At 38.4% G+C, this 57,671-nt stretch carries 38 protein-coding genes, 1 tRNA gene and 3 pseudogenes (2 of these 42 cut by a window edge); 17 read left to right on the top strand and 25 right to left on the bottom strand.

Annotation, left to right across the window (positions count from 1 at the left end):
* From PCRYO_RS04985 to PCRYO_RS04975, 3 genes are all read right to left on the bottom strand, one after another.
* Window positions 1-887, bottom strand: partial view of a potassium/proton antiporter gene (locus PCRYO_RS04985; protein ID WP_011513307.1) — the 5' portion only. It extends 904 nt beyond the left edge of the window; 887 of the gene's 1,791 nt are visible here — the first part of the coding sequence; it begins with the start codon at window positions 885-887; its stop codon lies off the left edge, out of view.
* 208 nt (window positions 888-1,095) lie between these two features.
* Window positions 1,096-1,470: a GlpM family protein gene (locus tag PCRYO_RS04980; RefSeq protein ID WP_011513306.1), complete on the bottom strand. Its 375-nt coding sequence runs from the start codon at window positions 1,468-1,470 to the stop codon at window positions 1,096-1,098.
* A 155-nt stretch (window positions 1,471-1,625) separates the two neighbouring features.
* The gene (locus PCRYO_RS04975) at window positions 1,626-3,296 is read right to left on the bottom strand and encodes an alpha-keto acid decarboxylase family protein (protein ID WP_011513305.1); all 1,671 of its coding nucleotides are present in this window, start codon (window positions 3,294-3,296) and stop codon (window positions 1,626-1,628) included.
* 252 nt (window positions 3,297-3,548) lie between these two features.
* Between PCRYO_RS04975 and PCRYO_RS04970 the strand changes: the two genes are divergently transcribed.
* Window positions 3,549-3,623, top strand: a tRNA-Gly gene (locus tag PCRYO_RS04970).
* Between the two features lie 428 nt (window positions 3,624-4,051).
* On the opposite strand, the gene PCRYO_RS04965 is transcribed toward PCRYO_RS04970, so the two are convergent.
* The gene (locus PCRYO_RS04965; protein ID WP_011513304.1) at window positions 4,052-4,276 is read right to left on the bottom strand and encodes a helix-turn-helix domain-containing protein; all 225 of its coding nucleotides are present in this window, start codon (window positions 4,274-4,276) and stop codon (window positions 4,052-4,054) included.
* A 196-nt stretch (window positions 4,277-4,472) separates the two neighbouring features.
* On the opposite strand from PCRYO_RS04965, the gene PCRYO_RS04960 reads away from it, so the two are divergent.
* The 5 genes and pseudogenes from PCRYO_RS04960 to PCRYO_RS13050 all read left to right on the top strand — a co-directional run bounded on the left by PCRYO_RS04960 (window position 4,473) and on the right by PCRYO_RS13050 (window position 7,947).
* Window positions 4,473-4,688, top strand: coding sequence for a hypothetical protein (locus PCRYO_RS04960; protein WP_011513303.1), 216 nt, complete (start codon window positions 4,473-4,475; stop codon window positions 4,686-4,688).
* Between the two features lie 16 nt (window positions 4,689-4,704).
* Window positions 4,705-5,949, top strand: coding sequence for a site-specific integrase (locus PCRYO_RS04955; RefSeq protein WP_011513302.1), 1,245 nt, complete (start codon window positions 4,705-4,707; stop codon window positions 5,947-5,949).
* Window positions 5,946-6,239: a hypothetical protein gene (locus PCRYO_RS04950; RefSeq protein WP_011513301.1), complete on the top strand. Its 294-nt coding sequence runs from the start codon at window positions 5,946-5,948 to the stop codon at window positions 6,237-6,239. The genes PCRYO_RS04955 and PCRYO_RS04950 overlap by 4 nt, the downstream gene beginning before the upstream one ends.
* Window positions 6,240-6,249: 10 nt before the next feature.
* The gene (locus tag PCRYO_RS04945; protein WP_041753041.1) at window positions 6,250-6,567 is read left to right on the top strand and encodes a hypothetical protein; all 318 of its coding nucleotides are present in this window, start codon (window positions 6,250-6,252) and stop codon (window positions 6,565-6,567) included.
* 98 nt (window positions 6,568-6,665) lie between these two features.
* Window positions 6,666-7,947, top strand: a pseudogene (locus PCRYO_RS13050) (IS256 family transposase).
* Window positions 7,948-8,117: 170 nt separating this feature from the next.
* Here PCRYO_RS13050 and PCRYO_RS04930 read toward each other — a convergent pair.
* From PCRYO_RS04930 to zorA, 4 genes are read right to left on the bottom strand one after another with little or no spacing between them, the layout of a single operon-like run.
* Complete coding sequence (locus PCRYO_RS04930) at window positions 8,118-11,345, bottom strand: DEAD/DEAH box helicase (protein WP_011513298.1); 3,228 nt, start codon at window positions 11,343-11,345, stop codon at window positions 8,118-8,120.
* A 9-nt stretch (window positions 11,346-11,354) separates the two neighbouring features.
* The gene (locus PCRYO_RS04925) at window positions 11,355-12,776 is read right to left on the bottom strand and encodes an EH signature domain-containing protein (protein WP_011513297.1); all 1,422 of its coding nucleotides are present in this window, start codon (window positions 12,774-12,776) and stop codon (window positions 11,355-11,357) included.
* Window positions 12,777-12,781: 5 nt separating this feature from the next.
* Window positions 12,782-13,513, bottom strand: a complete 732-nt coding sequence (zorB1, locus tag PCRYO_RS04920) for a type I Zorya anti-phage system protein ZorB1 (RefSeq protein ID WP_011513296.1) — start codon at window positions 13,511-13,513, stop codon at window positions 12,782-12,784.
* 18 nt (window positions 13,514-13,531) lie between these two features.
* Complete coding sequence (zorA, locus tag PCRYO_RS04915) at window positions 13,532-15,598, bottom strand: anti-phage ZorAB system protein ZorA (RefSeq protein ID WP_011513295.1); 2,067 nt, start codon at window positions 15,596-15,598, stop codon at window positions 13,532-13,534.
* A 501-nt stretch (window positions 15,599-16,099) separates the two neighbouring features.
* Here zorA and PCRYO_RS04910 point away from each other — a divergent pair.
* The 6 genes from PCRYO_RS04910 to PCRYO_RS04885 all read left to right on the top strand — a co-directional run bounded on the left by PCRYO_RS04910 (window position 16,100) and on the right by PCRYO_RS04885 (window position 27,404).
* Window positions 16,100-18,529, top strand: a complete 2,430-nt coding sequence (locus tag PCRYO_RS04910) for a type I restriction-modification system subunit M (RefSeq protein WP_011513294.1) — start codon at window positions 16,100-16,102, stop codon at window positions 18,527-18,529.
* Window positions 18,529-19,788 (top strand): restriction endonuclease subunit S, encoded by a 1,260-nt coding sequence (locus PCRYO_RS04905; RefSeq protein ID WP_011513293.1) that lies wholly within the window; start codon window positions 18,529-18,531, stop codon window positions 19,786-19,788. Before PCRYO_RS04910 ends, PCRYO_RS04905 begins: the two co-directional genes overlap by 1 nt.
* 65 nt (window positions 19,789-19,853) lie before the next feature.
* Window positions 19,854-21,329, top strand: a complete 1,476-nt coding sequence (locus tag PCRYO_RS04900; protein ID WP_011513292.1) for a DUF262 domain-containing protein — start codon at window positions 19,854-19,856, stop codon at window positions 21,327-21,329.
* Between the two features lies 1 nt (window position 21,330).
* Window positions 21,331-23,502 (top strand): DUF262 domain-containing protein, encoded by a 2,172-nt coding sequence (locus PCRYO_RS04895; protein WP_011513291.1) that lies wholly within the window; start codon window positions 21,331-21,333, stop codon window positions 23,500-23,502.
* 3 nt (window positions 23,503-23,505) lie between these two features.
* Window positions 23,506-26,670 carry a type I restriction endonuclease subunit R gene (locus PCRYO_RS04890; protein ID WP_011513290.1) on the top strand — a complete coding sequence of 1,055 codons (3,165 nt, stop codon included), beginning with the start codon at window positions 23,506-23,508 and terminating at the stop codon, window positions 26,668-26,670.
* Window positions 26,667-27,404 (top strand): M48 family metallopeptidase, encoded by a 738-nt coding sequence (locus PCRYO_RS04885; protein WP_011513289.1) that lies wholly within the window; start codon window positions 26,667-26,669, stop codon window positions 27,402-27,404. Before PCRYO_RS04890 ends, PCRYO_RS04885 begins: the two co-directional genes overlap by 4 nt.
* A 91-nt stretch (window positions 27,405-27,495) precedes the next feature.
* On the opposite strand, the gene PCRYO_RS12980 is transcribed toward PCRYO_RS04885, so the two are convergent.
* The 8 genes from PCRYO_RS12980 to PCRYO_RS04845 all read right to left on the bottom strand — a co-directional run bounded on the left by PCRYO_RS12980 (window position 27,496) and on the right by PCRYO_RS04845 (window position 37,329).
* Window positions 27,496-28,497, bottom strand: a complete 1,002-nt coding sequence (locus PCRYO_RS12980) for a leucine-rich repeat domain-containing protein (RefSeq protein WP_011513288.1) — start codon at window positions 28,495-28,497, stop codon at window positions 27,496-27,498.
* Between the two features lie 74 nt (window positions 28,498-28,571).
* Window positions 28,572-29,660: a helix-turn-helix transcriptional regulator gene (locus tag PCRYO_RS04875; protein ID WP_105575695.1), complete on the bottom strand. Its 1,089-nt coding sequence runs from the start codon at window positions 29,658-29,660 to the stop codon at window positions 28,572-28,574.
* A gap of 53 nt (window positions 29,661-29,713) precedes the next feature.
* Window positions 29,714-30,571 (bottom strand): PP2C family protein-serine/threonine phosphatase, encoded by an 858-nt coding sequence (locus tag PCRYO_RS04870; RefSeq protein WP_011513286.1) that lies wholly within the window; start codon window positions 30,569-30,571, stop codon window positions 29,714-29,716.
* 123 nt (window positions 30,572-30,694) lie between these two features.
* Window positions 30,695-31,279: an alpha/beta hydrolase gene (locus PCRYO_RS04865; RefSeq protein ID WP_011513285.1), complete on the bottom strand. Its 585-nt coding sequence runs from the start codon at window positions 31,277-31,279 to the stop codon at window positions 30,695-30,697.
* A 14-nt stretch (window positions 31,280-31,293) separates the two neighbouring features.
* Window positions 31,294-32,199 carry a hypothetical protein gene (locus PCRYO_RS04860; protein WP_011513284.1) on the bottom strand — a complete coding sequence of 302 codons (906 nt, stop codon included), beginning with the start codon at window positions 32,197-32,199 and terminating at the stop codon, window positions 31,294-31,296.
* A gap of 687 nt (window positions 32,200-32,886) precedes the next feature.
* Window positions 32,887-33,633, bottom strand: coding sequence for a hypothetical protein (locus tag PCRYO_RS04855; protein ID WP_146110330.1), 747 nt, complete (start codon window positions 33,631-33,633; stop codon window positions 32,887-32,889).
* A 134-nt stretch (window positions 33,634-33,767) separates the two neighbouring features.
* Complete coding sequence (gene mcrC / locus PCRYO_RS04850; RefSeq protein ID WP_011513282.1) at window positions 33,768-34,892, bottom strand: 5-methylcytosine-specific restriction endonuclease system specificity protein McrC; 1,125 nt, start codon at window positions 34,890-34,892, stop codon at window positions 33,768-33,770.
* Window positions 34,893-34,896: 4 nt separating this feature from the next.
* Window positions 34,897-37,329 carry an AAA family ATPase gene (locus tag PCRYO_RS04845; protein ID WP_011513281.1) on the bottom strand — a complete coding sequence of 811 codons (2,433 nt, stop codon included), beginning with the start codon at window positions 37,327-37,329 and terminating at the stop codon, window positions 34,897-34,899.
* Window positions 37,330-37,845: 516 nt separating this feature from the next.
* On the opposite strand from PCRYO_RS04845, the gene PCRYO_RS04840 reads away from it, so the two are divergent.
* Window positions 37,846-39,987, top strand: a complete 2,142-nt coding sequence (locus PCRYO_RS04840) for a leucine-rich repeat domain-containing protein (protein ID WP_011513280.1) — start codon at window positions 37,846-37,848, stop codon at window positions 39,985-39,987.
* Window positions 39,988-40,275: 288 nt separating this feature from the next.
* Here the strand turns inward: PCRYO_RS04840 and PCRYO_RS04835 are convergent, their stop codons facing one another.
* The 3 genes from PCRYO_RS04835 to PCRYO_RS04825 all read right to left on the bottom strand — a co-directional run bounded on the left by PCRYO_RS04835 (window position 40,276) and on the right by PCRYO_RS04825 (window position 46,895).
* Window positions 40,276-42,549 carry a leucine-rich repeat domain-containing protein gene (locus PCRYO_RS04835; RefSeq protein ID WP_011513279.1) on the bottom strand — a complete coding sequence of 758 codons (2,274 nt, stop codon included), beginning with the start codon at window positions 42,547-42,549 and terminating at the stop codon, window positions 40,276-40,278.
* Between the two features lie 238 nt (window positions 42,550-42,787).
* Window positions 42,788-43,291: a hypothetical protein gene (locus PCRYO_RS04830; protein WP_192941316.1), complete on the bottom strand. Its 504-nt coding sequence runs from the start codon at window positions 43,289-43,291 to the stop codon at window positions 42,788-42,790.
* Window positions 43,292-43,376: 85 nt separating this feature from the next.
* Complete coding sequence (locus PCRYO_RS04825) at window positions 43,377-46,895, bottom strand: TM0106 family RecB-like putative nuclease (protein WP_011513277.1); 3,519 nt, start codon at window positions 46,893-46,895, stop codon at window positions 43,377-43,379.
* A gap of 382 nt (window positions 46,896-47,277) precedes the next feature.
* On the opposite strand from PCRYO_RS04825, the gene PCRYO_RS04820 reads away from it, so the two are divergent.
* Window positions 47,278-48,078: an alpha/beta fold hydrolase gene (locus PCRYO_RS04820; RefSeq protein ID WP_011513276.1), complete on the top strand. Its 801-nt coding sequence runs from the start codon at window positions 47,278-47,280 to the stop codon at window positions 48,076-48,078.
* Between the two features lie 167 nt (window positions 48,079-48,245).
* Here the strand turns inward: PCRYO_RS04820 and PCRYO_RS04815 are convergent, their stop codons facing one another.
* Window positions 48,246-48,872, bottom strand: coding sequence for a class I SAM-dependent methyltransferase (locus tag PCRYO_RS04815; RefSeq protein ID WP_011513275.1), 627 nt, complete (start codon window positions 48,870-48,872; stop codon window positions 48,246-48,248).
* Between the two features lie 19 nt (window positions 48,873-48,891).
* Window positions 48,892-49,953, bottom strand: a complete 1,062-nt coding sequence (locus PCRYO_RS04810) for an HNH endonuclease (RefSeq protein WP_011513274.1) — start codon at window positions 49,951-49,953, stop codon at window positions 48,892-48,894.
* Window positions 49,954-50,109: 156 nt separating this feature from the next.
* On the opposite strand from PCRYO_RS04810, the gene PCRYO_RS04805 reads away from it, so the two are divergent.
* Complete coding sequence (locus PCRYO_RS04805; RefSeq protein WP_011513273.1) at window positions 50,110-50,442, top strand: IS630 transposase-related protein; 333 nt, start codon at window positions 50,110-50,112, stop codon at window positions 50,440-50,442.
* Here PCRYO_RS04805 and PCRYO_RS13045 read toward each other — a convergent pair.
* From PCRYO_RS13045 to PCRYO_RS04780, 4 genes and pseudogenes are all read right to left on the bottom strand, one after another.
* Window positions 50,439-51,720: pseudogene (locus PCRYO_RS13045) on the bottom strand (IS256 family transposase). The gene PCRYO_RS04805 and the pseudogene PCRYO_RS13045 sit on opposite strands and share 4 nt — an antisense overlap.
* A gap of 366 nt (window positions 51,721-52,086) precedes the next feature.
* Window positions 52,087-52,308 carry a hypothetical protein gene (locus PCRYO_RS04790; RefSeq protein WP_041753039.1) on the bottom strand — a complete coding sequence of 74 codons (222 nt, stop codon included), beginning with the start codon at window positions 52,306-52,308 and terminating at the stop codon, window positions 52,087-52,089.
* Between the two features lie 73 nt (window positions 52,309-52,381).
* Window positions 52,382-54,070, bottom strand: coding sequence for a hypothetical protein (locus tag PCRYO_RS04785; RefSeq protein ID WP_146110328.1), 1,689 nt, complete (start codon window positions 54,068-54,070; stop codon window positions 52,382-52,384).
* A 175-nt stretch (window positions 54,071-54,245) separates the two neighbouring features.
* Window positions 54,246-55,427: pseudogene (locus PCRYO_RS04780) on the bottom strand (IS3 family transposase).
* Between the two features lie 666 nt (window positions 55,428-56,093).
* Between PCRYO_RS04780 and PCRYO_RS04770 the strand changes: the two are divergent.
* Window positions 56,094-56,996 (top strand): helix-turn-helix transcriptional regulator, encoded by a 903-nt coding sequence (locus PCRYO_RS04770; protein WP_011513266.1) that lies wholly within the window; start codon window positions 56,094-56,096, stop codon window positions 56,994-56,996.
* 3 nt (window positions 56,997-56,999) lie between these two features.
* Window positions 57,000-57,671, top strand: the 5' portion of a protein-coding gene (locus PCRYO_RS04765; RefSeq protein WP_041753037.1) for a dynamin family protein. It continues 321 nt past the right edge of the window; only the first 672 of its 993 coding nucleotides appear in the window; the start codon lies at window positions 57,000-57,002; the stop codon falls past the right edge of the window.

The raw sequence follows: 57,671 nt of genomic DNA, 5'->3' as shown, positions 1-57,671 counted from the left end.
ATAACGTTCGATGGCGTCACGAGCAAACCTAGCACCACAAACAGCACCGCTTGAGACAACCAAGCAAAGCTGTCCATGACCCGCATGACATGCTCGGTTGAGCGGACTTTATGGTTCCCAATCAGCACACCAGTGAGGTAAATCGCCAAAAATCCACTGCCGCCAATAAGGTTGGTCGCGGCAAAGACTGCCAAGCCAGCAGACATAATTAAGATAGCGTACATACCTTCCGCTAACAGTATCTTGGGTAATAGCCTGGCTAATAAATAGCCGAACAGCAGACCCATGCCAAGACCAAAGCTAAGCTGCTGTAATAGCAACCCTAAAAAGCCCAGTAACGTTTGCCCTTCGGGATCGACATTTAAGGCAATCAATCCGGTTACAAGCAAAATAGCCAAAGGATCATTGGCACCAGATTCCAGCTCCAATGTGGCTTGTACACGGTCGTTAAGCTTGACACCGCCATTACGCAGCAATGAAAAGACCGCTGCCGCATCGGTCGAACCGACAATCGCTGCCATTAACAAGCCAAAACGCCAATCGACATCAAGTAGCCAAGTCACAAATATGCCCAGTATCATGACAGTCGCGAGGACACCCCAAGTTGCGAGGGTAACGGCAGGCTTAAGACCAACGCGAAAGGAATTAAAAGAGGTACGTAGACCACCATCTAACAAGATACAGGCTAAAGCTGCCTGACCAACAAAATTAGCAATAGCATATTGGGAAAACTCGATACCTAAGATACCCTCTTCACCAGCCAGCATTCCTACCATTAAAAACAGCAGTAATAAAGGAACGCCCAAACGTGCTGATAACGTGCTTGCCATGATACTGGCGAAAATTAACAATGCCCCTACAAGGTATAGGATATTTAAGGTATCCATCTTTTTTTAAGCCCTATTTTTATGAATGACGACAAATACAATTATCGTAATAATGTTGCTCTGATTTCGTTACGGTAAAAGCCGCTCCTAAGCATAACATCCACATCCGAATTCATAGAAAATATTTATAAGAACATACATCCAATTTCAGATATGTAATTACTATCGTGTATTTTTGCATGATTTAAGTGGTCTTGCTTAGTAACACCTAAGCCTGAATGTATTGCCAAGTAAGTACTAAAATTGCCGCCGCTATTGTCCAAGCGACAACGCCGAGCAGCAGTGCCTTATATAAACTGATATAGCTGATGCTAAAGAACACCACAAAGGTATAAATAAGGTGCGGAATGACACCAAGCATACTAAATATTAGTGCGACCCTTAAATCAGCAGGACTACGCTCAGTACCGACGATGAAGTGACTGATTAATGTAAAGGTGGGGAAAAGTGGCGCAAGTGCCGCCAAATAAAAAAATCGAGTTTGCGCAAATAATTGAATCGCCAGTACCATTAGAGCGCCAATAAGCATTTTTAACCAAATCACGACGGGATCATCTCCTGTTGAATGATAAGGGCTGAACATAGCCCAATCCACCATGATACTAAAGTCTGCAAAGCGATATAAGAGGAACAACAGCTTAATTGACTTACACCATAAAAAGGCTCAAAAAAAACCCATCTAGCAATGCTGCTAAATGGGGCTATGACTGATAATTGTTGATGCTATTTGCGAACTAATTAATCATTTTTTGGCTTCAGCGCGGCACTGATATCTGCAAGTAATGGCGGGATATCATGCTTGCCAGCGATAACCTCCAACATAACCAGCTTGTCTTTTGCAGCCGCCGCTTGCTTGAGAGCATCTTTTAACTCGCCTGCTGTCTCTGCTTTTAGTAGCAGACTATTATTAGCATTGGCACCAAACGCTTTTGGCATCAACTGCCAGTCACATTTAGGAATGTCGTTATAGTACTGGTTTTCACCATGAATCGCGCGCTCAACGGTATAGCCATCATTGTTAATCAGTACAATCACCGGGTTGATACGTTCTTGAATCATTACCGCAATTTCTTGAATGGTTAATAAAGCAGAACCATCACCAATGAGTAAAATACTACGCTTATGCGGTGAAGCAATGGCACCACCTAAACTCGCAGGCAAAGTATAACCAATAGAACCCCACATCGGCTGACCATAAGACGTCACGCCTTCTGGCAGACGCACATCACTGATACCAAAATAGGCAGTACCTTGTTCTGAAAACACCAAGTTTTTATCATCAAGCGCATCAGCAATGATATGCCATAAGTCATCTTGACGAATGGCCTCATTATCCTTGCCATGTTGCTCATGCTGCTTTACCTCTTCACAGAACTGCTTCGGTACAATATTAATATCTGAGGTCATTACCTCATGCAGTGTTTTTAGAGCATCTTTTAGGGCAATGGGCGCAAAGTTTTTGCCTGCGATACTCGCACGCTCATAATGCAGGTCAACCACCACGTTTTCATCAATATCTTGGCTAAAACCTGCAGTAGTAGTATCAGTATATTGCACACCAATTTTTATCAAACACTCACAGTTTTCGACCATATCCTTAACCACAGGACGCGATGCCACGCCTGCATAGGTGCCTGCCCAACGCTCACTATTTTCATCAAGCAAGGTTTTGCCCCACGATAACGTCGTATAAGGAATGTCAGTATCGGCAATCAAAGCCTTAAGCTGATTTTGCAGACCCAAACGATGCACCATCAAATCTGCCATGAGCGTCGTGGTTTTATTGGGTAAAAATTCTATCAGTGCTTGTTTAAAGTCTGCTAACGCCGCTTGGCTAGTAATATCTTCCTCACTATCGATAAGTTTAGTCGTCGGCGGATAAATTGGCGTTTTTGCTACATCTGGTGATAGTAATAAATAGCCTGGGCGATGCTTTTTGAGAATCACGCGAATCACGCGGTCAATCTCTGAGGCAGCATTTTCAGGCGTAATTTGCGCCCGTGCTACCGTAACCGGTTCTACCATTTTAATAAAATGATTGAACACGCCATCACCAAGTGAGTGATGGATGCGACGCTTTGAATCTTGTAATGCTGTACTTGGCGCGCCTACGATATGAAGCACTGGCGCATACTCAGCAAACGAGCCTGCGGTGGCATTGATAGCGGACAGCTCACCCACTCCAAAGGTCGTCACCATCGCCGCAAACCCACGCTCACGTGCATAGCCATCTGCTGCGTAACCAGCATTTAACTCATTGGTATTACCTACCCAGCGCAATTTATCTGAGGCAAGCACATTATCTAAAAACGTGAGATTAAAATCACCAGGTACGCCAAATACCTCTGACGCACCTGCTTCTGCGACACGATCAAACAAATAATCAGCGATGGTATATTGTTGACTCATACTACTTATCCTTAAGTGTTATGTTTATTAATCATAAATATGATAAAAGTAATTATAAAACTGCATTCCAGCCTATTTATAGAAAGCAAAGCTTTTGGAATATAGATTATAACAATCTGTTATAACATAGATAGACGATGCGATAATATGCCAATCTACTATCTTTTGCTTTTTTTCATACTAGCTGTTGACACTCTCAGAAAACTGCGTATAATACGCCATCATCAACTGACGATAGTTAATTGATAATTAGCGGGAATAGCTCAGTGGTAGAGCATAACCTTGCCAAGGTTGGGGTCGAGAGTTCGAATCTCTTTTCCCGCTCCAAATACTTAAAAAGCCTCACATAACAGTGAGGCTTTTTTTTGTCCGTCTTTCAGGGGCTGTAGCGTTTTTCAGCATGAGCTATTCAGTCTAATTGCTAAGTTTAGCTAATATATTAAAAGCTCAAAAATCAGCACCGTGACCAAAACGTGACCATTTCGTGTCCACCATATAAACACTGATTCTATAATTGACCCCAACTTATTACTCTTATCTTTATAAAAAACGATGCTAAGAAATATTTTCTTAGCATCGTTTTTCCTTTTCCAATGCTTTTTTAAATTAAGCTCATAGCGTGACCAAAACGTGACCAAATCATGAAAAAGTAGATATAAAAAATAACCCCAACCTTAATTTCATGCTTTGGAACGTCATATATATAAGGCTCTGCCACTTATTCCTCTGCGCATCTTTTTCAACTCTGTATATCTTCAAGACTCTTCATCATCTTTAGGATTTGGCGTATAAATAAATAAGTCACCTACCTGTACGTCTAAAAACTCACATAACTGGTCGATAGTATTGAAATCAATTCTTGATGACTCTTCATTGTATAGCTTATGAAGTGTTGATTTACTCATGCCTGTTGCCCTTACAACATCTGCTACGCGCAGTTTTTTCTCTGCCAGAATAACAGGGAGTTTAGACACAATCATAATTATTACCTCTTTTCGGGTAAAAATGCTTTACATTGAGGTAAAAAGATAATATAGTACACAAATCGGTTATTAATTACCTTTAAGCGGGTAAATAATTACTGATTACTTCAAGGTGCATTCTTACAAGTTGATAAAATAATTTTTATTCTATCACTTAATGCGATGACTTAATAACTGAAAAGAGGTAAATACCATGAGCAATACTTATTTAACAACTGATGAGTTAGCTGAACGCATCAAGTACGACGCACGTACTATCCGCAATCAAATGAAAGACACCGTTTTAATTGAAAACATTCACTACATACGCCCTTTTGGTGGCCGTAAGATTCTGTATGTATGGGAGCGTATCGAAGAGGATATGTGCAAGCCGGTTATGAGCGCTATCAACGGTATGGCACTTCAATAATAGAAGGAGATTTATCATGGCTACTATACAAGGACGGTTTGGCAAACTAATTGCCGACTTCTACTACCTAGGTATACGTTGTCGAGAAAAGACTAGCTTAGAAGATAACCCAGCTAACAGAAGAAAATTAGCGACTGTTTTGAAAAAAATAGACGCAGAAATAACCCTAGGCATCTTCGACTATGGCGCCTACTTTCCGAAGAGTACTCGTCTAAAAGAGATGACAGCACTGGCCGATAGAGCGGAAGCTTGTATCAGTCGTAATCCAACCTTTAGACAGTTTGTCGATATTTGGTATGAGGAGAAGAAGATTGAATGGCGGCCAAGCTATCGGCAAAAGACGCAGATTATTTTAGATAAGTACTTGTTACCTGAGTTTGGTGGCAAAGCGGTACATGCCATAAAAAAACCAGACTTGCTGACCTTCCGTAGCTCCCTCGCCAAAGTTTGTTACGGTAAAGATGGTCAGTCAAGTCTGTCAGTAGCACGGATCAACCAGATCATGATACTTCTTCGTATGATACTAGAAGAAGCGTCGGATCGCCATGAGTTTGAGATGCCTTATAAAAATATTAAGAATCTCAAGCAAGCGCGTCCGGATGTGAATCCTTTTACACTTTCTGAGGTATGGCTGATTTTAAAGCATGTTCGTGCTGATTATAGGCCCTACTACACTATTCGCTTCTTTACAGGGATGCGTACCAGTGAGATCGATGGGCTTAAGTGGGACTGCATTAACTTTGATCGCCGTGAGATCAGTATTCGCGGTGCATTGGTGAATGGGGAGATGGGTCCAACGAAAACGTTAGGCTCGCAACGTGATATTGCGATGTCACAACTGGTCTATGACGCACTACAAGAGCAGAAGACGCGTACCTTTGGTAAGTCAGAGTTTGTGTTTTGCAATTCACAGGGCAATCCGATGGAGTATCGCAATGTGAACCGGCGGGTATGGAAACCCACGCTTGCCCTACTCGGTCTGAAACATAGGCGGGCTTATCAGACTCGGCATACGGCAGCGACGCTATGGCTGGCTGCTGGTGAGAATCCTGAATGGATCGCTCGGCAGATGGGTCACAGTAGTACGGAGATGCTGTTTCGGGTATATAGCCGTTATGTACCTGATATCACCCGACAGGATGGCTCGGCAATGGATAACTTGCTACTAGCGAGCAAGGAGAAGCTAACCAGCGCATCTAATAGCTCTGAAGGTGAAGCACTAATCAGGGACTCACAAACTGACAAGGAGACGTCACAATGAAAATTATCAATTACGAGGAGCTGTTTGGTGAGTTTAAACCCGACGGTGCAATTAGTGAGGATGCTAATAAGATTGCTAATGCATTGATGCGTGAGTTGTATGTTTCATCGGATCATAACCTCGCACGCTTCTTAGGAGTGAAGCGCTGCTTTGATAATGATATGGCACTGCGTATATGGGTACAGAAGCGCTTAGATGCTCAGGATGGGTACTTTGTAGAGGATATGAGCAGCAAGCTTCAAAGTGAGCTTTATGAGCTACTACCGCAGTCTGATTATGACGGCTATTGAGGAGAATGTGATGAGTGTAAAGCTTCAGCCTAATATGACGCAGAACGCACGAGATCTAAAGATCTGTGAGGACTACTGGGCATATGATAATAAAGGTGATTATATCGCGCATGTAGAAATCGTTTGTGAAAAGTATGAGATTAGCACTCAAGTACTGTTCGAGACAATCGGTGAGTGTTTTGCTTATTTAGATGATGTGCGATGCGAGTACTGTGGTTATGTGTGCCCTTTACAGATACCAGCAGATATTGCATATATGCGAGCAAAAGAGCGTTGGTGCTGTGAGGTATGTGAACATGCTGTATGGCGGGAACATAATCATAGATAAGTTATTCACAATTTTAAAGCCAGACAGCTTAGGTTGTCTGGCGAGACTTTCCCAAACTTTGTGTAACTGCTTATAATCCACTAACCGAAGAATAAGCAATGACTAACCAAACTGACATCAAGAAACTGGCCCAGCAGATGGCTGGTAGCATGAACAGCTTTGATGACATCAAAGACTTCCAAAAGCAACTCATGCAATCCTTTATCGATACTGCCCTAGAAGCTGAGATGGAAGACCATCTTGGCTATCCTAAGCATGAAAAGGCGGATAAACCTAATAAGCGCAATGGGCACACTAAAAAGACAGTCCGTAGTGACACAGGGGAGCTTGAGATCTCCACCCCAAGAGACCGTGACGGCGCTTTTGAGCCCACCTTAGTGCGTAAGCATCAAACCCGTATCTCAGGGCTTGACGATAAAATCATATTCCACTACAGGCATAGCCTTCCGTCTTGCGCTTCGGGCAAGTGTCTCCCAGACACTTGCTGATCCTCGCTCATATGCCAAGGGCCAAACGACCACCGAGATTGTCGAGACCATCAAAGAGCTTTACGACGTCGACATCTCAAGCTCTCTTGTCTCAAGAGTCACTGACAACATCTTGGAAGACATCACTGCGTGGCAGAATAGACCACTGAGCAGTGTTTATCCTATCGTCTATTTGGACTGTATTGTTGTTAAAGTACGTCAAGATAAGCAGATCATCAACAAGGCTATCTATCTGGCGCTAGGGGTGGGACTTAACGGTAAAAAAGAGCTGCTGGGTATGTGGTTATCAGAGAATGAGGGCGCTAAGTTCTGGCTAGGCGTTCTCACTGAATTGCAAAACCGCGGGGTACAAGACATACTCATTGCCTGTGTCGACGGTTTAAAGGGCTTTCCTGATGCCATCAATACTGTTTACCCCAACGCTCAGGTTCAGCTGTGTATCGTGCACATGGTGCGTTATTCAATGAAGTTCGTACCATGGACGGACAAAAAGGCAGTAGCGGCTGATTTAAAGGCAATTTATGGTGCTGATACTATAGAGATAGCAGAGGCCAATCTTGAGCACTTTGATGAAGTGTGGGGCGATAAGTATCCGCATGTCATCAAGTCTTGGCGCAATAACTGGGAAGGCTTAACGGTGTTCTTTGGTTACCCTAAAGACATCAGAAAAGTCATATATACCACCAATGCTATTGAGTCGCTAAACAGTGTGATTCGTACGGCAGTGAATAAGCGTAAGGTGTTCCCGTCTGATCAGGCAGCGTTTAAGGTAGTATATCTGGCAACCCAGCAGGCGTCTAAAAAGTGGTCGATGCCGATTCGTAACTGGACGTCTGCCCTTAATCGCTTTATGATTATGTTTGATGATCGTATCAGTAAGCATTTAATCTAAATGGCAGTTACACAGAATTCGGGATACCCTCTGTCTGGCTTTTTCGTATGTAATATATCTTCTCTTGAATACAGTCCAAATTTAGTGTACTACCACAACAGCCACTCAGAATTAGGAGCTGTAGTAGATAAGGATTGAATATAACCCCAGCCCCTTGTTAAAAGTCTTACTCAATAGATCGACTGAATCAATTCTTGAGTAAGCTCTACGTTTGGTTTCAACATATCATCAGCAAGACTGCGCTTACTAGATAATAGCTTATCCAGTTTGATTTCAAACGTCTCAAAATCATCTGCTGCGATAGACGGATAATACACGTAAACCTCTTTATCTTGACCAATACGGTAGGCTCTATCAGTCGCTTGGTCTTCCTTAGCTGGGTTCCAACTGCGTGTATAGTGGATAACATGGTTTGCTTTTTGGATATTCACACCAAAGCCAACTGCCACAGTGGATAAGATAATCACATTGAAACCATTCGTTTCTTGGAACTTATCAATAATGCCCTGCCGCGTTAAGCCTACTCTACTATTAGTATTTGAATCCCCATTCACTGTAGTAACGTTTAATCCAAACCGCTCAAGGAGAAGCCGCTTTAAAAACACTTGAATAGCCCTGAACTCAGTAAAAATGATAACCTTCTCATTTTTTTGTTTTATGGTCTCTAAAGTGTTTATTAACCATTCGGCTTTAGGCGAATCATTGATAGTCGCTTGTTCTTGAAAATTCAGGGGGTGAGCACAAATCATTCGCATGTCATGTAGTGCTTTTAACATAACGCCTTTGTGGCCTTGCTCAGATAAACTTCTATAATCATTTGATACTTGTTTATAAAGTGTGCGTTGCAGCGTTGATATTTCAATATTTTTACAATCATTAATTTCGTGTTTTGCTGGCAACTCAGCGACATCATGCTTCATACGTCTTAATACTTGTGGCTCAATCAATTGACGAAGCTCATCTATTATCGCGTTGTCTTCATCGTCTTTCTTTTCAATAGGACGTCGATACTCTTTATTAAATTCACTAAGTGAACCCATCAGATTTTCTTGAATGAAATCAAATAAGCACCATAGATCAACAAGTGAATTCTCTACAGGCGTGCCTGTACAAGCGATCTTAAAGTCTGCTTTTTGGGCTTTAGCAGCTTTAGTAACCATTGCAGTGGGCACTTTTATTTTTTGGGCTTCATCACATATCATGATACTCCAATCTACCCTCCCTAAAGAAAACTCAAGGTCTCGCATGGTCTCATAAGTAGTCAGTACGATATCTGCACCACCTAACCAATTATCTTCAAGTAGATTTGTTATCCCATAATCATTTCTTAATTGAGAAGATATTAGGTGCTTGGGTATTTTTCGCTGTTTTAAGTTATCGCCATATAAACTTAACACTTTTCCGAACTTTGCACTAAAAAACCTATTGATTTCAGCCTCCCAGTTCTCCAATAAAGAAACTGGCGCTACGACTAATGCAGGTTTTTTATCTTCTGCGGTTTCTAGATATTCACCAATGAAGCAAAGTAACTGCAAAGTTTTCCCTAAACCCATATCATCTGCTAACAAGCAGCCGCTTACCTGATTTGGTGCATACTGATATAGGTTCTGTAGCCAAGCGATACCATATTCTTGATGCGTTTTTAGACTAAATTCTTGGCTTCTAAAACTTGATGGCAATCTGGCCTGAGGGCGGTTGCTTTCATCAAAAGTCAGAGTCTCGGCTCGCTTCTTAGTAAAGTCAGCCTCATCGATATTATTGGCAATCAATAAGGTAGATTTTTTCTTTGTTTCATCAGCTTTTGGCTGCTCTTGCTCTATGTCGTTTTCAACTGGATCCCCAGTCTTTGAATCACGCAGATCATCAAGTAGTTTTTTTGCATCATCTAATGGAATGGAGACGTTGCTGTCCGGATGTAGAACAAAGCTCTCGCCTTCTTCCTCTGCATGCTGGATACGTTGCTCAAGTAGTTCAGTAGTGGCATCAGTATTATCAGAAGTAAATTGAGATAAGTCAGCTGACCCATCTATAAGATTCTGTGGTAACCATTCGGATTCACCACTATCTTTTTGAATGGCGTCAGAGCTCAGTTTTTCAGCTTCACCAATCCCTATCACTCTATCGCTGTAATTGCTTAAATCTAGCACTGTTCTAGCTTGCAATTCATCATCATACTGTTGAATTTTTTCTAGATCGCTTTTCAGCTCGTCTACTTGATTATCTAAGTAGTTGCTTCTATCTATACTATAACCTGCCCATAGGAACACAGGTGATGATCGCTCATAAGTAGCAATAAAGTGTTGAGCTTGCTCTAGATTTGAAAGTTCTAACAGAATAGGGTCTTGTGCTCTACTTGAAATTTCATGCAACGTTAATTGAGCGGAACTAAAATGTGATAATTCATCATAATTTTTATCTATGAGCAAACGATAGCTATAGATCTCTGCCTCTTCTTTGGATTGCTCAAAGCCCTCTGGAGATATAACCTCTATGGCATCCTCCCCTAACTGAGCAAAAGGATTGTGTAAAAAGGTCTGTGCACGCTCGCCAGCTATCCGACGATTTGGCATCTTTTTAATTTCATTGAGTACACTCTTAACTTGCGGCTCGATAATAACGTGAGCCAGACCACCTTCTGGTAAGCTGATTGTATATTCATCTTGTACTTGATTATATTTATCAAAAGTTTGTAGCCAATTTGAGGGTGAGTCTTTAAAATCAGGCTGCACCTCTACCACTGACTCTGTACTAACTAAGTTTTTACGAAGGTTAAGTTGCAGCTCTTCTGGGGCAAGTACGATCGTTTTACGCAAGAACTCATCTAAGTTCGCCTCGCTTTTATTCGCCAAACTGCGTATTTGCGCCCAATATTTTTGATTTAATGATTTATTTTTATCTGTAACACGGGAGAATTCTTTAATTTTCTCTAATAGCTTCCAAGTGCTTTCATTCAATAAACATTCTTTACCGGTAATACTAATAATTGCGCCTGTTCGTTTGACTGAGCCTTTAAACTTGACCTTATTTTTATCACACCAACCATCCAGAATAATTTGGAAATTCGAATCACTTAGCCCATTTTCACTACGAATTATCGGATATAAATCATTTGATAACGGCAAGTTGAGCAAATTAATGACATCGCTATGATCAGGATCTTGTTTAATCTGGAACAACTCTTCCCATGGCAATATATAGCTATCATCTAGCTGATAGGCAACCTCTTCATCAGTTAAGCTTTCCCAATAGAAATCCGCATCAGTTTTAGCCACAGCTGTATAGCCGTGCTTTAAACCCATGTCATCATATTGCAGCGGTAAAAGAGCAATACTTTCTACTGAATTTTCTGCAGAAGCATGCTCAACCGATTTATTTCTTTTCCAGAATGCTAATTTCATACCGGCCCTTTAATAACGTTTTTTGTATTTTGGACTATTGGATTGATTGGAAAAAATGCCCAACTCAGCGAGTTTTTTATCGAATCTAGCTTCCCAATTTCCTGAATGACTCAAACTCATTCCTAGACCGTACTCGCTTTTAAAGATGGACTGCGGCTTGTTCTTTAACTCATAAACACCTATGTTTTTCTTATTAATGTCAAAAGGAAAAGTACTATATCCATAACAAGCATTTCCTGTATCTGAAAAATCAACAATATAGATGTTATCGATTTTAAGTAGAAAGGCATTATTACTAGCAGTAGAACCTACAAGGTTTTTCAGTCTGCCACGGTTAAGCTCTCTGAACTTTCTATGCTCAGCATGTCTAGATTGTACGGCAGCTGGGCCTAAAAATATCTGAGAAAAAGAAATTTTGTCAATAAACTTTATCCAATAGTTAAAACGATCGACATCAGCTGTATGGCTGAACAATTTAAAGAAAGCTTCTAAATCTGCTCTTACAAACCATTGAACCACCATTTTTCTAGTATCTGGGTTTACATTCCGCCAACCTGCTGCTGAGTCATATTGCGGGTTACCCCATTGCGTCAAACAGACGTGCTTTAAAGCTTCATGTACAAGTGTACGTTTTGAGGTAGAAGCATAACGTTCAAGTAGAGCCGTTAAAATAGCGGTGGTATAAATTGGATTCTTTTCTAGAAGAAGTAACAAACGTGGTATCACTTTAAAGTAGTCATCTTCCTTCATTGTCTTGACTGACTTGATAGATGAGCTTATCAAGCTATCCCAAAACCAGCTATTAGGAGCAATGCTTAAGCTTTCTAATTGACTACTGACTCTACTGTCATCGCTATTGTATAAAAAGTCACGAATAAATCTTTTAGAAGGATCTAGCGAGAGCACTTCAGGATGCTCCGTTAACGTAGTAAGCCATTTTTTAGGCTTAAGAGTGGCTTGAAATAACGTAGACCGATTGGTATTTAAGATATTCCTGAGCTGAATCCAGTTATTGGGCCGTTTATTTATTTCAGCTTGTTCTACCGCAAAATAACTATAAAGCAAAGGGAAATAAACAACCTTTAGTAACTCAGGATCAATTTTGCTAAATTGTTCAATGAACTCGCTACCTTTGAAGGTGAAGAGTATTTTATCTTCATAACTTAGCAGCTTTTTACTGAGTGACCACGATAGGTTCTTCCAATCACGTTTTGTTAGATAGTCGGTACCATGCTTTTCTAGTTTTAAAATTGAGTTAACAATTTTTTCTTCGATAGGCTGAATACTCTCCATCTCATCAAACTTACGTTCAATGATTGCTAACGTCTTAATTAATTTGGTCGGTTTGGCAAATTTATTATGTATTTGGGCAGGGTCAGAGAAATTATTGACACTCTGATTCAGCCTCTGCTTTAATATAGCGATACTCATCACATTTACCTTGCCAGCTGACAGGTTTCAATAGGGGCAGAAACAAAAATAGGCTGCGCCTCAGCACTGTCTTTTTCTTTTAAGCCATAAAACTGCATTCTTAGTTCTACACGGCGCGAAGCTTCTTTACTGTCTTTTGCTGAATTAAACGATACACCTCCAGCTAGAAACAGCTGTTTGATTTGGTTTTTTTGCGCGTCAGTTAAAGTGAGCTCTTGATTAAATGTGGGATCCAATAAGCTACACATCACCCACTCCGAACGACGCAAGCTTAAATTCAGGTTATATAAATATGATCCATCGGTATCTGTAAAGCCTTCAATCACAATCTGTTTAAACCATTTTTTGCCGTTTTCACTATTAGCCGCTTCCAAGACAACAGGAACTAAAGCACTTAAAGCCTTTATACCCTCTGCATTCAACCGGTAATCGTTATGCCCAAAGCGACCTGCTTCACCAAAGTTAATACGGTTCTCTTTACAATCTACGGTAATGAGCTGATTCTTTAAAGTAGGGTCGTCTTTAATACCAGTACAAATATCCAAGATCTCTGAACTACGTTCTTTTTCAGCTTGCGTTGCTTCGTTGATTTTTTTAGTGACGACCATTAAAGATACTGCCATCACTACTAAAAAGAGCGTCATTAGTGCTGTCATTAAGTCAGCAAATGAGATCCAAAAAGGCTTCTCACCCTCATCCTTCGAACGAGTTTTTTTAGCGTACCTATTACCAATCATTAGCGATACACTCCAAAATTAGCGTCTAGTTCTTTGGGTAAGATCTTCAAGGTCTTCAACCACATTACCTAAGCCTTCAACACCAGTTGCGAGACGTTTGACAGCTTGATCAAGTGTGTTGTCAAAAGACACTAACGATTGATTTAAACTACTTTCAACGGAAGTACCAAAGCTATCAAAGCTCTTCACTAGAACATCACTAACTTCTGCCAAATATTCTTGCATTTCCTTCTTAACTTGGCTTAAAGCTGTCGTCATATTCTGCATATCATCAAGCATTTGACTAGTCATACCAGCTTCAGATTTTGACTGTTGAATGAGAGTTTCTAGTGTTTCAATGGCAAGATTAACGCTATTTTTAGAGTTCTTATAATCTCTTATCAACTCAATAAGATTACTGCTTGCACTGGTCATGTTGGTTGAAGTCGTATTAACCTGTGCAATAAGCTCTGATGTTTTACCAGTCACTGTGCTTAGCGAACTACCAGCCGTAGTAAACTGCTCAGCAGCCAAGCCCATTCTTTCTGCACCACTATTCATACCAGTGATACTATCGGTGGTTACTTGAGACAGTTTTTGGATGTTTTCTTTATGAGTTTGAACTGCTTCTTTGCTATGCGTAATAAGCTCTTTAATTTCACTGCCTAAGCTATCAATCAATACAGACGACTGCTCGTGCAATTTCTGTTGATTATCTGATATTTGGCGATCCTGCTCGATACGTTGCTCTGCAACATTTGACAGTAAACCTGACATTGAGTTACCTAGACCTGAGACAAGCTCTGAAACCTTACTATTTAACTGCTCAACAGCATATAACCCTTGATCACCAATCTTAGCCGAACCCGCAGATAGATTCTCTACCATTTCGTTCATTTGGATAGACATCTCATTCTGCTTTAGATGAATATCTTCCATCATTTTAGCCATTTGGGTCTCTAACGTTTTAGTTGAGACTTCACTGTTAGTTTGCATATCAGTAATCAATTGAGAAAAACCTAACTGCATCTCACGCATAGCAGTGACAGATTGTGTCATCATCTCGCTCATACCTGTCATTTGACCGCCAAATGTCGTTTCTAGCTTACTCATAAAAGCAGTTAACACATCAGTCATAAGGTCTTGCACAGCCGAACCTTGGTCACCGCTGACTTGCTGCACGCTCGATGCAATTTTATCTAAAGGATCTTGAAGGCTATCTTTAATCGAATCGCCAATTTGGGTTGCCATAGACTGGCTTGTTTGCGCATAAGAGTCACTTAGCTGTGAAGCAAAAGCAGCTTGATTTCTTTTATTCTCTTCGACCAAGTTAGTCATCATGGTTTTTAAATCATTAACCAGACTATCTTTAAGTTGCCTGGCATTGACTTCATTGGCTTGGGATGACTTGAGTAACTTGGCTAGATACTCCTCACCACTTTCATCAGCAGTAAAGGCGTTATCAATGGCTGTATTCAACCGTTGTAATTGTGCGTAGCACTGTCTAAGCCATGATTTTTCACGCCAAGTAATAACCATGGCAGCTGCGATAGCTAAGCCAGAGGCCATAAACGCTTCTGCGACACCTGTTAGCAATAATGCCAAACTGTCTTGGACTTTATCAGGATTGCCAGCAGGGTCAAACGCTAATAACCCAATTAGCAAACCAAGAAATGTCACGATAATACCGACACCAGTAATAATGCCTGGTAGATGCTTATAAAAATCTACTTTCAACGGTATATCGACAACAATGGATTCCGTAAAAAACACCTCACTTGGTACAGTTGCCCGTGAATAAGCTACCTTAGCTTCGCCATCCACTGTTTCATAAGTATCATGGAAGGTTTTTTTATAACTTGTCCAAGCTTGCTTCAAAGAAGGGTTGCCATCAAACTTTACATCTAATGGGTCTTTATCAAGATTAGAGTTGTCATTAAGCTTGTCTAATTCATCAGCTAGTTGTGATATTTTATTGTTTAGTTCCTTAGCAGGACTTAAATAGTTTAAGAAAAACCGCAAACTGATGTAAGCAATAAAGATGAAAATTATTGCAGGAAAAACATAATAGCCTTGCGAAAACTGCGCTACTTTTAGCCAATCCATCAATATCACCTATCCCATCAAATAAAAGATTGAAAGTTATACTATTTAAACTAAACATAACCAAATTAAAGTCAGCACAATTTAGTAATAAATATCTAGGTCAAAAACTATCTATAACGACAAGCAAGACCCGTCATTACAAGCTGTAACTTATAAAAATGGAATAGTAACATAAACAAATGACTAGAAAATGATTGACGACTAATATCTAGAAAATAATAGATAAATTTGAGACTTAATAGCTACATGCATTTATATTTTTGATCAGAGAATAACTATAGTTTAAATTACCGCTGACTACTTACGACATTAGATGACGTGTGAATCTCTATTACTATTTTAATTATCTTCTATCCTATCAACACTGACGCTAGACTAGAGCGTATATCTATTAGCCCTTTAAGTCAGTCTATATGACGAGAATACGAGCTGTAATGTGATACCATTCTTCGATAATTTTTTCACTTAATAAAACATTCTCTGATTATAAGACTTATAACTATGGCACTTAAGAAAACCGAGATTTATTCTACCCTTTGGGCAAGCTGTAACGAGTTACGCGGCGGCATGGATGCGAGTCAATACAAGGACTATGTATTGACCATGTTATTTATGAAGTATGTGTCTGATAAATACAAAGACGACGCTTTTGGCGATATCGTAGTGCCGGAAGGTGGTAGCTTCGATGATATGGTCGCGCTGAAGGGTGATAAAGAGATTGGCGAAAAAGTCGACAAGATTATCGCTAAGCTGGCTGAAGCCAACGGTTTGCGCGGTGTCATTGATGTTGCTGACTTTAACGATGAAGAAAAACTCGGTACAGGCAAAGAGCATGTCGATCGCTTATCGAAGCTGATTGGTATTTTTGAAGGATTGGATTTATCAGGCAACCGTGCTGATGGTGATGACCTACTAGGCGATGCTTACGAATACCTCATGCGTCACTTCGCTACTGAATCTGGTAAATCTAAGGGGCAGTTTTATACGCCATCGGAAGTATCACGTATTTTGGCGAAGATTATTGGTGTTGACGACAATACACCACTAGACGCGACTGTATACGACCCAGCCTGCGGTTCAGGCTCTCTACTGCTTAAAGTTAGCGATGAAGCGCCACGTGGCTTGACTATCTATGGTCAAGAGATGGACTTCGCGACTACCGCATTGGCAAAGATGAATATGATATTGCATGGAGCAACAGGTGCTGACATCTATAAAGGCAACACCCTATCCTCTCCGCACTTTGTAGAAGGCAATCAGCTCAAGACTTTCGATTTTATCGTAGCAAACCCGCCGTTTAGTAATAAGAACTGGACCAGTGGTTTAAACCCAGAGTCGGATGAGTTTGACCGCTTTACTTGGGGTATTCCGCCCGAGAAGAACGGTGATTATGCTTTTCTATTACATATTATCAAAAGCTTAAAAAGCACGGGTGTTGGCGCAGTCATTTTGCCACATGGTGTGCTGTTCCGAGGCAATGCCGAAGCGCATATTCGCCAGAACTTAATCAAGCAAGGCTATATCAAAGGTATCATAGGCTTGCCAGCTAACCTGTTCTACGGTACGGGCATCCCTGCTTGTGTCATCGTGATTGATAAAAACACCGCACAGAGCCGAGCCAAAGGTGACGCGGGTCTGTTTATGGTCGATGCTAGCCGGGGCTATATGAAAGACGGTAATAAAAACCGTCTACGTAGCCAAGATATTCACAAAATCGTCGATGTCTTTAACTCTCAACTGAATCTGACAGGCTATAGCCGAATGGTTGAGTTGGATGAGATCATCGATAACGACTATAACTTAAACATTCCACGCTATATCGATGCCAGTATTGATGAAGATCAGCACGATCTAACCGCGCATTTAAAAGGCGGTATTCCTGTTGCCGATATCGACTCTCTAGAGTCTTATTGGCAGGTATTACCTAACTTACGCAAAACGCTATTCTCCGAGCTTAAGCATAGTGGAAACGGTTACTGTGAGTGTCTCGTGGCATCGACTGAGATCAAGGCGGCGGTATTGGCTCATCCTGAGTTCATTACCTTTGCTGAGCAAAGCCTAACGCCATTCAATGACTGGTGGCAAGCTACTCAGTTAAGTGAAATCACCAAAGGCGATAGGCCTAAAGCCCTTATCCACAAAATCAGTGAAGACCTGCTACAACGCTACGAAATAGCGCCGCTGCTAGATAAGTATGATATTTATCAAATCTTGATGGACTACTGGAGTGAAAGCTTGCAGGACGATGTCTATGCCATTAGTCAAGATGGCTGGCAAGTCGGAGCCCAGCTACGCAAGTTGGTCGTGGCTAAAGGTGAAAAGCTTAAGGAAGAGCCTGACCTGATTATTAATAAGGTGAAATATAAAGCGGAGCTTATCCCGCCTGCGCTTATCATCGACCGCTACTATAGCGATGAGCAAGCCCATATCGATGCACTACAGGCTGAGCTAGACACCATCTCAAGTACCATAGCTGACTACGTTGAGGAGCATGGAGATGAGGAAGGCTTACTAGCCGATGCCGCTAATGAAAAAGGCAGCTTTAATAAGTCTAGCGTCAACGCGCGTCTAAAGCTCGCCACCGATAGCGATGAAATCGAGGCACTCAAGCAACTGCTCGCTTACTTCGAGTTAGAAGCCAATGCGAAAAAGGTATTAAAAGAAGCGCAAGAAACATTGGATCTGGCGGTATTTAAACACTACCCGACTTTGGATGAAGCGGCTATCAAAACGCTATTGATCGAGGATAAATGGCACGCCACTCTACAAGGGCGTATCGAAGATGAGATTGAGCGTATCACTGCCCAGCTTGCTAACCGTATTAAAGAACTGGATGAGCGTTATGCTGAGCCTTTATCGCAAATCGTAGATGAGGTGGAGATGTTAGGTCAAAAAGTGCAAGCGCATCTGCAAGCGATGGGAGTGGCGTAATGAATGAGGTTAAAATGCCTGAGGGTTATAAGCAAACTGAAATTGGGGTTATCCCTGAGGATTGGGAAGTTAAAGATATTGGTGAAGCTTTAACAATCAGACATGGTAAGGATCAGAAACAAGTTGAAAGTACTCGTGGTCAATATCCAATATTTGGTACTGGCGGGCAAATGGGATGGGCAAGCGACTTTCTATATGACAAACCTTCTGTATTGATTGGTAGAAAAGGCTCTATCAATAAACCAAGATATATCAACGTACCCTTTTGGACAGTGGATACTCTTTTCTATTCACAAGTGCATAATGGCTACGATGAAAAATTCATGTTCTATAAGTTTTGTCTGATTGACTGGATGAATTATAACGAAGCTTCAGGCGTACCAAGCTTAAATGCTAGTACTATTAGTAATGTTAAAATATCAGTACCAAAGAAACCTGAACAAACCGCTATCGCCACTGCCCTATCTGATATCGATAATTTAATCCAGTCACTGGAAAAACTGATTGCAAAAAAAGAAGCCATTAAAACCGGCACCATGCAACAGATCCTCACTGGTAAAACTCGCCTGCCTGAGTTTGCCACTCGTGATGATGGCAGTGCTAAGGAACTTAAACAGACTGAATTAGGGCAGATTCCTGAGGATTGGGAGGTAATTGAGTTTGGAAAACTACTAAAAGAGTTCAGAAATGGCTATTCATTTTCTGCTAAAGATTATATAAAAAATGGCACTCCAATTATTACCATGTCACAGATCGGATTAAACGGCTCGTTCCAATACAATCCAAATGAAGTTAAAAAGTGGGATGCGAGCCAGTTTGAGCATCTTAAAGACTTTTGGGTTAAAGATGGTGACTTACTTATAGCAATGACAGATGTAACACCTGATAAAAACCTAATTGGACAAATGACTATTGCAGAATTGACTCATACAGCCTTATTAAATCAGCGTGTTGGCTTATTAAGATTAAATAAAGATTTAGCACAGTCTAACTATCTAAGATATCTTAGCAGCTTACCGTTGTGGAGAACTTATTGTAAAGGAGTAGCATCACTAGGCGTACAAGCGAATATAGGAACAAAAGAAATAAAACAAGCATCAGTTACCTTACCTTTAGTTGAAGAACAAACCGCCATCGCCACTATCCTGTCCGATATGGATGCGGAGATTCAAGCATTGGAAGGAAGACTAGAGAAAACCAAAGACATCAAGCAAGGCATGATGCAGCAGCTGTTGACTGGCAAGGTGCGGTTGGTTTAATAGGCTAATATTTTAAGCGTTAAGAGTATTCAACATTAATATCATCAATCAATTAACGGTATGTTATGAGCAACTCACAAGAATTACATCAAAAAATTATATCTGTGAAAGACTTCCTTAGCGTACCGTCACTGACGATACCTGAATACCAACGCCCCTATAAATGGACGGCTGAAAATGTCGTTAGCTTATTTGATGACATTAGAATGCACAGCGATAAACCGGCCTACCGTTTAGGTACGGTGGTATTGCACAATAATACCGAAAAAGGCGTCTTAGATATTGTCGATGGTCAACAGCGCACCCTTACCCTAATGTTGGCTTTACTAGCCATCAATACCTATTGTAACAATAATAAAGCGTCAGATGACGCCAAAAGCATTGATAGGGTATTGGGGAATCTGCCTCAAAAAGTTCAAGCTTTTATTAACAAACCTCAATTTAAAGATGACTTCTCGCTCTATAACTTATATGAAAACTATAAGGTTATCTCTAATATCATTAATAGAGGCGACTTTACCCTTAAGCATATTGAGTTTTTATTAACGCGATGCGACGTGGTGATATTTGTATTAGATAAAGAGTCTGAAGCGTTTCAATTTTTTGACTCTCAAAATTCACGAGGTAAAGACTTATTCCCACATGACTTGCTAAAAGCATTTCATTTACGTGAGTTTAAAACTGACGATAATGCATTAAGGAAGAAGACTGTCGACTATTGGGAGAATCTCGATGATGACAGACTGGCCAAATTATTCTCAAATCATTTATATCGTATTAGACGCTGGTCACGAGGTCAGTCAGCGCAGACATTTACCAAAGATGATGTCGCAGAATTCAAAGGCATTACTCTAGAGGCCAAGACACTTCCGCCCTATACCAGACGCTTAGCCATCACTCACCACTATATTGATGACTATAACAACAGCGTTCATTGCAAAATCGCAGGCAAGCCCACTGCTTATCCCTTTTCAATTGACCAAACCATCATTAACGGAAGACGGTTTTTTGAAATGGTGGCACATTACGATGCTCTGATAACCAAGTACAAGGCCATTAATAATGATCAAACGTCTGATTCTAAGCAAATCGTTACCCTGTTTGATCACGCCTTAAACAACCGCGCCTCCAAAATAATAAATACCTTAGATTCTTATAATGACTATCAACGAAGGCGTAAAGGCGACAAGCTGACCCGTAACGTCTTTGATAATGCGTTAATTTATTATATTGATAAATTTGGCACAGAAGAGCTGTCACAGGCGGTGGAGCTACTATTTGCGTGGGCTTATAACGTTCGATTAACAAACTATGGTGTCGGCCTGAGTACAATCGATAATCACGCATCAAAGAATACAGGTATGTTCATGCGTATCAACGAGGCGATATTACCAAAGAACGTGGTCATTACTTCTATACCGTCTCTTAAAATCAGTGAATTAGCAAATAACCATAAACCTAACAATGACACCAATAAAAGTGATAGCGATATTTACACGTTATTTAATTGTCTCAACTACATAGATACGTCAGGAGAATAATATGACAATGAATAACTCAAGTGTGAAAGTAAGTTCTTTACCTATCAAAAAACTGCTGACCAATGGCGATCAGTATGTCATTCCGATGTATCAGCGTAACTATGCGTGGGGCACTGTTGAAATTGAAACATTAATCAAAGATATTATTGACGCTTATAATCGTGACCCAAACTTAACCTACTATTTAGGTACTTTAGTTGTCTTTGAAAAATCCAATACCAGTCAGGCTTTGTTTGAAGTGATAGATGGTCAGCAACGCTTAACTACCCTAACCCTACTGGCAATATATTTACATCACAATCATCATCAGTATTGTCACTCTTATTTAGAACAATTCAACCAGACAAACTTATATTTTGAAAGTCGCCCACATTCAGATTACACCTTATCTTTGCTTTATAACCGTGAGTCAGCACGCTTTGCCCAAGATGCCTCTATGAATCAGTCTATTATCGATGGTTATGATATCTTAACCAAAACGATGACGTATCTTTTTAATGGAAATAATGAAGTCACATCCATCAATGAATTTTGTACCTTTTTATTCAATAAGGTAGAGATAGCTAGGGTTCCTGTTCCTCAGGAGACAGACCTTAATCACTACTTTGAAGTAATGAACAATCGAGGTGAGCAATTAGAAAAACACGAAATCATTAAGGCCAGACTGCTATCAGCAATTAGCAGTGACACTTCTGCCGACACAAAGCAAATACAACATTGCAAAAGCCTGTTAGATTTGATTTGGAATACTTGCAGTCGTATGAATAAGTACGTGCAATATGGCTTTACAACTGATCTACGTAAAAAGATTTTCTCATCAGACTGGGCACATTTTGAGCCAAAATATTTTTCTGATTTGCTTGATTTTTATATTCAAGATTGCAACGAGCAAGCTGCCAAAAAGAGTAAAGATAACTCTAAAACAGCCTCAGAAAAAGTAGAGGCTCAAAATATCATTAGCTTAAATGACATTTTATTTAATGATACTGTTGATATACCCACTAATCCAGCCAAAAAGAATAAGGGCGATGAGGATGATGAAACCTATTATAGTTTGATAGATTTTCCCAATTTTTTATTGCAGGTTTTAAGAGTACACGTGACTCAAAATCTGACTGACAACCCTCAAAATGACATCGTATCGCTTGATGATAAGCAGTTATTGATTGAATTTGATAATCATTTGATTGGTTCTAAGGTGACCAATAAGGTAGCTAAAATAGAGCAGTTCCTTTACACCTTATTGAAATCAAAGTTTTTATTTGATCAATATATTATCAAGCGTAATACAGAGTCTAAGAAAGGCTATTGGACCCTTGAGCAGCTAAACAATGAGGCGTCAGGTCCTTCTTATAAACAAAATATGCCAAAAGACTCAACTGGACCAGACTTAAATGCCAGTTTGGTTACTCTGCAAAGCGCCTTTCATGTGTCTGCACCTACTCTTAATTCTAAATACTGGTTAAATGCCTGCTTGCAGTATCTCTATTTGACGTTTGATAAGCGTGAACAAGGTATCGATGGCAAAGCATTTCTGAGCTATCTTGATGGGCTGGCTAAAGCATATATGCTTAGAAGGTATATCGCTCAATCTGATCGAACCAAGCCTAATAATATCGTCAATGATTACTTTCAAGAGTTTAGTCGCCATATAAATGATAATAGTGAGATGACATTGTCCAGTCAGTCGTTATCACCTCGAACGATTGAATTTGAGAAACTGTCACAACAACTAAGATACCCTCATGTCAATGTCTTTGTATTCAACTACTTAGATTACTTGATTTGGTTGAGTGGTAATGTTGAATCAGGGGATAAAAAGAAGTTTAGACCCTCTACACAAGGCTCTATTGAACACTTCTTACCTCAGACCCCCATACATAAAGATGAAAAAATTGACGATAGAATCGACATTCATCGTTTTGGTAATCTGTGCCTCATCAACAGAAGTCTTAACTCTCGCGTTAGTAATCACCAGCCCTTAGCTAAAAAAGAACACTATGATGAGTCGTTTAAAAGTCATATCGACTCACTTAAGCTATACAAAATGATTAAAGTCTTCAATCCAAAAGACAATCAATATCAATGGGGTTATGATCAAATCATTGAACATGAAAACGAGATGCTAAGACTTTTTGAAGGTGCTTTGAATCTCAAGATAGAAGGACGCTGAATCATGAGTAACGTCAGCGATATAGAAAGACTCACTCAAAACCGTGTCGTACGCTTCTTTACCGACACGCTAGGTTATCGCTATCTAGGTGACTTTAAAGATAGACCTAATAACAAGAATATTGAGTCTGAAATTTTGGCAGCATGGTTAAGCTCACGTAATGTCAGTCGCACTTTGCAAAACCGAGCCATTAACGCTTTAGAAAAAGCCGCCGCTCTCGGCAGTGGCGTTAAACTATACGATGCCAATAAAGAGGTGTACCGACTACTACGTTATGGTGTCAAAGAAAAAGAAGGTACTGGCGATCATAAAGAAACCATCTGGCTGATTGATTGGCACAATATTGAGGCCAATGACTTTGCTATTGCTGAAGAAGTCTCTATCAATGGCGAAAATAAAAAACGTCCTGATATCGTCCTTTATGTCAACGGCATTGCATTGGGCGTTATTGAGCTTAAACGCTCTACCATTAACGTCACCGAAGGCATTCACCAGAACCTAGACAATCAGAAAAAAGAATTCATTCGTAGCTTCTTTAGCACCATTCAACTGGTTATGGCAGGTAATGACACCCAAGGCTTGCGCTATGGCACCATTGAAACGCCAGAGAAATACTATCTGGAATGGAAAGAAGCCAACCCCAATCATACACCCCAGTCTGATATTAGCGTACCGACGCATCTTACCTTAGCAAAGGCTAACTTCACCGATCAGCCCTTAGACTTCCATCTATATCATATGTGCAATAAGCAAAGGTTCTTAGACATCATTAATAACTTTATTGTATTTGATTCAGGTGTAAAAAAGACTTGCCGACATAATCAATTCTTTGGGATACAATCCACTAAGAAGCATATTGCACAACGCAGAGATGGGATTATTTGGCATACGCAAGGTTCAGGTAAAAGCTTGACTATGGTTTGGATGGCTAAATGGATACGGGAGAATGTTACCAATAGTCGCGTACTTATTATTACTGACCGTACCGAACTTGATGAACAAATTGAAAAAGTATTTTTTGGTGTTGATGAATCAATATATCGCACCAAGAGCGGTGCTGATCTTATTACCCAGCTAAATCAGCCTAACCCTTGGTTACTGTGTTCTTTGGTGCACAAATTTGGCCGTCACGGTGGTGACGATGATGCAATGGACACAGAGGATTTTATAAAGGACATTCAAGCCAGCCTACCCTCAGACTTTAGCCCTAAGGGCGATTTATTTGTCTTCGTTGATGAGTGTCACCGCACTCAATCTGGCAAGCTGCACAGCGCTATGAAGGCGCTGTTACCAGAAGCGATGTTTGTCGGTTTTACCGGCACGCCACTGCTTAAAAAAGATAAAAAGAAATCTATCGAAGTGTTTGGACCTTTTATTCACACCTATAAGTTTGATGAAGCAGTCGCTGATGGGGTGGTGTTAGATCTTCTGTATGAAGCACGTGACATTGATCAACAGCTTACCTCATCTAAAAAAGTTGATGAGTGGTTCGACGCTCATACCCGCGGCTTAACCAATATTGCCAAGAGCCAGCTTAAGCAAAAATGGGGAACCATGCAGCGGGTTCTGTCTAGCCAGTCGCGCATAGAGTGCATCGTCAATGACATCTTGCTCGATATGCAGAAAAAGCCAAGGCTTATGGATGGTCATGGCAATGCCATGCTTGTGTGCAACAGTATTTATCAAGCCTGTAAATCTTACGAAGCCTTTGAAAACTCTTTCTTGAAAGGCAAAGTAGCAATTGTGACCAGTTACCTACCGACTGCAGATAGCATTAAAGGTGAGGAAACTGGCGAAGGAATGACAGAGAAGCTTTTCAAATATCAAATTTATCGCAGGATGATTGCCGATTATTATGATATCAGCGAACAAGAAGCAGGCTCTAAAGCAGAGGACTTTGAGAAAGCTGTTAAAAAACGCTTTATTGAAGAACCAGGTCAAATGCGACTGTTGATAGTTGTAGATAAACTGCTGACAGGATTTGATGCGCCTTCTGCTACTTATCTATACATTGATAAAAAGATGGCTGATCACAACCTCTTTCAGGCCATTTGCCGTGTTAATAGACTCGATGGTGCAGAAAAAGACTATGGATATATCATTGACTATCAGGATCTATTTCAGTCTTTAAACAGTACCATTTCTGATTATACGCAAGGTGCATTTTCAGAGTATGAAGATGAAGATATTGATGGGCTGTTAAAGAACCGCTTAAGTGCGGCGAGACAAAACCTAGATGATGCCCTAGAGATGGTCAGAGGACTTTGTGAGCCTGTTAAGTACCCTAGAAATACACAGGACTATGCCGCTTACTTTTGCCCTAGTGAAGATGTAACTGAAGCTGATAAAGTAGAAAAGGAACAACTGCGCCTCACCTTATATAAAAGCGTCTCTAAGCTGATACGTGCTTATGGCAATATCGCCAATGAAATGGCGGAAGCGGGATATAGCGATCAGGAAATCAAACGCATTAAAGACGATGTAAAACACTTTGAGTCCGTGCGTAATAACATCAAGCTTATGAGTGGCGACCATATCGATATGAAAAGCTATGAGCCGACCATGCGTAGGATGTTAGACACTTATATTCATGCTACACCTAGTGAGACTGTTATCGACTTTGAAGATTTAGGACTCATTGAGTTAATTGTCAATCAAGGGTCTGAAGCTTTAATCAAAGCCATACCTGAAGATATAGCGAGCAACCCTGAGAACGTAGCTGAGACTATCGAGAATAACGTGCGTAAAACGATTGTGGATGAAAATCCAGTCAACCCAAAATACTACGAGCATATGTCTGCCCTACTCGATGAGCTCATTGAGCTACGCCGAAAAAAAGCCATTGCCTACGCTGAATACTTGCAAAAGATACGCCAGCTAGCCTCTAAAGTAATCAATCCTACGGGTAGCGCAGGTGGTCATGCATACCCTAAGACTATCAACACTCCTGCGAAACGCGCGTTATATGATAACTTGGATCAAAACGAGGACTTAGCAGACAAAGTAGATGCTGCTATTAGGCTCAATAAACAGGCTGATTGGCAAGGTCATCTGATTAAAGAGCGAAAAATTGAGCGTGCCGTACATCAAACTGTTTCTCAGTATCAGGTCGATGTCGATATAGAGGCGTTAATTAATTTGATTAAGGCACAACAGGAATATCAGTGATTGTTAAGTCAGCGCTTATTAAGATTGGTGAGTTAGATATACATTTAACTCGCAAAGATATTAAAAACCTACATATTAGCGTGATGCCACCTGATGGACAGGTCAGAGTATCTGCGCCTGATGCTATGACCGAGACGGCCATTCGGATGGCTGTCATCCACCGTATACCTTGGATTCGACGGCAACAGGCGGCGTTTGCCAAGCAAGAGCGCCAATCAGCGCGTGAGATGGTAAATGGAGAGACGCATTATCTTTGGGGCAGACGCTACCGACTTGAAGTGATTGAGAGCGATACACTCAAATCTCAGACGGTCAAACTAAAAAGCGGTAAGCTTATACTAACCGTAAATATTGATGCCTCAGATGAAGTGAAGCTGAAGCTATTGAATGAATACTATCGTAACCGCTTAAAAGTAAGAGCACCTGATCTTATTAATAAATGGTCTAAGCAAACTGGCGTCGCTATAAACAGTTGGCAGATCCAAAAAATGAAAACCAAATGGGGCAGCTGTAATATAGAAGGAGGCAATATACAGCTTAACTTAGATTTGGCTAAAAAGCCTCTGCCCTGCTTGGAATATATTATCTTGCATGAACTGCTACATTTTAAAGAGCGGCAGCACAATGACAAGTTTAAAGCCCTGCTGGACACTCACATGCCCGATTGGCGATCTAGACGAGATTTACTCAACCAAATGCCATTAAACCAAGAAAGCTGGAAACATCAAGAGTAGTGAACCGCCCCAGGATTGTCCGTGCCTGAATCAAGTAAATCAGTCTCTGACAATCCCGGGGCGGTTCAAAATAGATTCTCTCAATACCACATTACCCAACCATATATATCATACCCATCCAACAGTGCTCAGGCTTATCGACAACTTTTGCACTATAGAAAATATGTTCATCCTCTGCACCCATATTATCAATAGTATCTGACATAACTTTGAACTCATCCACTGTAAAATAACGGTTACTTTCCACTTGAAACATCACAGATTTTACGGTTATCTCTTTAGGAATTTGATCAATAATCTGACTAAATACTTTGTCTGATTCAGACACTTCTAATGCACTAGCTTGTATAAATTTAGCAGGTTTCGCAAAATTTATTGCTTCTCTAACATCTCCAAAGTCTATAGCCATCACAGAATAGTCGAAAGTAGTTTCAAACATATTTATTATTTTTTGTACTTCATCAGGCTTGCAAATGATCACGCCATCCACCACATCAAAATCATCAATAGTTTGTTCAGTGGTTTGCAAAACGAGTAAGAACTCTAATGCTGCTTTGAACTTTAAATCAATTAGTGCTTTTTCATTCCAATCATCACTAATAAGAACAAACCCGAAAAAGGATAAGCCATAATTCTTTTCCAAGGGGCTATATAACGAAGTGAAAGCCATACGCTCTATATATAACGTTTCATTTTCATTATGATACTTATCCATAAGAGTCGTGGGTAGCTGATTGCTTAAGTGAGTAGGAATATTTAGCGAACTCAAACTGATTAGCCTAGCAAAGCTCTCAGGAAGTTGCTTAACCTCATCACTAGTAATCGTCAATCGCTCTAACTGACTTAATTGACCTATAGACTCTGGCAAACGTTCAAGCGCTTTGCAGTTTAGGGCTAAATGGGTTAGGTTGTGTAAGTAACCAATACTTTCAGGCAGCTCAGTAATCTGGTCAGAGCAGATCTCCAATTCTGTTATCGTCAATAGATGCGCTTCGTTTCGTGGTAAATCCTTTTCAGAAATCCCATACTCATCGGCCCATGTCCACAGCTCTGACATCCATGGTTTTGCAGTAGTAGTATTGTTTGTTATCATTTTAAACTTCCTGTTAAAGTTGAGAATCAACTCTTCGTTAAATAATTTAAGATCACATTATTAATAACTGAATCTTAATCTCCATATAACTCTAACGCACTATGTAAGCGCTCTAGAATTACGGTTTTTAGCACTGGTGGCTCAATGACAACAGACAACTGTGACATACTTACCAGCCAATCTTGCAGACGAAGCGTATTGGCAACAGTGGCACTGACTTGATTCCAAGTGTCATCGATAGCAATAATTTTTTGATCTATCGATAACGGACGCTCGTATAAATGCTGACAGGCATATCTTTGTACCTCTAAAACCAGTTTGATCTGTGCACTATCAGTCGGCTCTAACCTACCCAGTTTATGCAAATGCTCTAATGAAAAAGTATCTCGCCCTACCCAGTCAGGTATCGGCTTATCTATGACTACTGCCTCGGTAATACGATTGATTGCAAAATTACGATGCGCTTTTAACAGTGCTTCATCATCGATATGATCATCAGTAGGATCAAAGCCTGTGAGATAAACCATATTGTCGATGAAGATAAGCCCTTTGGGATATACCACTCTTACAGCTGACTCTCCTGCCCATTTCTTTTGATAGATTATCCGTAGTTGATGATTTTGTAGCAAAGCTTGATGAATACTTGCAACCACCTCATTATTAAGCGTCGGTGCTTGCACAATACTAGGTAAAGTGATGAGATAATCTTGCCATTGCCCAAGCTTACTTTGATGGAAACCATCCTTATTGTGCCGGCCTAATTGGGTGAGCTTATCTGTGATTCCTTGTTTAAAAGACACTGGTAAATAGTTTGCGGTATATTTATCAAGCATCTCCCAAAAGAACACTGTTTGCTCGTTAAGAACGTCGATACTAAAGCTCGGTTCAATATAAAAGCGTGCTGTTTGTCCGCTGATATTTTGCCCCCATTCCGGTACTCGAACTAATGCATCACTATAAAAAATACCGTTAAAGATTTGATTTAAGCCAATCAGATCGTTCTCTAAGTTTTTACGCTCATTAGCGAAATTATCTGGATTATCACCATAACCAATCATCAACTCTGTCAGTGACACAGCATCCGCTTCACTACGAGGCAGACATTGATATAAAGCAAATAGACGTGTCGACTTTGTATAGCTGGCGATTGGATGCGTGGACATAGTATTTACTCTATTACGTGATGAGCTCATCACTTTATTATTAAGATAAATGTTCAATCAAAACGAACCACAATTGCGGTGCCATTATCATAAGCATTGCCATCGGAGTCATAGACCTGATTTTTAAGAGTGATGAGCCACTCCTGCAAATCTGTCTGTGCACTGACAGTTTGCCAGTTATGACTTGGCACTAAGTCATGAATACCATCCGTACAAACCAAGAGACAGTCGCCACTATTAACATCAATAGTGCAAGAGTTGGCTTCTGGTGCTTCACTGCTTATATAGCTGTCATCAGTGGTTAAGGCAAAGCACTCAGTAATGCTATACAGACTCCCCGCCATTCCTTCTCGGTTATAGTCAGAAAACTCCGCTTGCCGACCTTGCTCCTGTGCCTGCTGATCAATGAGTTCATTTAGCAAGTTATGATCACGAGTCAGACATTGCCATTGTGACGTGCCTTCGGGTAGCCAGTAAACACGACTATCCCCTACATGGGTTATCGTTGCCTTTACTAAGCCTTCACTATTTACTTCTCCCACTACCATCGCGAGGGTTGCCGCTGCATCATGACGCTTAGATGAATGTTTGGCTTGATTAATCAGCTGATGAATACTGTCTGAACGGATGCTCTTCCGCTCACTCCATAACCGGCTAATTGCTTTCACCACTGCCTTTGAGCAGTGCTGTGAATGATTAGAGCTTGCCACACCATCAGACACTGCTAAGCAAAAAGGAGATGCCACTGGTGTCACTGCCATCACCCCTAAGTCTTCTTGATACCAATTGTCCAAAAAGAAAAAAGCATCTTGTTGTAGGTCATTACTGGCATTACCTTGGAAGGTGATTGCACAGGCTTGTGCTATAGAGAGATTAGCTTTTGAAGGACTGTTATTTAGGGAAGCAGTCATAACGATAAGCCTATGTGTTTATCATAGTAGCTATCATAACAAGCAACCTAGAAATATATATTCTAGGTTAGAATATAAAATTAGTTAAATATCAGGCGATTTAATCAATAATTGTAGTATCGGTTATTCTTCCCCATGATACGTCGCCTCATCCATCCAGATAATGGGATCTTCGCACAGGTGAACTAAGTGATACCAAATATCTTCACTGCGGGCAATACGGTGATGACCATTCTCAAAATACTCCACCTCCCAGCTGTCAGGTAAATTCACTAACGTTCGTCTAGCGACGGCCACATCCAAAGACTCATCATCGACCTCTATCATCACTCGTACCATTTCAGTATTTGAGGTGGGAAAAGACAATTTCATATCAGCGACTTGCGGAATACGATCGGCTAATACCTCACTAGGATAAATGCAGGGCGCAATCAATAGCGCACGCAGATTGTATTTATGCGCAAAATGATTGGCAAACCATCCACCAAGTGAGTGCCCTGCTAATACTACTCGCGGATACTGCTTCATTTTTTCTTGAATTAATATGTCATAAATATTGAAAATCTCTTCGAAATCATCTCTATAATTGACGGTTTGGCAATATTTGGGCTCACGTTTAATACAGGTGTATTTATTGGTCTCACAGCTTGAATCAAGACCGTGAAAGAATAGTAAAAATGTGTCGTTATTTTCAATGGGAAACATCATGGCTTTCTCCTTTTTTAATTATTAGCCATCCACTCTTTATACAAATCTAAAATCTCCGCGCAAGCCTCCACCGGAATATTCTTAGCAAAGCCCACGTTAAACCAGAAATCATAAACGGCTTGGATAATCTCTTCTACCGCATCAGCATCGCTAGGCTTTAGCTCTTGTAATTTACGGGCAATGTCTTTTGCCTGTATATCAGACTCGTTATAGGGCGCGCTCCAGCCCACACAATAACGGTACAGTACATCATTAATAGCCAGTATAAATATGGCATTAGTCACACCAAGAGACTGGATCAGACTATCTAATACCCAACAGCGTTCTTCATACACTGAAGGCTCTATCGGTATCTCACCTCGCTCAGACATACAGTCACAACTGACCATATGTGAGGGCTTACTAAAGTCATCCCACAATAGTGGATAGCTCTGACCAATCCCACCTTTTTCAACCACGTTAAAGCGCCAAATACCATAATGGGTATCAAGCCCCTTAAACGGAACATGAATAAAGTGCTGTATCAAATAATCACTGTCATAAATGATATGAGTACTATCAATACGCACGCCTTGATTGGGAAGTACGTCAGTGTATAACCGGTCCATATCATTGCTATAAAACGTCACTTTATTTAGATTTTCAACACTGACATCACCGAGCTTGGCACCCGCTTCATTTAAGTTCTGATATAGCTTAAATGGCGCTACAAAGTGTAGCGTCTGATCGGTATTATTAACAAAATAGATATCATCTTCATAATCGTTAATAGACACGCTAGTCAGATAGAACAACGGAATTTTAAGTGGTGGGGATTTACCATCATTCGGTAGTGACGGTAAACTTGATATTCTTGATACACCTGACCACTGTACATTGTCTATGCGTTTTTTCTCGAAAATACATTTTGTATTCGTCATAGGATTGTCCTTATTATTTTAAAGGTAGTTTGCTAGTAGCGTTTTTTAATTATGGTAGTCAAAGCTTTAAGTCAGCCGTGTCTACTCGCAGCTTTTTGAGCAACGTTGTAGGGGCAAGATGAGTGAGTTAATTTTTTTAAGCTTATTTTTTTGACAAAAAGAGGTTTATTACCAGCATTTTTATGCGGGCTACGTTTGATTGCTTATGTTTATTGATAATTAGAATGGTAGTAGTTAATATCAATTAAGAGCTTTTTAATGTTAACGAAAATAGCAGAGCTATAAGGTGAAGCGTTGCGCTTCGAGGCTTAACTCTATGTCACGATGTTTCGTTATTTCTTCCTAACTCAATAACTATAGTATAAAAACCAGTGGAAAGAAAGGGAATAAAATAGGGTGTACGACAACTACTGTCGCTTAGCCATAATAAAATCTCCCAAGTTAATTTCTACAGATTTGACAATAGAGGTCAAAAAAAATTTAGCCTATAAAACGCCAATACAGATGTGGTTTGATTACTATCGTCAGGCTGCGTAACTAAAATCTCCCAAATTTGTTTCTACGGATTTGACAGCAGGGATCATTAGAGCAGTCTGCTTAAATATGCGTACCATCAACTAGCGCTTTTATTATTCGACCATTCCACCGGTTTATAAGCTCAGTATAATAAAAACGAAAACGATCACCTTATTTTGTCTGTTGTATTGCCTTACACAATTGACGCCGACGCTCTTGCACAGCGTTATAGCGATGAGCTTTAACCAACTCAATCTCTTCATGAGTCTGGATTAGATCAGACGGTAGAATAAGCGCTTCACCCATATTGATCGTATCGACATACATAGCATTACCTGTGAGAATTGAACGCAATACTTTATTCGCATCACTCTCAAGAAGACTGTCAATCACAGCAGCGCATCTATCAACGTCTGCTAGCTGTAGCTTAATCACCATCTGAGCGTCGTAATAAGACTTAGGATTACCATTAATGACTGCTAGACACCATAACGCTACTAATACTTCAGGGCTAGCAACAGGTACATCAGCCACACCAAATATCTCTTTAGGTATGGGCCGATTAACTGTAAGACCTTTAGGGGCGCGTTGAAATGAAAGTTCGAGAGGATATTTTTTAGTCTCATCACTATCATCTTTGACGGCAATGATGAGCTGTTGGTAGGCATTCCATATAAAATCAATCCCATGTTCTTTAAGGACGCTTTCAAGTTTACAGCAGTCACTTTCAGAGATCATGAAATTAATGTTGTTGGTCGCACGAGGAGGTGCATACTCTGAGTATGCCACTGTGCCAATAATCACATACTTAATGTTTTCTTCTGACAGAACATAGATGAGCTGTTTAAATAAATTTTGGAATTTATTCATTCGGTCATCTGATTCAAACAACCTTAAAATTTCCATTGACTCACTCATATCTAGCTGCCAAGTTTTATATCAGTTATTGTCAATTTATACTCACCTTTAATCAACCTAGCTTCAAATTTACTTAATACAAAAAGTGAGAACTCAAAATGCTATAAATTTTTAAGCTATGCCGAGATCAAAATTTAATTTTGCTCAACACCAATAACTTGTAATAGCTGCTCTCTAATCTCAATTGCAGTCGCTGCTAGATCGACAGTAGCGAACTGAATTTTATGATTTTGCATGACGATGTACTCATTAACGTTTTTACCTACAGAGGGATGAAGTAGTAATCCGGAAGCAGTTTCATTGAGTAGGTCGCCATTACCTTCTTGCGATCTTAAATAGGCGTACATCTGATATAGATAACCACTACGTAAGGTTTCATCTCTATACCAACCATTGATTACGACAGCGTTGAACTTAGTATCAATGACTAAGCGATGTCCTAATTCCATATCATCTATTAAGATATCTGTTCTCATGTTAGGAAGTATCTTATCAATGCCTAAGCTCTTATCCTTTATTTGCCATCTCAGAGTTTTGCCAGCGCTTATACGATAGCTCTGCTTTGACAAGACCGTGTCATAGAACCCAGCAACTCCTTTTTCAAAAAGCTTACGAAGCCAGGGTAAATTATCTCTCTCTGGTGAGTTTAACTGCTTTGTACCTTCAAACTCAGTCGGTAGCGCAAGATTAAAAGCTAGATGAGCGGCGGTAACCATAGGTTGATCTTCAGCATCATGCCGTCCAAAGCGATCTACTGAGACTTGACTGCGACTTGGACGTGTCTGACTGACTCCCATGCGCCTTAAGCGAACATCTAGTGATCGACACCTATGAGCTAAATCCTTATTTTTTACAATCTTAGAAATACTCTCTAAGGCAGCACGGACATATCTATTACGCGAGGTATCAAGGGTTAACTCATCAAAATGACAAGCGACTTTACCACGATCAAGCAATCTATTTCTCTCAGTGCTAAGCAGATCTATTCTACCTCGGACACGATTGAGCACAGCATCTCGAGACTGATAACTATAACTCAAATTACGCTGAATCCGATGCTCAACTCGTCGACAGAGCATTTCTGCAATTAGGTCTGGAATATCATCAGGATTATTTTCAACTGAAATCTTAGCCGCTTCAAACTCTCTATACATATCCGAGGCATAAAGCATAAGCAGCCAAAGGTTGCGTATAGGTATTTTGCCTATAGACTTGATCTCATCATAATATTCAGACAGCGAATCTATTTCAATAGACATAGACTTACAGACCTTCAATCAAGCGTTTCTGCGCTTTTTGCGACTTCTCAAGATCATCAAACCAGTACTCATCCAGTAAAGGACCAATCTCCGTCTGTACCACCTCACTAAACCATTCCTTAGCATCCGTTATATTCATCCCAACGGCTGGCGTGACATAGCTATGGCCTATTTGAAACTGAGCACCAAGACTGGTATCTGCAGCAATATCCTCATTTAGAGCCCTGATGCGACTGTCAATTGCATTTAAAATCGTTGAATCAATGCCATTTTTGGATTGAACCCAATCATGCCATGGCTTGCCTAATGTTGGCTCAAGATCAATAAAAGCAAACCGACGACGTAGCGCAAGATCAACCAAGGCCAGCGAACGGTCAGCTATATTCATTGTGCCTATGACATATAAATTACTGGGAATATAAACACGTTCACCATCGAACTTTCTATAAGACAGCTCTAACGCTTCGTCTGGGGTTCTTTTATCGGTTTCAAGTAGTGTGAGCATCTCACCGAACACTTGAGCAGGGTTACCTCGGTTAATCTCTTCGATGACAATAACGTACTTTGATTCAGGATCATCAATAGCGGCTTTGATCATTTCCATAAAAGGACCGTCTACCAATGTCAGCTTGCCCTCACCTGATGGACGCCAACCTCTAATAAAATCTTCATAAGACAAATTAGGATGAAATTGCACGGCTCGTATTTTGCTATCGTCACGCTGACCCATTAAAGCAAAGGCTAATCTTTTAGCCAACCAAGTTTTACCAGTACCGGGAGGCCCTTGTAGTATTAGATTTTTCTTAGCTCGAAAACGTTTGAGTATCATCTCAATCTTAGCTTTAGGCAAAAAACACCCATCAGATGTAATATTAGTAGCAGAGTAAGTATCAGGGACTGTTTGAATATCAAGCTCAGAATAGGTTGAAACATCAAGATCACTGGTCATATTTACATTCAGCAAGCGATACACTCCTTTACTAAGTGACTCCAAACTTCCATTTTTAGCCATTTCTCTTAAAACATATTTAATATCTCTTTTCACGTCACTGTTCTTAGGATATCTTTGTTCAAGATCCTTAGTAAACCTTTTTAAAAATTCATCTACCGTAAATTCATTAAACTGCTTGTCATGACAGAGCTGTTTCACTTGAGATGGAATAATATATTTCCAGTTATTTTTAGATATCTTCTCCAAATCATTAGGCTGATACTTATCTGCTACAAGCGAGAGTTCAGGAAAAGAATGTACAGGATAAGTTTCTTCTAAAAATCTGGTTTCAAAACTCTCTAACAACTTTAAATAATCATTAGCATCACAGCGTGCTTTTGGACCGTTTTTATTGATTTCGATATCAAGCTTTTTATTGATGTATTCTTGAGATTGTCTATCTAGCGTTAAGAATTTCCAAGGCCTAATCCAATATAGACCCATAGTGAGATTCCAACCCACTCTATGGCAGTGCGTTGCTTTATCATATGCAGCCATAAACTGGAATCTATCATCTTCAATTTCACCGTCTAAGTCGGCAAATGCGATGGCTTGAGCAAACACCTCCCATAGAATATCTATATCATCTGGATGACGCTTATAGCTATAACTAAAAAACCATGTCCTTTGGTTGTTAACTATAGGAATGCCATCAAAAGATTCAGGAACAGGCTCTGTTAAATCAAGTAGTTCAGCCAATGCTTTAGCTATAATTTTGCGATTATCGTCAGTGATTCCACGATTAAAAAGAGCCATGACTGTAAAAGGACATATATCTTTTAATAATCCTCCTTCGACACCCTCTTCGTATTGGTCGTTAAGAATAGACATGACATTACTTGTTTCAGATATTTTATGAATACCGGTGACAAGCTCATCACGACGATAGCGAAAGGCAAGAAGCTTAGAGGCCATTTCTTCATAGAAAGTTGTCCACTCAAAAGCGGAATGCTCTGAAGGTGAATCGCCAAATCTTTCAAGCCAATAAGGATTATTACGGAACATATCTATGTCTTGAGCTTTACCGTCAAATGCAAAATCAATCAAATTAACTCTTAACGCAGTCTCAGGAATGACTCTCCAAACTGTATTTCGACTAGTGAAAAAATACCATTCTTTAGCAATAAAGCTGTTGTCCCAATCTACTTTTAAAAGGTTACCGTCACCTACATTCTCAATAACGGTACCGATAGCCTTAATTAACATCACAGAAACTGTGTGGCCTCGATTATCAAAAGGTAGTTCGTTTTTTCTAGTATAGGTTGATTTAATAGCGATCCTATCACCAGCCTCAATAGACTTTACTGAATCAATCTGATTGGCTTCAGGATTAACCTCCCAGATACCTGTTTCAACAAATCGAGACGTTTGGTCTATCCCATTATATACAGCACCAACAAACCAATAAGAATTTACATCTATTGCTTCAAAATTTTCAGTCATCATAAAATCCTGTTAATGTTATACTTTCTGATTAAAGTATTCTATTTAATATCTGATTACGCGTAAGTGTCTAAGATACCATTTATTTAAAATAAAAATTAGTAGATGTTTTAAAATATCAACCACAGCCGCAGCTAAATGAATAGTAACAAACTAAATTTTATAGTTTTGCATCACAATATACTGATTAAAATTCTCTACAAGCAGTGAAGATAAACTCTGATCTCCAGTACCAAGACTAAATACATGATTAAAATGAATAATATAAGTTTTGATATGGTCAAAAATTCTGATGGACAAGTATGATGAGTGCCATTTTTTTAAAGATTTGATCCAAAGAACATCAAGAATGAATAGGTATAAATCAATTTAATTAATATAAAATTAGATTAACAACAATATAAATAATTTATCAAAAATATAGATTATATTTTTTTAACTTGGCTTAATAACATACTAATGATAATATAATTTAAAATTATTTTCTCAATTCAGAATCAATTATACAAGGGACTCAGCATGCTAAACAACAGTATTCAACAGACTGAAACGTGGATGGAAGAAATCTGGAAGTGGGCGGATGAGAATGATTTATCCGAACAAGATATACCTCGTAATGCCAGCGACTTAATTAATCTACAAAAATTTAGCAGTGTTGTTTATGAATCTGATAGTAGTCGAACTTTTAGGTACATAAACCCACTACCTAAAGCTTTTTCAAACTTAAAAAAACTAAAATATCTTGACTTAAGCAATTCAGATTTAAAGTCAGTTCCTGCATTTTTAATGAAATTAAATGAACTTGAAACTCTCAAGTTAAATAATAATAAGATAAGCATTTTACCAAAAAGTATAAATAAATTAAAAGGGCTAAAATATTTAGACGTTAGTACTAATATAAAAATTAAATCTTTACCTGAGAGTATTTCTGAGTTAGAAAATTTAGAGCACCTTAATTTAAAAAATAACTATAATTTAAAAAAACTTCCTGATCTTATAGGCAATCTCGAAAATCTTAATCTTTTACACTATAGCTCTAATTCAATAGAAATATTACCCCAAAGCATTAATCATTTAAAAAATTTAACTAGTATAGAAATTGGGAGCTACTCAAAAGATAAATTTCCAGATTTTATCTTGAATCAAAAAAAATTATCGAATCTAGCTTTTTACATTAATTTTTTTGATACATTTAATATTTCAAATACACTTGAAATCGTCACTCAGTTTCAATATTTAGAAAGACTACGCCTATCAGGCCTTGATATCAAAACAATCCCTGATAACTTTAAGGATCTAAAAAATATAAAATATTTAGACCTTGATTCAAATTACAATATGAAAATAAATAACTCTCTTTTTGATTTACCTTCCTTAGAATATTTGAACTTACGAAATTGTAATTTAAAAAAACTATCTAAAAATATTGAAAATTTAACCAACCTTAAGTCTCTTAACCTAGAATGTAATGAACTCATAGAACTCCCAAGCAATATAGGAAACTTACAACTTTTAGAAAAATTAGATATTTATAACAATAAAATTAAATATCTGCCTGAGAATATAGGATCACTTAAAAATTTAGTTGATCTAATAATTACTGATAATAAACTGAAATGTTTACCTGACTCAATTAGCTCATTGTCAAACTTAAGTTATTTAGATTGTAGTTATAACAAATTAACTACTTTACCTGACTCAATAGGTTTGATGTCAAATCTTAAAAAATTAGACTGTAGTTATAACGAATTGACTACTTTACCTGACTCAATAAGCTCATTGTCAAACTTAAGTCATTTGAATTGTAGATCTAACAAACTAACTACTTTACCTGATTCCATAAATAAGCTATGTTTTATTGAAAAGATATATATTGACGATAATCCAATCACTACATTGCCTAATAGCATGAATGAAATTAATAGCTTGAAAGAGTTTTGGATTCCTGTTAATGATAATGCGCTAAGTTCACAGGTTTTAAATGTTTTATCTCAGATGATCAACGTTAGTATAATTGGCCTTAATGAAAATCTTGAAATGATCAATAACAATGGTGAAAAAAATAATGTAGTAACGATCCAAATTAATGGCACTGGTGTAGAGACTTTTGGAGGTACTGTGGATTTTAAAACTTATCAATATTTTGAAGATAACGGTATAGATCTTAATGAATACAATCATGATGTTACTTTTGACTTAGATGAATTAGATATCTCAGATGAACATAATTTTGGAGGAATGGGTCTTGAACAAACGGATGATTTATGGCATATAAACGGTGCATATTTAGACATTGATGATAATGAGATTGAAGTTATCGATGGTAATAATTCATGTATCTGGCAAAGCTCTTTAAGTTCGAAGGATCTAAAGGATCAAGGTGTTAAAATAATATGCGATGGTGATTTTGACGAAATTGTGAATGAATTACCAACACCATTAGCTGTTATAGCTGGTAGGTATGTTTCAAATGGTGTCATTTTTAAGACCAAAATTAAATTAACTGAAAAATTCGATGCAAGTAAACTAGTTATTTATTATCACGAAGACGATGGAATTGATGTTATTAAAATGATTAAATACGACGGTAAAATAATAGAAGATGAGTCAAGTTCTTCATATGGACAAAGACAAGAATTGTCTTGGTTTGTCATTATATAACCCTGTTAATATCGTATTTTCTGATTATAGTATTCGATAACTACTTAGGCTATAGAGCGTAAAACCTGAATTGATGAGTAATAATTTTTGGCTAATACTTAAAAACAATACTCATCGTTGCTTGATATTTTGAGAACTTAATGTGCTAAAAAATCACTTTGTTTGTAAGAGATACTGTTTTTAAAAATTCATGATATTTAAAAACGCGCTTAGCAAAATTGAGGATTTCACTAAGCGCACTATAAATATTTTGATAGGACTTCATTCTAAAAAATATTAAATACCCTACTATCCAATGACTTCCCAAGAATATTCAGATCCTGAACCAGAAGTACTACTATTGCCGTTTTCAAGCTCAGTATCATTGTATTCAATTTTCTTAATAATACGTCCGCTTTCATCTTCATGGTAGTAGATAGTCAGGTTATTTGGATCAAAATTTTCAATATCCTGAAGTTGAGTCTCAAAAGTACAACCTTGTTGGAAAATTCTACCAATCATGACAACTGTCTTTAAATCTAAGCTATCAAAAATATCTTCTTGACTTGAAACGCAAATCAACTTAATACCTTGCGATTCAAGCGATTCAGTATCACAGTTCGAACTCCAGATTGTATCTTCAGAACCGTTCACCAACTCAATTTGAGTATCTTCTGTTAAATAAGCGCCGTTGACATGCCATAGATTATCGACTTCATATAATCCATACCCGCCAAAGTTATGCTCCTCTGGAACTTGGCAGTCATCATTACCCCACTCAGCATCATTACTATAACTTTCAAGATCTATATCATTATCTTCGAAGTATTGATACGTTGCAGCCTCTACAGTACCAGCAAAGGTCTCTACCCCATAACCATTTACCTGAAGAAATCTTGAAGTATCATTTTCATTAGAGATGTTTGAAGTTGAATAATCTGATTCATCAACCTCATCAACCTCATCAACTCCATCAACGTAAACGTCTAAATTTTTTAGAAAACTTAATACAGGTTTCGAAATAGCTTTAAGAGGGTTACCATAGACACTCATTGATTCTAAATTCTCCATACCTATAATACTTTCAGGAAGAGAATTCAACTTGTTGTTATCTAATTCCAAATATTCTAATTTAATTAAATTCGATAAATCAGGTAAAGACTTTAAAGAATTAGAAGCTAAATATAAATATTTTAAATTTTCCATTTTATTTATGCTTTCAGATAATGTTTTTAAACTGTTTTCATTTAAAGATAGTATTTCTAGATTCTTAATACCTGCAACACTCTCAGGGAATTCTGTGAGTTTTCTATTATGTGTAATTGTTAAATTTGTTAGACATGACAAGTGACTCATGTTTTCAGGTAGTTTTTTTATTTCCATACCACATAAAGTGAGATTCTGTAAATTATTAAGTTCTACTAAGCTATCAGGAATTTCTGTAATTTTTCCAGTATATTCTATACTTAAATCTATCAATTTTGATAACTGACCAATACTACTAGGTAATTTTTTAAAGTTATTACCTTTTAAATAGAGTGTCTCTAAATTTTTAAGTTTATTAATATTTTCAGAAATTTCTGTGAGTTTCATATTATCTACTATAGTCAAACTTAATAAACTTGATAATTGAAAAATATTTTCAGGTAATTTCTTAATATTTATGTATCCTAAACTAAGGCTTTCTAAATTCTTAAGATTGCCAATACTTTCAGGAATATCGATCGATTTTTCAATATTACTAATGTTTAGCTCTCTTAAACTAAATAATTTTCCAATACTATCTGGTAATTTTTTAACACTATTACCTCCTAAACTAAGATATTCTAAAATATTTAAATTTCCAATACTTTCAGGAAATTCGGTGATATTATTATTATAATTAATAGTTAAATTTGTTAAATTTAACAACTGACCAATACTTTCTGGTAATTTTTTAAAACCACTATTCTCTAAAGTAAGGCTTTCTAAATTCCCAAGGTCTTTAATACTTTCAGGAAGATCAATTATGTTTTCAAGATCTTCAATAGTTAAATATTTTAATTTTGATAGCTGACCAATACTTTCTGGTAATTTTGTTATCCCCATGTATCCTAAAGTAAGGCTTTCTAGGTTTTCAAGGCCTCCAAGACTTTCAGGAAGTTCAGTTAAGTTATAGTTACCGTTAATGGTTAGGTATATTAAGTTTGATAGCTGCCCGAAACTATCTGGTAATTTTTTAAGTCCATTTCCTCTCAACTGAAGTTCTTCCAAATTTTCAAGATTACCCATGCTTTTAGGAAGTTCAGTTAGTTTATCATTACTGCTAATTACTAATTGCTTCAGTTTAGATAATTCACCGATACTGTTTGGTAATTTTTTTACTTTACTTCCTTCTAGTGCGAAAGTTACTAAACTCTTAAGATTTCCAATACTTTCAGGTATTGTACTTATTTCATCATTGTAACTAATTTCCAGTACTTCTAACTTAATTAATTTTTTTGGCTTTCTAGGGATAATATCTTTTTCAATATTAAATTTATCTGCCCAATCCCAAATCTCTTGCATCCATTCTTCATTATTTGAGTCAGCTACGTTTTTCATTATAAATCCCTTTATTAAATGAAATTAGTTTTTGTTTGTCCGCTATGATCGGCTTATAGAAATTTAAGTAGCAATTATCCAAAACTTCAAATTGACTGATTTTCTCCTTTAGCTAATGAACCTATATTAATAGGGCCACCCTATGATTGTATGTTTTTAAATCTCGAATAGCCATCTTTATACATCGGGCTTTATAATATTTTTCCACTGTAGTGATAATACTTAAAAAATGGTAAAACTAACCAAAAATACCTATATAAAATACATATAGAACTACAAGTACTACCGCAGCAATCACTAGCCATCTTAAAATTGTGAAAGCAATCTGAATAGCAGAGATGCAAACTGCAAAGGGTAATAAAATCAAAGTTAGTAGTTTTCCAAATATACTCTTTTGACTCCATCCCTTCCTGTATACATAATTCGTTAAACTTTCGATATATCCATCAATGAACCCATAATCTGATGTATTACTATTTGCTCTATTACTATATCTGCTAGATTCCCTATCATTCGTTGCATCAGACTCAATGGTCCCTTGAGAGGCAGTAGAAATTGGAGTGCCTAAGATATTACCCCGATTATCGTAAGTATAAATAAGGGTACCGTTTTGAATGCTTACTGTAGAAGCAGTAAACCCTACTAACCTACCTCCTCTAGTAAAAATTGAAACTGGCAAATCTTGGCCTGTTTCATCATACAGGTAAACACTACTACCTCTCTGCACAGCATTAGCTATCATAAGCATGACTCCTGTATTTTTATCGTAAAATTTAAAATTCAAGTTAATCGTATTTCTTGAATTGCTCTCCATCTTAGCTTATGAATTAGACGATCCTGTCGTTCATGAGGTTCATTGCATTAAATAGATTCACTTTTTTTAACTGCTCAACATTATTGACGGACATATTACCAAGATTAGAATTTGCCACTACGACAGCCAAGGTTTGTGCTCTAGAGATCGCGACATTAATGCGGTTTTTATCCAGCAAGAACTCAATACCGCGAGGCGATTCACTAGCATCACTACTACACATACTTAAAAATATGATAGGCGCTTCTTGACCTTGAAACTTATCCACACTACCAATCTTTGCTTGTTTGCCCAAGGCAGTTTTTAGCTTACTAACTTGATGATTATAGGGAGCGACAAACAACATATCGTCCCATGTAATTGGGCGAGTTTCTGGCTCTCCAGTATCTTTAGTCGCACCAGTATGTAATAGACGCCCTAACAGTGATTCAGCTAGTTGCTTAATCACTACAACCTCTTCATCAGAAGCTTGAGTATTACCTTCATGCTCTACAGGGATAAAGATAATGCCTGCCTCAGAGTTCAAATACGCGTCTAAGGTTTGGTGATCAGTACTTTGACCAGATACGTCTGAAATTTGAAGAATACGCTTATCATTATCAAGATGAGACTTTAGTTTGTTCTCATAGATTAGCTGACTGATAACAGTATTTACTTTGCTATGCATACGATAAGTCGTATCTAAAAACACACCTCTATCTGCAGGTATTGTCGGTGTTTTATGGAGTAGATAATCTAATATAGATAACCCACTTTGAGCAGGATGGGTGCCTTGTGAAGGTTGACCTAACTGCATCTGATCACCCATTAATACTAAATTCTTAGCACTACGACTCATAGCTACCAAATTTGCCGTTGAAACCTGACCGGCTTCATCAATAAATAAATAGTCGAGCTGCTTAGTCATATCTTCTCGCGCAAAACCCCAAGCAGTTGTTCCGATAACACAGGCTGATTGTATCTGACTGATCAACTTACTATTGCTAGATATAGTCACATCATAATCTGCAAGCTCATCATCAGTATCTTGTGTACAAATAAAAGCTGCTTTTATGTTTTGAAGTTTGCAATACTTGGCAGTACTCAATAATAGATTGTTGATCGCTTTATGGCTGTTACTTGAGATGCCTATTTTTGCGCCTGATTTAAGCAGATGAGCGATGACATGTTTACCAGTGAAAGTCTTGCCAGCGCCAGGAGGGCCCTGTATAGGTAAGTAGCTATTATCTAGATTAACAATCGCCGTGATGATTTGCTCTAAGCGTGCATTAGGTTCATCACTATCGACAATATCACCTCCTTTATGATTTGATATTCTCGGCTTTGAACCCGTTAAAAAGTCTATAACGGCAGATTGTTGTTGTTTAAATAATCCTTGTTCATACTCAGCAACCGTTCTAAAGATTGCTTCTGAGATAACATCCGCTCTAATGTAGTCGTCTGGAATAAGTGATATTGTGATTGGTGGTTCGTCTTTAGCTTTAACTACGATTATACCCTTGTCTAAATCACTTTCCTCGGCAGCAAAACTAACCGTAGCATTTTTGCCATCTGATTTTTCAACTCCAAGTAAATAGAAGCTTTTCACAGCGCCCTTAAATTCTTGCTCTAAATCGAAGCTATACTCATAGCTTAAGTTTCTAGCTTTGGGTTGAGACTTAAAGGGCGCTCTATCCGTCCGCTCACAAAGTGCAAGACAGTCTAAGTCGTTAAAAAGCTCCATCTCGTCTGAACCAAGTCGATCAAAAAGCTTCCAAAATAAAGGCTTAGACTCTCGGCGATGAAACTCTAACATCCATGCCAAGTTTTCAGTCAGTTGTCCCTGTTTAGGGTTGTCGAGCGATTCCATTTTGGCTTGAGCCAATAAACGATCACGCAATGCAGTTACTATGCTTACTTCATCGGGTATTTCTGCCTCAATAACTTCTGCTTTACCAAGATACTCAATGCGATGTATTGCTTGCTGCTCCCTCAACCATACCGTTAGCTCCTGCGTAGAGTCGCAATCATCAATATTATAATCTCGAATATCATTTAGAATCTTCGAGGTTTGCCAAGTATCCCCTTCTAGGCCTTGCTCAAATAACTGTCGCCAGTGATCATAAACAACGATAGAATCACCGCCATTGCCTACCTCAGTGTTACGCTTGCTTCGATAGAGACGCTCTACGTTTTTGATAGAGTATTTAGAGGCACCTAATCGTAAGCCACCTTTCACCACTTTATACAAGTCTACAAACACTTCATTTCTTAAGAGTTGGTCAACTTCATACTCACAAACGCCATAGCGACCCATAAGTTTTCGGCACGCAGCAATTTCATAATTAGCATAGTGATAAATGTGCATACTCGGGTCTTGTTGCCATCTGTCATATACCCAGTGGATAAACGCCTCAAAACACTGTTTTTCTTGTTCAGTATTATGCGCCCAGAAATCTTTAAATTGACGATTACCCTGTTCATCAAGATAGCTATTGCCCCATAAATACTCTAAACCGCCTTCATCAAGTGGAAATCCTTCAATGTCGAAGAATACGTCCAGTGCAGAATGTGGCGGTAATAGTGCTAAACCTTTTTTCTCATCCTGTATGTGAGTCAATATTTCAAACTCTGGTTTATCACTACTATCAGGCTCATCTGAGATTTGATTTTTTAAATGGGTTTTGATTTGTATAGCAGCTTGAGCTTTAATTTTAGTGAGAGATGTAGAATGGATACCAGGCACTGATAATAAAGGCAACTCTGCGAGCTGCTGCATAGTGCGAACACCTACTTTATTGAGCTTTTTAATTTGTGCTTTGGTAATGTTCGCCACTTGAAACAGATGATCTTTATCGAGCAAAATTTGTTCGGCATGGTTACTCCAATTACCCCAACTTTTCGAGTCAGCAGGATCTGGTTTTTGATCGGGATGAAAGCGAGAGTGCTCGACCAAAAAAGTATTTTTAAGAGATAGATAATAGTAATAAAAATCATGAGTCTTTAGTATTTGCTTCTCACCATTGCCAAGAGCAACGGTAATATTTTGAGGCAAGCAGCCTTGAATGGTCTCAAGCATTTGAGCGTAGCAACACAATTGGATTATAAATGTTGGCTTGACGTGACTAGCAAGCTTAGTGTCCCACACCTCATAATGCCAATCTCCGAGATTGCTTAAAGGTTGATCTGACTTGTGCTCCACTTTCACCAGAAAATCAGCATAGCTGGCGAACTCCCTAAGCTCTAACCTTCCTTGTATAATGACTTCAGCACCTTGCTTCATTGCCGCTAAAGTTTTGGTATATTTATCCTTTTTGGTAATGCCCTCAATTTTGACTAAGCTCTTGCCTTCAGCTATGAACTGCGTCTCTAGCTTATCTTCATGCTCATAACCTTTTTGTTGCAACATCACCATAAGCTCGTCACTAGGATCTGGCTTAGGTGCTAACTCTGGATACTCTTGAGCGAGTCTATCCATCCATGATGCAAAAGGACTTTCCATGTATTTGGTTAGATCTGATGGTGAGTAAAACATACCCTCTTTTTTATACATTATTTGCCTTATATTTATGGCTCTATTAAAACCTTCTCTTAAATAGTCTTTTTTTCGTAGAATAAAAATTAATAATTATCTATCTAGGTATTAGCAAAATTTATTTTTCAATTCATATTAATATCTTACTTATCATTAATTATGTAAAACTAAATCCAAGAATAATAGTTTTAATAGCAACTGAGCAGTAACAATATTATTTACTTATCTTACATTCATTAACATATAAAGTAACTAAATTTTGTTCGACATAAATTGACTGGAAAAACAATGCTCGATGCTATAAACCTATCATCTCTTTAAGTAAATTAGTGCTACTATAAATAAGTTCACATGACTATATCTATTTGAATTCAAAGTGTTTACTACAAGGATGAGAACCATGCCAAATATTAACGTTAATGGAACTACCCTTGTTTATAGTGATCAAGGTCCGAAAGACGCACCAGTATTAGTGATGTGTCACTCCCTATTTTTTGATCAAACAATGTTCGCTCATCAAACAGAATACTTCTCTAAGACTATTCGAATTGTGAGCTATGATCTTCGAGACCAAGGACAAAGCTCTCGATCAGATTTAAAAAGTGTTGATATGGATACGCATACCGATGATGCGATAGCATTGATTGAGGCACTCAACCTAGCACCTTGCTTCTTTGCAGGTAACTCTATGGGAGGCTTTATTGCTTTGCGTTTAGCTGCTCGACGACCAGATTTACTGAAAGGTTGTATTGTACTTGGCTCTAGCGGAGAGCTTGAATATAAGCTCTCTGATTTCTCCCCCCTCATTGATGGTGTAAACGCACAAGGCACCGAACCATTTATCGACACACTCATGTATATTATGTTTGGTGATGACTATTTGGCAGACGCCTCACGTGCAAGCGAGCGCGAGTACTGGCGTGATCATATGCTGAAACTAGGGCCAGATATTGCGCGCAGTGCTCATGGTGTTATACATCGTACAGGTGTCTTAGATGAGCTTAAGGACTGTAAGGTACCTATGCTAATATTGGCAGGTGAGCAAGACCACGCTTATGAAGTGCCACTTTCCCATAACATCGCTCAAACTGTAGCGGATAGTCAGATGTTTGTGATTCCAAAGGCGGGCCATTCGGTGGCACTTGAGCAACCAAAGATTGTCAATGAATATATTTCTGATTTCATTTCAGAACATTCATAGCCTTATCGTTTTTTAGGTTTTTAATTGAGTGGTTATGCATCTATAAAATAATGATAAGAAGTAACTTATATTTCTTATCATATTCCGATTATCAACTCATTGATCATTCAACTTTTACCGTTTGATGATCAGTAGCTTGATGGTTTGACTATCTAATTCTTTTCAAATTAATCTGTTTTCTTAATGGTGATATTAAACCAATTATTCTCAATACTAGATCTTTTATCGGCCGACAACCAGATCTTATACTCAATTACTTGCGGTATTTTAGCAACAATGGTTGTCCAACGTGATTCATTCATATCACAAAAGAAGCGCTCATTGTCTACTCGCTCCCCTTCTCCACATTTAAATGATAAGTACATCACGCCTTTATCAGTTAAGGTGTAGAGTAATGACTTTATAATGAAAGATAGCTCGAGAAAAGGTACGTGTAGCAATGAGGCACAAGCCCAAATGCCAGTGAACTTATTTTCCCAAGTCTGATTTTCAATACTGCTAAAATCTAAGTGAACCCAACTAATTCTGCTCGACATATGATATTTCTGAGCCCACTGAATTAATCCAGCGCTGGCATCTATCGCTGTTACCTCATAACCCTGTTTAGCAAAGTAACTTGCATCCCTACCTGAGCCACAGCCCACATCTAAAATAGACTGCGTATCTCTTTGAGGGAGCTGATTAATAAATAGCTCGTATAAATCATGCATATCTATGCTTACCGTTTGACAAGCAAACTCAACGACATTTTCATCATAATAGTTAAGCATTCTTTTAGATAATTGATTGATCATAAGGTGACATATCTATTTATCAGGCTCGAAGCTGTGGCAATAAGTCAGGATTAATTGGTCGTAGCTTTATACTTGGTTCTGGCGACCAGACCAAATCCTCATGTTCTATTGCTATTTGATAGGCCCACTGGCTAATCGTCTCTGAGCGTTGCTGGTTAGTTATAAAGCCTATGGTTTTTGCTTCTTGTTCAATCGTATGACCATGTTGTTGATTGCGCTCTAACCACTTCTCATAAAATAGCTCTTCAGCAAGATAATCCCGTTTGCTATTGTTGCAGCTATGATCAGTGAGTACGAAGTTATGAGTGGTATCAATGGGGTATTTCGACCAAGGAATAAAATGATCGACTTCAATATTATTTTTTAAAGCTTTATGACAATAGAAGCACTGCCCTTGTTGTGTATCAATTAATATAGATTCTAAGACTTTTAAACTTTGTCTTGATTGATGAAATAAAAATTGTTGCAGGTCAACATCATCGCTGAAATACGGTTGATTGTGACGGTTCTTACGCACAAACTCTGTCCAATACTGCTGGCAGAGTTTATGAATTATCTGACTGAAACGGGTAAAGCAATATGCGACTCCAGGCATCAATATTATCTCGTTTGCTTTAGGATTATAAACATATAGAAATTCGCGACTGACCTTATCTTGGGCACTTTGTAAATACTTTGCCGGGTTGTTCTTAATGGTCTGAGCAACCTCTTTAATCGTTGACTGCCACTTTTTAATATCACGCGTCCGAGCTACACGTATGTTGGTCGTTTTAGTCTCTTGTTGCAACTTCAGTATGCTAGTAATAACCTTAGCTTGACCCCCTACATTACTCTGTTTCAATATAGAGTCATCATCTTGATGTGAAAACGGCAGTGTTTGTGTCCAGTAAAGCTGAACAAACTGCTCAGCTAACTCTTCATAGGACATAATACACTCACTATTATCATTAATAGCTGATTCTATAGAAAGGTTTGTCATCGCCATTAATAAAGCGAATTTATAAGTCGAGGTATAAGAGCTAGATTCAAGCAACCATTGAATACGTCTTAGAAAGTTAAGCTGAAAGTCGGCAGAGGGCACAATGAGAATCCTTTAAAATATATCAGCATAATCTAATTTTGCAAAGCCTTCATAGGCACGGCGACTATCAGTTTATAGAATCTTACAAAGCTATAGTCAAGCCCACCTAAAAGTGTTATAAACTAATTATCAAACCCAATTGTTATTATAAAGACCATGACTTACTCACTAGATTATCGTAAACAAGTTCTCAAAAGTATAGATGACGGTATGACCTTTGCCGAAGCGGCTGAGTTCTATAATCTCAGCCCAACCACCATACAAAACTGGAAGAGACGTGTTCATAGCAAAACAACCAGACAAACCAAACCCTATAAAATACCAGATGACGTGCTACTGAATGATGTCAAAGAGCATCCTGATGATTACCAGTATGAGCGAGCACGTCGTTTAAACTGTAGTAAAACAGGTATTTATCACGCCTTAAAGCGTCTTGGCATTAGTCAAAAAAAAGGAGGGTATCCCGAATTCTGTGTAACTGCCATTTAGATTAAATGCTTACTGATACGATCATCAAACATAATCATAAAGCGATTAAGGGCAGACGTCCAGTTACGAATCGGCATCGACCACTTTTTAGACGCCTGCTGGGTTGCTAGATAGACTACCTTAAACGCTGCCTGATCAGACGGGAACACCTTACGCTTATTCACTGCCGTACGAATCACACTGTTTAGCGACTCAATAGCATTGGTGGTATATATGACTTTTCTGATGTCTTTAGGGTAACCAAAGAACACCGTTAAGCCTTCCCAGTTATTGCGCCAAGACTTAACCACGTGCGGGTACTCTTTACCCCAAGTCTCATCAAAGTGCTCAAGATTGGCCTCTGCTATCTCTATAGTATCAGCACCATAAATTGCCTTTAAATCAGCCGCTACGGCCTTTTTGTCCGTCCATGGTACGAACTTCATTGAATAACGCACCATGTGCACGATACACAGCTGAACCTGAGCGTTGGGGTAAACAGTATTGATGGCATCAGGAAAGCCCTTTAAACCGTCGACACAGGCAATGAGTATGTCTTGTACCCCGCGGTTTTGCAATTCAGTGAGAACGCCTAGCCAGAACTTAGCGCCCTCATTCTCTGATAACCACATACCCAGCAGCTCTTTTTTACCGTTAAGTCCCACCCCTAGCGCCAGATAGATAGCCTTGTTGATGATCTGCTTATCTTGACGTACTTTAACAACAATACAGTCCAAATAGACGATAGGATAAACACTGCTCAGTGGTCTATTCTGCCACGCAGTGATGTCTTCCAAGATGTTGTCAGTGACTCTTGAGACAAGAGAGCTTGAGATGTCGACGTCGTAAAGCTCTTTGATGGTCTCGACAATCTCGGTGGTCGTTTGGCCCTTGGCATATGAGCGAGGATCAGCAAGTGTCTGGGAGACACTTGCCCGAAGCGCAAGACGGAAGGCTATGCCTGTAGTGGAATATGATTTTATCGTCAAGCCCTGAGATACGGGTTTGATGCTTACGCACTAAGGTGGGCTCAAAAGCGCCGTCACGGTCTCTTGGGGTGGAGATCTCAAGCTCCCCTGTGTCACTACGGACTGTCTTTTTAGTGTGCCCATTGCGCTTATTAGGTTTATCCGCCTTTTCATGCTTAGGATAGCCAAGATGGTCTTCCATCTCAGCTTCTAGGGCAGTATCGATAAAGGATTGCATGAGTTGCTTTTGGAAGTCTTTGATGTCATCAAAGCTGTTCATGCTACCAGCCATCTGCTGGGCCAGTTTCTTGATGTCAGTTTGGTTAGTCATTGCTTATTCTCCGGTTAGTGGATTATAAGCAGTTACACAAAGTTTGGGAAAGTCTCATGCAAAATGACTTATCCAAATTATTTTATAATATTTGCCCTGGTCATAACATTTTTATTTTGAACTGACTATATTAATCTTACTCAAAATTAAATTGAACGGTAACCCTCCCGAGTATCTAGGAGACAGATTTACTTGAGCTAGGTAGCTTAATTCTATTTATTAGGTGTCTTAGGTTTGGGAGCGTTACCACCGCATCAGTAAGCATTTAATCTAAATGGCAGTTACACAGAATCTGGGATACCCTCGGGATGGTCTCTATAGGTCTCTATAATTCAAAGTAAAGTTATCCTGAATATAGCAAAAAATTTATTTCAATAAATCTCTTCTTATCTCCTCCATGTGTTCTCGCCACTTTTCAACTGTATCGAAGCCTCCTTCCACTGCTGATTTCCGCTCATGTTCTTCGAAGTCTTTCCGTATCTCCACTAACTTCTTTTCTTCTTTTTTAATTTTTACATCTAGTTGATCGCTAATCTTATTCGCTTCTACAGAAACTGCTCTAAAAAATTTTGTAAGACTTTTAAACATAGTTAGACGTCCTATTCTTGGTATTAGTGTGACTAATTTATGATAAAGCTGAATTATAAACTTCATATTCAAACTACTGCTTAGAGAAGTACTGCTTAGAGAAGTACTGCTCTATGTTTAGAGTATATCTATCAATATTTCTCAAGAGTTTATTGACGTTGTCATAATCTTCCATTATATCTTTATTTTTCAAAGATAGATCGTCATGCTCTTTTTGTAATCTATCAAATACTTCTTGTACATCAGAACTTAAACCAGATTTTTTCTTCATATTTGTTAGGTCTCTTAAACAACCAGAACCGTCGCCCACTGTCCATACAACAATCATCCTATCTTTAGTGTTTTTTACCTCAGACTCTATCCTTGCTTTCATGTCTTTATTTCTTATACTTTCTAATTCTAACATTGGTTTTAATTTTCTATTTAAAGACCATATTCTTTCTAAATAAGACTTTACTGAAATAACTTCTTCCAATTTAAGTATCTGATTTATAAAGCCTAATACTCCACTTATCATATAACCCTTCACGTTCATCGACTTTACTTTTATTATTTCTTCTTTACTGAAGCAATAACTACTGAACTTATATGCAGAACTTCTATACTTACTATTTATTTCAGCATCGCTTGTATCTATTATTTTCTCCAATCTCGATACCATACCACCCAGATTATCTATAATGTGCTTCCTTATAAATGCATCCTCCTCTCTTAAATATAAATTACAGGCTTCTTTAGCATCTTCTACTGCTTCCACCCAAAGTTCATTACTAATAGTTTGATTTTTATTGTTCGTCTGTCCCAGCTCTTTTTCATCGTCCGTAGGCTCCTCAGTGTATTTTATAGAATACTTGTGCATCTGTGAAAGATCCGCAATACCGTAATTCACCCAATCAAGAAAGTTAAATATCTGTATTCCTTTGTAGTACATTACCAAGTAGAAATAGCTTGAATAACCATATCCAAAATTAGTCTTAAACTCTATTTGAAAATCTTCATTCAGACTGTAGAGAGGTTGTGACCAACCATAATACCTATGCGAAAAAGCTATATTTTCCTTATTTTTCGAACACTCTATCCTTGCCTGCGAAAATCTATACGCATGTAACCAAAGTATAATGTACACGCAAACATCTTTATTAATAGCATTCAAAGCTTCAATATAAGATTCATGAGCACTGCGCTCTATGTCAGCTTCTATATCATCGCTAAGCTCTAACCCATCTTCTAAACCTGACTCATCCAGAATAGTTTTTTTAGAAGCATTATAAAAATATGAGTTAGAGTGCAGCTTTTGAATAAAACTCAGGTTTTTTAGAAAGATATTGAGCTGCTCTTTCATGTTGATAAATATTTTTGGCTGATAGCGATCATTAACATCCACACAGTAGTTAAAGTAGTCATTGACAACTGTCTTAGACAACTCTTCAGAAACTTGCACAATATCAGTAGTCTCTAGGTACCTAATAACAGCTAGCCCGTCACCCCCAAATCCAGCAGCTTCAGCATAAAGAGACTCAATTTTTAAAAAAACATCATCGTATAAATTAGCAATAGCAAACTCAGCACCAACTACAAAATTATTGGAAAGCGTATACTGCAAAAGAAGTAGGTGGTCAACATTAATACCAGCAGCATCAAAAGTATGCATGGTAGGTAAATCAGAGAAAGAATAGATCTTATCCAAGGGAGCACCAGACACTCTATCTAAACGCATTTTAAAAACCTCACGTGTAACAACAAGAATAATAAATATAGCCAAAGTATAAAGCTTACCAAAAGACTGTTAAACGTTATCTGCTATAGTCATTATTCATTAATAAAATCTAAGTGTAATCTATGACACATCGAACTAAATGATTTGCACGTCTATCACTCTGCTCATCACAGTGACCTATGCTGTCAAATCTGTACAAAACAACTTGGGGGGGGGTTAATTACGCAGCCTGACGATAATAATCAAGCCACATCTGTCTTGGCGTTTTATAGCCCAAACCCTTTTGAATCCTAGTCTGATTGTAATCTAGTTCGATATATTTAGTGATATCACTGATGGCTCCAAACCTTGGTTTTATAGTCTTGGTGATACACCAACTCACTCTTCCTTGCGGAGCAGTGCTCCTCACCCGAGATGCTTTCTATGGGCGCGTTATCAAAGCAATTACCACGTCTGGACATTGAGCCCTTAAATCTATGTTTCTTAATGATCTTATGATACTCGTAACTACAGTACTGACTTCCTCTGTCAGAGGGAACAATCAGCGCTTGGCTGGTTCGTTTGTTCTTGATGGCCATATTAAGTGCACGGCAAACTAAATCTGCTGTCATACGCTTGTGGATAGCATAGCCGATGATCTCTTTAGTGTAGAGGTCTTTAACGCCTGCTAAGTATAGCCAACCCTCATCTGTCCATATCTAAGTGATGTCACTAACCCAAGCTTCGTTAGGACGACTGGTATCAAATTTTTGATCGAGCAGGTTTGGATAGATAAGCTTGTTATGGTTTGAGTTGGTAGTAACTTTAAAACGCTTGTGACGACGGCAAACAATGCCGTATTCCTTTTTGATTCGTCTGACCATGTATTGACTGATATGATGGCCTTGCCCTGCAAGATGAGCATGCAATCGCTCACAGCCATAGCGCTGCTTAGTCTCATCATGAGCCACGCGAACCAGCAGCTCACACTGGTTGCGGTGGATCTGCTGATTACTGACACCACGATTTATCCAGTTGTAATAGCTTGATGGCTTGACATCTAATACGCGACACATACAGGTAATGCTAAATATCTTCTGGTTATCCTTGATAAAGACGTACTTCATCAACTGTGTTTCGCGAAGTACGCCGTGGCCTTTTTTAATATCTCTCGCTCCTCTTGAGCAATCTTGAGATCACGTTTAAGACGTTTATTCTCTTCTAGTATAGCCATGAGTTCAGGGTCATACTGCTTAGTGCCGATAAGTTTGCCTTCATTCGCTTTGTTCTGCCAGTTAGATAAGGTCTGCATGGCTATGCCTAGCTGCTTTGCAGTCGCTTAAACATTGCTATTATTACCTGCTAATTTTTTGACGGCTTCAGCTTTGAAAGCTGCACTATAGGTTCTGATTTTCTTAGTCATGACAAACTCCTATTAATACGCTTAGTTTACAAAGTCTAGTTCTACAATTTTTTCAGCATAACTCAGTATGGGTCTTAGTCTAATCCAGTGTTCATCTTTAAGTATGGTGCGAGGCATAGCGAACGATATTTTTTTGTGTAAGAACTTAAAGATTATCCGTTCGCTATTTTTTTACAATCAATTTGATCCCAATGTTCAACACACCCTTACCTTCCCTCTCAATTAATATCTACGAACTTAACAGCGTAGCTCATCATAATGCTTACCTAACTTGGCCAAACTCTACTATCTAAATTTATTTCATAGCTAAAAATTATTAGTTTCTATGACACAACCTGTCATTTTCTTTGACTACACTGGTCTTTATTAGGATATAACTAAGAAACAAACAATATGGATTGTAGCGACAAAGCTATAACATTAATTATATCAAACTACTAAACTTTTTAAACCATGCCTACTCTTTAGCAAATAATTTTTCATTCTGAATAATATATTAATAACATTATCAAGAACTTGCTAAAAATATAGTAAAAGAAAGTTCGAAAGCAATTGATAATTAACGATTATAGTGCATAATTGCATTTTTGTTATTTTTGTTATTTTTGTTATTTTTTAGTAACTTAATGCAACTGAAAGCAGAGTTACCTTGCAAGTTGAGTGATTATGAAATTGAGAAAACATGAGAGGCTTGCGTATCGACTATCTGACATTATCGTTAGACTTAACGATGGTGAGCGTTTGAATATTTTTGAATTAGCAGACACCTATAAGGTCTCTATCCGCACCTTAAAGAGAGATTTTCAGGATCGTTTGACCTTACTAGAGCTCTATGAAGAAGGTCCACAGTTTTATCGCTTGCACCCTAGTAATATTGGATATCTAGATATAGCAGATATTCAGCGTTTTGCTAGTTTTGCTAGCGTACAAGACTTACTACCGAAAATTGACCGTCAGTTTTTCCAAGAAAAACTTAACCAAAGCATTTTCGTTAAAGGTTTCGCTTATGAAAATATAAGCGAACGTACAGACGACTTTAGAACTATTAACCAAGCCATTACTAATCACCAATATATTGAGTTTTATTATCGCAAGGTCAGTGACTATGCTTCCAATAATAGTAAACATTACTTATTAGAACCTTATCACCTGCTTAATAAAAATGGTATTTGGTATGTAGTAGGTCGCCTTCATGGACAAACAAGAACATTTTGCTTTACGCAAATGACCCAGTTACATATAAATACTGAGACCTTCCAATGCTCTGAGGATATCAAAAAAGAAACTCTTGATACGGATAGCTTATTCTTTGGCAATCAAATCAGTGAGATTATCTTGCAGGTCGATGCAAAGGTCGCTGGATATTTTGAGCGGCGTGACTTATTGCCCAATCAAAATCTAGTACAAAGACTTGACAGTGGGGATTTGCTACTAGCATGTAAAAACATACATCCGAGAGAAGTAGTTCCTATTGTTCAGTACTGGATACCTTATATACGTATCATTAGTCCGAGCGAAATTCAGAAAGATTTAGAAATCACTATAAGTAAGTATTTAATAGGAAACTAGATTGTGGCAAAAAACAAGAGAAGTAAGTCAGTAGTGAGTTTTTTCGAAATTATTGTTGTAGCGACGATGAGTTCAGGAAAATCCACACTTATTAATTCAATGTTAGGAAAAGAGCTGCTCCATTGTGCTAACGAAGCGACAACAGCGACTATAACGAGAATACACAATAAGGACCAGCAGAATAACTTTAATGGTTCCGCATATAATTTTGAACCTATTAAATCAAATGAAAAAGCAAGATTGAAGTTTCTAGACTATAAGAGTGTTATTGATAGTGAAACATTGAAAAAATGGAATGCGGATAACAATATCAACTATATTAGTCTAACCGGTAATATCCCTTCTATAAAAAACTCTAGTAAGCACATTGTATTGTATGACTCACCAGGTCCTAATAATAGCCAAGATAATACACATCAAGACTTAACCTTGAACTTAGTAAGCGATGGTCGTTATGGAATGATTATCTATGTATTAAACGCTACTCAAATTGGCATTAATGACGATAAGCTATTTTTATCACAGATAAGTCAGGTTTTAAAAACTGATAAGCATAAAAATATTATATTTATACTTAATAAAGCAGACGTTTTAGATGAAGAAAAAGGTGAGGATATTGAAATTTTTGTAAGAAACATAGCTTCTTATTTAAAAAACATTGGTTTCATAAACCCT

The sequence above is a fragment of the Psychrobacter cryohalolentis K5 genome (assembly GCF_000013905.1).
In the GTDB taxonomy this organism is placed as follows: domain Bacteria; phylum Pseudomonadota; class Gammaproteobacteria; order Pseudomonadales; family Moraxellaceae; genus Psychrobacter; species Psychrobacter cryohalolentis.
Note: the sequence above shows the minus strand (reverse complement) of the source record. Positions and strands in the feature narration are given on the sequence as shown.

Coding starts and splice junctions, on each gene's coding strand:
- PCRYO_RS04835 (WP_011513279.1), bottom strand. CDS start 42,549: ATGAAAAACGTAGCTGACTCAAATAATGAAGAATGGATGCAAGAGATT.
- PCRYO_RS04975 (WP_011513305.1), bottom strand. CDS start 3,296: ATGAGTCAACAATATACCATCGCTGATTATTTGTTTGATCGTGTCGCA.
- PCRYO_RS04790 (WP_041753039.1), bottom strand. CDS start 52,308: ATGTTTAAAAGTCTTACAAAATTTTTTAGAGCAGTTTCTGTAGAAGCG.
- PCRYO_RS04840 (WP_011513280.1), top strand. CDS start 37,846: ATGCTAAACAACAGTATTCAACAGACTGAAACGTGGATGGAAGAAATC.
- PCRYO_RS04890 (WP_011513290.1), top strand. CDS start 23,506: ATGAGTAACGTCAGCGATATAGAAAGACTCACTCAAAACCGTGTCGTA.
- PCRYO_RS04830 (WP_192941316.1), bottom strand. CDS start 43,291: ATGATAGCTAATGCTGTGCAGAGAGGTAGTAGTGTTTACCTGTATGAT.
- PCRYO_RS04900 (WP_011513292.1), top strand. CDS start 19,854: ATGAGCAACTCACAAGAATTACATCAAAAAATTATATCTGTGAAAGAC.
- PCRYO_RS04855 (WP_146110330.1), bottom strand. CDS start 33,633: ATGAGTGAGTCAATGGAAATTTTAAGGTTGTTTGAATCAGATGACCGA.
- PCRYO_RS04950 (WP_011513301.1), top strand. CDS start 5,946: ATGAAAATTATCAATTACGAGGAGCTGTTTGGTGAGTTTAAACCCGAC.
- PCRYO_RS04960 (WP_011513303.1), top strand. CDS start 4,473: ATGAGCAATACTTATTTAACAACTGATGAGTTAGCTGAACGCATCAAG.
- PCRYO_RS12980 (WP_011513288.1), bottom strand. CDS start 28,497: ATGATAACAAACAATACTACTACTGCAAAACCATGGATGTCAGAGCTG.
- PCRYO_RS04805 (WP_011513273.1), top strand. CDS start 50,110: ATGACTTACTCACTAGATTATCGTAAACAAGTTCTCAAAAGTATAGAT.
- zorB1 (WP_011513296.1), bottom strand. CDS start 13,513: ATGATTGGTAATAGGTACGCTAAAAAAACTCGTTCGAAGGATGAGGGT.
- PCRYO_RS04955 (WP_011513302.1), top strand. CDS start 4,705: ATGGCTACTATACAAGGACGGTTTGGCAAACTAATTGCCGACTTCTAC.
- PCRYO_RS04865 (WP_011513285.1), bottom strand. CDS start 31,279: ATGATGTTTCCCATTGAAAATAACGACACATTTTTACTATTCTTTCAC.
- PCRYO_RS04925 (WP_011513297.1), bottom strand. CDS start 12,776: ATGAGTATCGCTATATTAAAGCAGAGGCTGAATCAGAGTGTCAATAAT.
- PCRYO_RS04980 (WP_011513306.1), bottom strand. CDS start 1,470: ATGTTCAGCCCTTATCATTCAACAGGAGATGATCCCGTCGTGATTTGG.
- PCRYO_RS04965 (WP_011513304.1), bottom strand. CDS start 4,276: ATGATTGTGTCTAAACTCCCTGTTATTCTGGCAGAGAAAAAACTGCGC.
- PCRYO_RS04845 (WP_011513281.1), bottom strand. CDS start 37,329: ATGATGACTGAAAATTTTGAAGCAATAGATGTAAATTCTTATTGGTTT.
- PCRYO_RS04875 (WP_105575695.1), bottom strand. CDS start 29,660: ATGTCCACGCATCCAATCGCCAGCTATACAAAGTCGACACGTCTATTT.
- PCRYO_RS04825 (WP_011513277.1), bottom strand. CDS start 46,895: ATGTATAAAAAAGAGGGTATGTTTTACTCACCATCAGATCTAACCAAA.
- PCRYO_RS04905 (WP_011513293.1), top strand. CDS start 18,529: ATGAATGAGGTTAAAATGCCTGAGGGTTATAAGCAAACTGAAATTGGG.
- zorA (WP_011513295.1), bottom strand. CDS start 15,598: ATGGATTGGCTAAAAGTAGCGCAGTTTTCGCAAGGCTATTATGTTTTT.
- PCRYO_RS04820 (WP_011513276.1), top strand. CDS start 47,278: ATGCCAAATATTAACGTTAATGGAACTACCCTTGTTTATAGTGATCAA.
- PCRYO_RS04860 (WP_011513284.1), bottom strand. CDS start 32,199: ATGACGAATACAAAATGTATTTTCGAGAAAAAACGCATAGACAATGTA.
- PCRYO_RS04870 (WP_011513286.1), bottom strand. CDS start 30,571: ATGACTGCTTCCCTAAATAACAGTCCTTCAAAAGCTAATCTCTCTATA.
- PCRYO_RS04895 (WP_011513291.1), top strand. CDS start 21,331: ATGACAATGAATAACTCAAGTGTGAAAGTAAGTTCTTTACCTATCAAA.
- PCRYO_RS04815 (WP_011513275.1), bottom strand. CDS start 48,872: ATGATCAATCAATTATCTAAAAGAATGCTTAACTATTATGATGAAAAT.
- mcrC (WP_011513282.1), bottom strand. CDS start 34,892: ATGTCTATTGAAATAGATTCGCTGTCTGAATATTATGATGAGATCAAG.
- PCRYO_RS04930 (WP_011513298.1), bottom strand. CDS start 11,345: ATGAAATTAGCATTCTGGAAAAGAAATAAATCGGTTGAGCATGCTTCT.
- PCRYO_RS04945 (WP_041753041.1), top strand. CDS start 6,250: ATGAGTGTAAAGCTTCAGCCTAATATGACGCAGAACGCACGAGATCTA.
- PCRYO_RS04910 (WP_011513294.1), top strand. CDS start 16,100: ATGGCACTTAAGAAAACCGAGATTTATTCTACCCTTTGGGCAAGCTGT.
- PCRYO_RS04770 (WP_011513266.1), top strand. CDS start 56,094: ATGAAATTGAGAAAACATGAGAGGCTTGCGTATCGACTATCTGACATT.